Here is a 57,671-nt window from a genome sequence, read left to right as displayed (position 1 = left end):
GATATCTCGGGTCAGTATGTGACCCGAGTAGCTAAACCACTACCGCCTAAATGAGGACGAATATTTAGTAGTACAGCGCAATGAACTGATCATCAACTCGCTTTATATCCACTGGGGTATCAAAAATATCCTCAATAATATCTGATTTCATAATATCCTCAGGTTTACCATGATAAGACAGTTTTCCGTCTCTTAAGGCAACAATATAGTCAGAATATACCGAAGCGAAGTTAATATCGTGGATAACTAAAATAATAGTTTTCCCCAGCTCATCAGCCGCTTTGCGCAGCAACTTCATCATAATTACCGCATGTTTCATATCGAGGTTATTTAAAGGCTCATCAAGTAAAACATATTCAGTATCCTGACATAAAACCATTGCCACATAAGCCCGTTGGCGCTGGCCCCCCGATAGCTCATCTAAATAACGATGGCGTAAATTCGATAAATTAAGAAAAGAGAGTGACTCATCAATTTTCTTTTTATCCTCAATATTTAAACGACCTTTAGTGTAAGGATAGCGCCCAAAGCCAACTAACTCTTCAACAGTTAACCGACTGGCAAATTGATTTTCTTGGCGCAGTACTGACAAACATTTAGCTAGCTGATCACTTGGCGTTGTCGATACGTCTAACTCATTGACTTTGACATAGCCACCATCGTCTGGCACCAATAAGCGCCCAATAATCGATAATAGTGTTGATTTACCCGCGCCATTAGGGCCGATAATTGAGGTAATGCCGCTATTTTTAATTGATGTTGTCACGTCATCTAAGACTTTAGTACCCTGATAACTTTTCGATATCTGACTAATTTCAATCATACTAAAACCTTCTTAACACCATATAAATAAAGAATATCCCACCGACAAACTCGATAACAACCGATAATGTCCCTGCCATATTAAGGCCATACTCTAGGATTAATTGCCCACCAATCAGCGCTATTACCCCAAGTAAAAACGAAACAGGAAGTAAATAACGATGTTGGCTGCTACCACTCACCAAGTAAGCTAAGTTTGCTACCATTAACCCTAAAAAGGTCAGGGGCCCAACCAGTGCGGTCGAAACTGCAACTAATATTGAGATTAGCAATAAAATAACCGTTACTTGCTGACGATAATTAATACCAAGGTTCACCGCATTAGCTTGCCCTAATGCAATAACATCAAAACAATAGCGCATCCGCCATAGTAAGATACCCACCACGACTGTAATCAGTAATGTGAATAAAATCAGCTCCGGCGTCCCTTTAGTAAAGGTTGCAAACATACGACTCTGTAAAATAGAGAATTCATTAGGGTCCATCAAACGTTGTAGCAAGGTAGCCACGCTACGGAATAAAGTCCCTAAGATGATACCCACCATTAAAACTAGGTTGATATTCATTTTAACAGACACGAATAACCAGCGATAAAGCAGGACGGAGAACAACACTAATAATGTTGACTCTAATAAAAACTTACCTATATTCAGTAGCCAAGAGGCAGGAAAGCTATCTGTATAAAAGATAAAAATGGTTTGTAATAAAACAAATAAGGCCTCTAACCCCATGATAGAGGGCGTAAGTATCTTATTGTTTGCAACGGTTTGGAACAGAACCGTCGAAACCCCTGCGGCAAAAGCAACCACAACCATGGTTAGAACAATATACCCACGGTGCGGTAAAATATAAGCAAGATTACTGCCGAGATTTACCGTCATATAAAGAATGATAGATAACAGCGACAATGCCAGTAATATCCATATTCTTTGCAATGGTGTTACCCCTTTTTTGGGTAATGCCATTGATGAGTTAACTTTTTGCATAACGTTGCTGCTTCAACAATAAATATAAGAAAATCACCGCACCCACAACACCTAAAATCACACTCGCGGGGATTTCAAATGGGTAGCGAATTAAGCGCCCAATAATGTCGCACAGTAGCACTAAGCCCCCACCCGCAATACAGATCCACGGGATAGTTTTGCGAATGTTATCCCCCATCACTAAGCTGACAAGATTTGGAATAATTAAACCAAGGAAAGGTAAAGCCCCAACGACGACGACAACCACACCACTAATTAATGCGATGATGGATAAGCCAATTGTCATTACTTTGCGATAATTTAACCCAACATTAATCGAAAACTCACGCCCCATACCTGCAACGGTAAAACTATCGGCAATCCAGCAAGCAATTAGCGTAAGAATTCCTACTAGCCACAGCAATTCATAACGACCTTGGATAATGCTAGAGAAGTCCCCGCTCATCCATGCGCCTAGTGATTGCAACAAATCAAAGTAATAAGCCGTAAAAATAGTTAATGCACTAATGACTGCACCAAGCATAATCCCGACAAGCGGCACAATTAATGCAGATTTTAAAATAATTCTGCGTAAAAGTACCATAAACAGCATCGTCCCCATCAACGCAAACCCACTAGCAACCACCATTTTGGTCATAATACTTGCAGCAGGAAATAACACCATCACGACCAACAGACCTAAGCTCGCTGACTGTGTTGTTCCGGCTAAAGAAGGCTCGACAAAACGGTTTTGTGTGAGTAACTGCATGATGAGGCCTGCAACACTCATTGCACTGCCCGCTAAAATTAAAGAGAGAGTTCGAGGAATTCGGCTAATAAAAAAGATGTCTTGCATCTCTGGGTCGGTGAAAAGCGAAACGGGTGACACGTCACCCGCTCCAATAAACAAGCTTAATACCGCTAAAACCAATAACGCGATAATTCCACAAAAAAGATAAAGCGTTTTCATGGGTTATTTTGCTTGGCTCTTCTCTAACGCGTTATTGATGTCATCCATTAACTTAGAATAAGTCTGAATTCCGCCTGAAATATACACCGCTGTTGGGTCAAGGTAAGTAATTTGGCCTTTTTGCCATGCTGCTGTTTTTCTCACTAAAGCGTTATCTAATACTTCAGCAGCAGGTTGGGCGTCTGTTTTACCAATCGCGCTATCACGGTCGATAACAAACAACCAATCAGGGTTTAGTTTCACCAGTAATTCCGCATTCACAATATTACCATGGCGGCCCGTATTTTCTGTAAACACATACGCAGGTTCAAAACCTAGCACATCAAAGATAAAACCAAAGCGTGAACCTGGACCATAAGCAGAAATTTTACCGCCGCTAACCAAGATCACCATCGCTTTACCCGCTGTTGGTGCTTTAGTTTTAATACCCTCTATCTTATTATTGAAATTAGCAATCAGTTCTTTGGCTTTATCTTCTTTACCAAATAACATACCAAGTTCATTAGTACGCTCAGTTAAGCTACCAATAAAGTTTTTGTTATCAATATCTAATGAAATAGTTGGCGCTACACCGCTGAGTTTGTCATACGCATCTCGTGCACGGCTACCGCCTAAGATTAGGTCAGGTTTCGCATTACTGAGTGTTTCATAGGCAGGTTCAAATAATGTTCCCCCATTAACAAACTCAGAACCGCTATATTTGGTTAGGAAATCTGGGAAATGAACATTGGTTTGTGGAACACCGGCAACTGGTGCCCCGAGTGCATCCATAATGTCCAATGTTTCCATGTTCATCACCATGACTTTTTGCGGATGACGAGGAATTTCAGTTTTGCCTTGGGCATGTTCAATTGTGATAGTTTGTTGTTCTGCAACCTGAGTTGTTTCTGTCTTTTCTTTAGCGTTATCGCAACCAACTAATACTAAAGCAGATAACAAGGCAATACCTGAAACTAATGATTTTGCAAACATCTGATTTTCTCCATCCGTCTATAAAAATACTGATGATAAAATTCGGTGATTTAAAGATGGGAAGTATATTACACACAATCAAGCGCAAATGATATTAGTTTGCATTTGCATTCACTAAAAAATTGTCAGAACGCACAAAAACATCAATTTGACTGTTTCAATATTTTTTGCACATAAAAGAAGAGAATAAGTCCACGAGGGTAAATATTACAGAGGAAGTTTAAGTTAATAACAGATTGATTTTTATGATTAAATAAAAATAAATAGGTTGAATTTTCGACTGTAGTTGCTTAACTATTTCGATTACAGCAGACCACATAAACCTCAACTTCAACCTATTTACTATTAACAAGCATTAAAATGCTCATTATTGTATATCATCTAATTGACCATTTTCAGTGAGCTGAGAACTGATATCTTCAAGAAACCAATCAATGGGTGTCCTCATTAAAAATGAAAGTTTAAACAAATGAAATAAATCAATCTTAATTTTACCTCTTTCATAGCGAGAGATCTGCTGCTGACTGACACCTAACAATTGAGCTAACTGAAAGCCTGTATAGCCTAACTCCCGACGTTTTTCTAAGATCCTCTGACCTACCATATAATGGATTTTTTCACTACCGTTTTCTGAATACATATTTTCACCATTTATTAAGGTACAGTTAAAATAAGGGCTGCGGCACCATCAAACCTACCGGCTTCAACTCTGCCATTGGTGCCTAATACTGCTTTAAGGTTGACAGTACTTACTCCACCAGCGGGAATATGAATTTTGTAACCATTCTCTCCTAGAGTATTATTTGAGCCCAGATATAAATCAGCATATAAACTACCATCTGGGCGTAACTTCACATGACCATTAGTTACGTTAATCCCTGTAGCAATAACTAAAACGTCCATGTCCAAATTGCATGTCACATCAATATTCACTTGTTTTGTTTGACCTGCAAGATCTGCTTCACTAATGGAACCAAAGTTGATATCTGGGATCGTATTGTTGATCTTACAAGCTCCAATCGGTGGAGGCGCAATACCACATAATGAGCCGGGAATTAACCCACCCTTATCTGTAACCCCTTTTTGATCTTGGTAAAACAGCCCCACACACTCTTGATTATTCTGTAACCTAACTCCGGTATGAACAGCCCACTGAGCTGCTGGAGCTGTCGCCTTTGCCCAAACACCAGGTATATTCTGAACATCACGCATATACCGATACTTAGAAATTTCGGCCAACTCGACTGTTGCAGCCCCCGGTGTTCCAGCAGCTGTATGCTTATGGCTTATGGTGAGATAGCATGTCGGCCACCCATAACAAGGATTAAGCGTAGTTGGCAATTCAGGGTCCCAGCGAGCAATAACATACTTATAGTCTGCATCCCCATAACTTGGGCTATTACCGGGTCTTGATTCCGTGATATAGGAAAAAACAGAAGCTGATGCAGTAGATAAAAACATAACTGCACCAATTAATAGCGATAACAAAACTTTCATATTAGTCACAGCCTTATTATTCATAATCTAATTTAAACGTGGCCACTGCGCTATAAGGGCCTACTTTAATTGACTTATTTGTAATAGCATCTGGCTCACCTTTTAAATATGCATAGAACCGTAACTGATTAGAGCCATCTTGTAGGTTTATCTTCGAACCCTTTTGTTCGAGAGCTAACGGTGTCCTATCTGAGCTTTGTAGGCCAATGGCAAAACCAGAAGCGACACTGCTAGTCGATAAAGCCAAAAACCCTGGAAGCGCAAGATTAGGTGTCCCAGAGAAAGTCACTTCCACAGTTTTCCCGATGCTGATATCACAGTCAGCTAACTTAACCATAAATTCTTTGCCTGGAGTTTCACCATAGGCATAAAAGTTCTTCTCGGGTGTATCAAAAAAATCCATGGTGATGTTTTCATCACCGGGCAAAATAGTGCAAGGTTCTTCCACTAAATTACCTATAATTCTTAGGTTATCAGGTATAGCGAACGCGCTACTGATATTAATAAGTAGAGCACCAGCTACTGCACATTGAATTAATTTGTTCATTATTATTGGTACTCCGCTAGCAATGTCCCTGTTGCGGTAAAGCCTCCTTCAGGCAAAGTCACACCTAATTTTTTTACTGGTACAACTTCAAGAATTGGCGCTTGTCCATAGTCGATTTTAAGTGGTTTGTTTATTTCAAAGCCCAAACCATTTTGTGTAATACGCATGCCAAGATTCGGTATATTGGTTTGTAATGCTGATTTATCAAAATCTGTTGGCGTCCCAATGATCGTTAGCACTAAATCCCAACCTTTTAGGTTGTCTTCACATTTTAAGGCGTAGTTAATTGGCTTCGTAAAATTGACACCATCCACTTTATGTAAACCAATATCTTTATATTCAATAATATGCACTTTATTTTCAAACACAGTACAAGGTGGTGGTATGAGTAACGTGCCAGTAAACTCTACATCATCAGCCATAGCTGGACTTACTGATATAGTAAGTAAACTCATTAACAGAGGAATTTTTTTCATTATTTTTTGCATCATATTTTTCCTCACTGGTAATCGAGTTTAATAGTAACGCCAGCTTGAAAAGCTCCACCTTGAGTCAGTGGTTTCGATAAATCACGAACAGGTACCGCTTCAAATTGGGGGGCATTTGGATAAACAAATTTAATCTCTTCATTTAAATGAAGTTTATTCCCGTTATAACGAAAACCAATCCCTAGCCCTGGAATATTCGTTGCTACTGCTCCCGTTACGTCAAATATTGCGGGATTTCCTATTAAAGACATTTTCATTTGTGATGTTGGTCTTTTAGAACAATCAATATTATAATTAACTGGTTTTGCGTATGCTAAACCATCGATTCGCGTACTCATCACTTCTTTAAAATCGATTTTGATAATCTGATTGTTATTAATCACACAAGGTGGTGGCGCTAAAACAACCCCTGTAATGGGTATGGTTACCATACCTGGCGTTATTGTATTCCTTACGCTTGCTAATCCACTCATGCGCGAATCGGGCAACCCTGCATATGAAATTGACGTAAAAAATATCCCAGCAAGACATGGTGCAAGCAGGTATCGTTGCTTATTTAAATCACTCATAATCCACCTTAAAGTCCATTACGGCGCTGAAACTTCCTTCCGTCAGTTTTTCGGGAGTTCTCACTGGTGTAACAAAATACTGAAGCGTGCCCTGTGGTGAGTTTAGAAACTGCGGACGACCTTGGCTTCCCAATCTAATATCTTCTCTTTGCGCGTCAGTAATTTCTAATGCCAATCCTGAAACACCTTTTACACTCAACATTTCTGGAAAATGTTCGTCTGATACCGCAATAAATGAAACTGAAATCACTGGTTGCATAGCATCCCAAAGCGGTGTATCAGTTCTAACATCTCTCATTCGGCTTTCGGTACGAATGCAGTTTCTAAATTCTAAATTGAATGAAACAGGTTCCGCCCTATCCCCCGGTTTACGCAATGAGTAAGAAGGGATCTCCCCTAGAGACACTTCTTGGCGCATTGAATTAGTCACATCCATCGTGCAAGGTGCTTCTGTCATCATGCCATTGACTGTCAATTTTCCATGTAAACCATCGATATTCCAGCTATCAAGACTAGATGCAATCACTGGTGCAAAGCTAAATACGATAGCGCTAAACAGGAGAGTCCTTTTCATACGTTATTCCCCGTTATCTGTCAGTTGCAGACTCAACTTTGCAAGTTTTCCCTGTGCAACCAAACGTCAACTTAGGCCTACCACCGTAGTCGTTGATATACGTCAGAACAGGCTTTACACCCAGTGCACTTGCACTTCCTTTAAGTGTTCCGTTACTTTTTGGTGCTACCATTAATGGTTCAAATTGTTTGATCGTATCGCCCCCAACTTTTGAACTTGCATCTATAATAGTCACGAAATAAGCGGTTGGATTTGTTACCTCATACGTATCACCTTTACGGGTTAACGTAATCTTTTCCTGCCATGGGTTTTCTAAATCCGTACGTGTCGCATACAAGGCTTTTGGACGATAAAATAATTTAATCCGAGTTTGTAAAGCGATTTGTAATACGTTTGGTTCCTTACTACGTGGTGGAATTTCACGCAGGTTAAAATAATAAACACTCTCCCTATCCTGAGGTAATGTAGAAACATCAGGAAGAGACTGAATTTTAACTTGGCTGCTTTCCCCAGCCTCTATGCGCTGAACGGGGGGTAATACCGTTAATGGACTTTCAATTTTTTTACCATTAATATCTTCAATCCAACCTTGAGCTAAATAAGGTAGCTCCGTGTTTTCATTCTTAATGGTCAAGCTAATGGTTTTTTCGGCACCATTATAAATAATACGAGTTCTATCCAGTGCAATGGCCGCTATTGCTTGGCCACATAGCACTGTAGATAACGCAATTGTTGTAGTGAAAAATGCAATTTTTTTAATATTCATATGTACCAACTGTTTAAAAATCGAATAGCTCGGGTTACTCGGTATAATCTGTACTGTAAGCAATATCTGGTGGCTTCAATAACCAGCGCTGGCTAGGCTCCACACCTTGTTGGGCTGAAACTGGCTTATAAACTGGCGTCGATTGGCCAACCGGAACCGTTTTTGCAGGCAGATAACCGGGTTCAACGCTTGGGCTATTTGTACAAGGTAATAACAATGAGTTAAATTCTGCCCTCATAATGTTTTCTGGGATTTGGACTTTACATTGCACGCTTCCATCCCAATAAACATCGAGTTCCTCATTTGGATTCACACCAGAGATATAAACAGAGCCGTTATCTGTCACGATACCTAATTCTCTGTTCTTCTCATTTCTTACGGTTGCACCAAATGGTGGATAGCTACCATCCGCTAAAGCTAATCTCACCATTGTTTTCACGCCAGATAAAACTTCAAACTCGCGATAGGCAACTGCACCTTCAGTTAACGTAACCGTTTGAGATGTTCGAATCGCATTTACATTTTCAGGTAATTTAGTGACATCAATTCTGGTATTCGTACGATAGTAATCACTGATATCCGCTACTACCGCCTTACCGAAAATATTGGTTTCTGTATTTGGCCCAAAACCTTGGACCGGAACATTTCTGACACCTTCAGTGCCTACCATCACACGGCTTCCACCAGGGGTACTAATACGGTGTAATGCCGCACCGTGACCTGTAACCGTAGCCCCACCTTGCAAAGAAAGTGCTGCTGAAGAGGTATCACCATTGATATAACTTGTACTGGCGGTAACCGTTGCTAAATCAGCATAACGAGTGTAGAAACCATCAACGGTTCCACGGCCTCGGCTGCTCACCCCAGTTCCAACACGATAGTTCGTCTTGTCATCAACTGAATCGAAATAACTGACAGTATGTGAGTTGCCATCTTTCGTAATCATATTGTTATAACTAATTGAAGCTCTATCTGCCCAAGGGATAGATAAATTCATGTAGACGCCATCATCGTTATTTCTATTATCAAACTTGTTACGGAATGCCGTTAAACTTAAGTTAATATTTTTAAAACGACCAAGATCAAAATATTTAGCAATCGATAGGTTATAACGTTTTGCTGCCGGTTTATTCCAATAGGTCTCATGGCTATAGTTCAAATATGCAGTCAAATCCGCCGAGGTAAAATACTTATTAAAGGTAATCGTATACAACTCTTTACTGTTATCGAGTGCTACACCTCTATAGCGACGATCCAAGTATTGATTCATACTCATAAAGTCGCGTTCAGAGAATCGATACCCTGCGAATGTGACCTGACTGTCATAATCTTCAAAGCGTTTTGAATAACTTAACCGATAAGAAGCACCTGTATAAATTTTGTTTTCGGTTTTTAGTTTTGCGCGTGATTCTGTAATATCGAATGAGATTGCACCAAAGGCGAGTAAATCTCGACCAACCCCCAGTGATAATGCGTTATAGTCACCTGCAGTAAGCGCACCACCAAATAATGACCAACCGTTCGAAACCCCCCAGCTAAACTCCCCCGTAACAAACCCTTGGCCCTCAGTTTTATGCTCCATATTATTCGGTCGACCACCTGCGATCTTAAACAGCACAGAGCCTGGACGAGTTAAATAAGGAATAGAGGCGGTATTCATTTGGAATTCTTGTATGGAACCATCTTGCTCTTCAACGCGTACATCTAACTTACCGTTTACAGCATCATTTAGATCCTGAATACGAAAAGGCCCAGGAGCAACTTGGGTTTCATAAATAACACGCCCTTGCTGAGTGATAATCACTTTTGCGTTCGTTTTTGCCACACCAGTTACTTCAGGCGCATATCCACGTAAGTTTGGCGGCAACATTCTCTCATCAGAGACCAAGCTTGCCCCTAGATAACGGAATGAATCAAATAACCCTGAACGTAAAAATTGCTCACCCATCGTCAGCTTAGCGTTCAATTCCTTTACTGCACGATAAGCATAATATTGATTCCAATCCCATGTACGATTAGTCGACTGCCCATTAGTACGATTATAACTTGCTTGCCAATCCCCCCTAAAACGCCAAGCACCGAGGTTAAATCCAGTCGTACCATTACCTGTTAACGACTGGCTATTTGCTGAATCAGCAGGTCTTGTCACATTAGCATTCAAGTTATAGTCAAAAATTAGGGCAGGCACTCCCTCATCCCAGCGAGAAGGTGGCTCCCAGTTATCAGAGGTATACTCAAGGTATGCTTGAGGTATAGTAATCGAAACAGTTTCTTTTGCTAAAGAGCCAAGCATAGTCATACCTGGAACACTTTCTGAGATTAAACATTTCCCCTTATTATCAAACTGGATCTTTTTCTTCCACTCACTACGTAAAGCAATATGGTTAACGATATCAGGTGTTAAACAAGGTCTAGAAATACTCTCGTCATTAGGGTCAGCAATATAAGTAATATCAAAAGTTTCCGATAGATCACGGCCATTTAAGTTAATCTTAAATGGATATGTTCCTGGCATAACATAACCAACACGAGAGAATTCATTTAAGGAAATATTTTCTCTGTCCTGAATATCTAAAACATCCGTATTAAACTCAATACTATCATTATTTGCATTAGCTAAATTTAGCTGAGCAATGGCTATAAACACCATAGTAGCAACTGGCGTTAAAAAATAACTTACTGAGTTATTAAATACTTTATTTTTACTTTTAAATAGCAGAGCCATAATAGTCCCTTAGTAATAACTCAGTAATAATCCATCTTAAAACGGATAGTAGTCTGATAGTTTCCTGGTTTTAAACGCTTATTATTTGGCACGACTCGAACGTTATAATGCAGAATAGAATCACCCACAGTTATGGGTAAGCTAGGCATAGGTTTCCCAGGTATAGCAATATTTCCAGCCATGTCAGAAATTTTTATTGATAACCCATTTGCATGTCCGAAAACATCAAAATTGCGACTATCTGTCGGGCCATCAAATGTAATATTGAAAGTTTGCCAATTGGAGCTTCCAGGCGTTACCGGCGTTAGAACACAATTAATCAGATGAATAGAGAAATTACTTGCGGGGCTTTCTCTGTCATGAATTATTTGGCTAACTGGTACAGTCGTTATGCTAACTGATTGATCTCGGCTGTCTGCATCAATTGCACAAGGACTTTCAATGATTGAGCCGTCCATCGTCACAGTTCCTTCAAACTGGTTTTGTGCCCGAGAAATTTGACTTTGCGCACTTGCTATTGGGGCAAATATCATTCCTGAAAGCACCATGACAAATATGCCAAAGTGATTCATAGTGACTCCATTTCAACTTAATGACCTATTACAATTCATTAAAATTAAGGCCCATACATCCTTGTACGGGCAATACTTATTACTGGTAGCTCAGTGCAAATGTTGCAATTGCAGTAAACTCACCTGGTGTTGCAGGTTTAGCTTGGTCTGCATCGCCTTGTAAATACGCTTGGAAGTTCAGAGTATTTTTACCAGAGAATAAAACTTGAGATGGAGATTTCTCACCTAACTTGATTTTGTCACCGTTAGCATCAGTAATAACGATACCTGCGTTTTTCGCAGTACCAACGATAGCTAAACCATCAGGCACAGATGTACTTGGAGTACCAGTGAATGTAGTTTGTACAGATTTCATAACTGAAATGTCGCACTGCTCTAACTCAATTTTGAAATCGCTGGCAATACCTTTACCGCCATCTTTTAATGCAGCAGTAGAGATAGCACCTAAACCAACTTCTAAATTTAAAGACTCACTAGGGATTGAGCAAGGAGCATCAATGACAGAACCTTTAAAATTGATAACACCTGAGCCTTGGTTTGCAGCTGCAGAACCAGCAACAACAGCCATACCTAAACCTAATACTAAAGCAAGTTTATTTAATTTCATTTTATACATTTCCATTAGATAAAAAGACAACACAAATTAAAATAATGAGTTATCATTAATCCGATTATTTTAATTTTTTCTTAAAATATGTTTGATAAGTAAACATTAAAAAATTGATACCGAGAATTATTCCCTTTTATCGAACTCCATTAATAAAATGAATAATTAAGCAACGTATCAATACGTCGCCATTATTATACCTCATTTTAGTTATGTCAAATTTCAGGTTTAATTAATAACTTTACCCGTAAGCTGGTGATATATATATAATATTCAAAAAAAACACACTAATTAATACACTGCAATAGGATAAATTGATATAACAAATCTAATTGAACCGTAGTTTTTTCATTAAAAAAACACAAAATAAACCCAAATATTATTAATAAAGTTTTTTATACTCATAAAACAGGTTTTCATTAGTGAAAAAAAATGCTGTTAAAGAAAAAGTTAAATTATAGAGAAGTTAAGTAAATTAAAACGATATTTATATCGCATAATAATTAATGAGAAACATCTCAAAATCATAAATAAAATAATTTCATAATATTTCTATTTTTACTTTTTGTCACATTTACCAACGCAAATAAAACAAAAAAAAGTAAAAATAAAATCAACAAGTTAAATCAAATAACAAAGAAAACAAGTACTAAATAAAATATATAACAGGAAACAATTCAGTATAAAATTACATAGATTATTAGGTATGTAACTTTAGAACAAAAAATTAACACCATGTCAAATTAAAGGATAGGATTAATATTTAAGATAAATTAAATATGTTACAAGGCTTATCAAAAAGTAATTAAAAGTAATTAAAAGTAATTTCTCACAATCATATATGATACATTATTACTATATCTTTATTAGTGAAAATTTAAAATACTCTATTTTAGCTTAAAATTTTATAATGAAATTACTTAATTTAATTAGTTTCATCTCACTACCACATAATATATAAAACAACAGATAGGCGTAATGTTTATATATTAATTAATAGTTACATGATAAAAATATCAGAAATCATTAATACATATTATCACAACTAAGAAAAAACACGTAACTTACTTTATAAGTCATGATTATTTCATTACCTAACCTTAAACACATATTATAAGCTAATCACATTGAACCTTTAATATACATCAAATTAAGTAATTATAAGTATTATAAAGAGGCTTACTTGTTCAATAGGATTTCTCTATTATCATCAATACGCTAACGATTGAATGGATTTAAAGTAGAGAGCAAATAAAACACAAACAAAAAACCCCATCTCATATGAGATGGGGTGCCAAAATGGCCACATTTGTTGTTGATATAAGAACAAGTTACACAAGAGCAATGTACTGGCTCACATCCTTGTGAAGCCTGAACTTAATGGCGATTTCTCACCAATTGATACCGACGAGTCAGGTATTCGATAGGTGCACTCCAAATGTGCACTAAACGGCAGAATGGGAAGAGTAAAAATATCGTCATCCCCAACACAATATGCAGCTTGAACACGATACCAACGCCTTCAAGGTAATTTGAAGCCCCCCAATGGAATGTCACAATGGACTGCGCCCATCCCACAAGTTTCAACATCTCGCTACCATCCATATGTTGCGCTGAAAATGGAATAGTCAGTAACCCTAAACACACTTGTACCACTAGCAACACCATAATCATGATGTCACCAAAAGAAGATGTTGCGCGAATACGAGGGTTAGTCAATCGGCGTTTCAATAGCATCGCGCCACCAATTAACATCATCACACCTGCAGCGCCCCCACCAATCATCGCCATTAATTGCTTTATATGCATTGGCAAGAAAGATTCATACATCCAATGTGGGGTTAACATCCCTAAAAAGTGCCCTGCGAAAATACCAATAATACCCACGTGGAATAAATTTGATGCTAAGCGCATGTTTTTCTTATCGAGCATTTGGCTAGAACCTGCTCGCCACGTATATTGCCCATAGTCATAACGCAACCAACTACCCACAATAAACACAGTACCAGCAATATATGGATAGATGTCGAAGAAAAATTGATTGAGAAAATTCATTTTTGCACTCCTACATGGCTGCTAGAGCCGAGATCCAAGTATTGTGGGGTGACGGCATTGGCAAAACGATGTTGATGGGCAGTAACTTCCCCACCACAGTTTTTTTCATCAGCAAAAAATTTCACTTGCTCCTCTTCCCAAACTGCATCCAGTGCTTGTGGAGTATCATCACGCGCTTCCAAAGCCACTTTTTCGGTTAATTGCTCGGTGGCAATTTCACTATTTGATAATTCGAGTAATACTTCAAACAATGTGGCAAAACGACTTTCACGTTGCTTCAGCCTTGCACCAAGGAGCGCTAAAATAGGGGCGATATCCTGTAAACCGCCAACGGTCTCTGTTGTGGGTAAGACCGTGAGATACTCCAAATAAATAGGTAAATGATCAGGAAGTTCGCGGCAATCAATCTGTAAACCATATTGTTGATATTGCGCCATTAAATCGACCATAGCTTGGCCACGGTCACGAGACTCGCCATGAACATGCTCAAATAACAATAATGATGTTGCCCGGCCTCTATCAAATAATTCACAATATTGCGCCTGCATATCCAACAATTCTTCATTAAGATATTCACGTACAAACATCATCAATTGGATCGCCCGAGTTATCGGTAATTCATCTGCTTGTTCTAATGCCTCAATCAGTTCATCACGATGTAACCAAAGCGCCTCTGAAGGGTATTCTAATAAACGAGAAATCACTTTTAACGTCATCATAGTGCTTTCTCCTGTGTTGTTTTTGGTGTGATATCAATGGCATCAATACGTTTACTGTTAAACAGATTTGTTTTGCTATCACTACCATGGCAACCGTCACCAAAGCTAAAACCACAAGCTTTAGCTTCAGGGAAAGCTTCACGTGCTAATTCACGGTGACTAGATGGGATCACAAAACGGTCTTCATAATTCGCAATCGCCAAATAACGGTACATTTCTTGAGCCTGTGATTCAGTTAAACCCACTTGCTCTAGTGCACTAGTATCACATTGGTTTTCAACGGTTTCTGCACGTTTATAATGGCGCATCGCCAACATCCGTTTCAGTGCTAATAATACCGGCTCGGTGTCCCCCGCCGTTAATAAATTGGCAAGGTACTGCACAGGAATGCGCAAGCTTTCTACATCGGGTAATACCCCATTACTTGCCAATAGCCCTGAATCTGCAACAGATTGAATGGGTGACAAAGGCGGCACATACCAAACCATCGGCAATGTACGATATTCAGGGTGTAATGGCAGTGCCAACTTCCATTCCATTGCCATTTTGTACACTGGGGATTTTTGTGCAGCTTCAATCACGCTCAATGGTATCCCTTGTTTTTCAGCCTCAGCAATCACTTGCGGATCATGGGGATCTAAGAAAACATCCAACTGGCTTTGATAAAGATCGGTCTCTTTTTCCACACTAGCTGCTGACTCAATTTTATCTGCGTCATATAACAACACGCCTAAATAACGGATGCGACCAACACAGGTTTCAGAGCAAACAGTTGGCATCCCAGACTCAATGCGTGGATAACAAAAAATACATTTTTCTGACTTACCGCTTTTCCAATTGAAATAGATTTTTTTATATGGGCAACCAGTTAAACACATACGCCAGCCGCGGCATTTATCTTGATCAATCAGTACAATGCCATCCTCAGAACGCTTATAAATGGCACCGCTTGGGCACGTGGCCACACAAGCAGGGTTCAAACAGTGTTCACAAAGACGAGGTAAATACATCATGAAGGTATTTTCAAACTGCCCATACATTTCCTTCTGAATGTGCTCAAAGTTTTTATCTTGTGCACGTTTAGAAAACTCGCCTCCCAGATCATCCTCCCAATTGGGGCCCATTTTTACATTGCTCATTCGCTCGCCCGTGATCAAAGAGCGCGGACGTGCCGTTGGCACATGTTTACCTTCTTTGGCATTTTTTAAATGGCCATAGTCATAATCAAATGGCTCATAATAATCATCTAATGCAGGGACATCGGGATTGGCAAAAATTTTGGATAAAACCCCAACTTTGTTACCCATTCGCGGCACTAATTTACCTTTGATAGTACGGATCCAACCGCCTTTCCATTTGTCCTGATCTTCCCAATTATGGGGATAACCAATACCCGGTTTAGTTTCGACATTATTAAACCAAGCGTATTCAACACCTTCGCGGCTGGTCCACACGTTTTTACAGGTCACTGAACAAGTGTGACAACCAATACACTTATCAAGGTTTAATACCATGCCGACTTGAGAACGAATTTTCATTATGCTTTCTCCTTTCCGCTCAAGGTCTGCTGGTAGTCATCACCTTCACCATCCAGCCAGTCAACCTGTTTCATTTTACGAACAACCACAAATTCATCACGATTAGAACCCACGGTTCCGTAGTAATTAAAGCTATAAGCAAGGTGCGCATAGCCGCCGATCATATGGGTCGGTTTCGGGCAAACACGCGTGACAGAGTTATGAATTCCGCCACGTTGAGCCGTAATTTCAGACCCGGGTAAGTTGATCAACCGTTCTTGGGCGTGATACATCATGATCATGCCATCAGGAATACGTTGGCTAACGATCGCTTTGGCGGTTAATGCACCATTACTGTTAAACGCTTCAATCCAATCGTTATCTTCAACACCCAGTTCGCGGGCATCTTCTTCGCTAAGCCAAACCACTGGCCCACCACGCCCTAATGTCAACATCAATAAATTGTCACTATAAGTTGAGTGGATACCCCATTTTTGGTGCGGAGTTAAGAAATTCAGTGCTTTTTCAGGGAAGCCATTAGGCTTTTTGCCCATTAATGGCTGAGCCGCCCGCGTATCAATTGGTGGGCGATACACGACGAGGCTTTCCCCGAAAGCACGCATCCATTCATGGTCTTGATAAAGTTGTTGGCGACCACTTAGCGTACGCCAAGGGATCATTTCATGAACATTGGTATAGCAAGCATTGTAAGACACATGTTCATCTTCTAAGCCTGACCATGTGGGGCTGGAAATAATTTTACGTGGCTGTGCAACAATATCGCGAAAACGGATTTTTTCATCTTCTTTATAACGCGCTAAATGGGTGTGGTCACGCCCAGTCACCTTACCTAACGCATCCCACGCTTTCACTGCAACTTGCCCATTGGTTTCCGGCGCTAAGGTTAGAATGACCTCTGCAGCATCAATTGCCGTTTCAATTTTAGGGCGGCCTTGATTTGCACCTTCTGGCTGGGTTTTATTTAATTTTTTCAGGAAATCAATTTCATCTTGTGTATTCCAATTGATGCCTTTACCCCCATTACCCAATTTATCCATGAGTGGACCAAGAGAGGTAAAGCGTGCATAAGTACTTGGATAATCACGTTCAACACACATAATATGCGGTGCTGTTTTACCTGGGATCAGGTCACACTGGCCTTTTTTCCAATCTTTAACATCCAAAGCTTGGGCCATTTCTGCCGCACTATCGTGCTGAATAGGCAGAGTCACCACATCGATTTCCTGACCTAAATGCCCCTCACTAACCGCCGAGAAGGCTTTAGCAATACCCTTATAGATTTCCCAATCGCTTTTTGATTCCCAAGCTGGGTCAACAGCAGCTGACAACGGATGAATAAACGGATGCATATCTGATGTATTCATATCGTCTTTTTCATACCACGTCGCTGTAGGGAGAATGACATCAGAAAATAAGCAAGTACTCGACATTCTGAAATCTAATGTCACAACAAGGTCAACTTTTCCTTCAGCAGCTTTATCTTGCCATTCAACTTCTTGTGGTTTTACGCCACCTTGTTGACCTAAGTCTTTGCCTTGAATACCGTTTTCAGTTCCCAATAAATATTTCAATAAATATTCATGACCTTTCCCAGCAGAACCAAGTAAGTTAGAGCGCCAAATAAACAAGTTGCGAGGGAAATTTTGTGAGTCATCCGGTTGTTCCGAAGCAAAGCGGATATTTCCTTCTTTCAACTGGTTAACAGTAAAATCAACGGGAGAAAGCCCCGCTTCTTGTGCTTGTTTGGCAATCTTCAGTGGGTTCACATTCAACTGGGGTGCTGAGGGTAGCCAGCCCATACGTTCGGCACGTACGTTCATATCCACCAAGCTACCATTAAAGGCTTTTTTATCTGCTAAAGGCGATAATAATTCCTCAGTACTTACCGTTTCATAGCGCCATTGGCTTGAGTGATTATAGAAAAATGACGTGCTGTTCATATGGCGTGGTGGACGCTGCCAATCAAGTCCAAATGCTAATGGCAACCAACCTGTTTGTGGACGTAATTTTTCCTGCCCAACATAATGTGACCAGCCGCCGCCGCTTTGCCCAACACAACCACAGAAGATCAACATGTTGATAATCGCACGGTAGGTCATATCCATGTGATACCAATGGTTAATCCCTGCCCCCACAATCACCATCGCACGGCCATGGGTTTTCTCAGCGGTATCTGCAAATTCACGGGCAATACGAATAATATTTTGGCGGCTAACACCGGTGACTTTTTCCGCCCAAGCAGGTGAATAGGCTTTCATATCATCGTAATCAACCGCACAGTTTTCATCACCAAACCCGCGGTCGATACCATAGTTAGCAAGCATCAAATCATAGACACTGGTCACCAAAGACTCACGACCATCGGACAGCTGAATACGTTTCGCGGGTAATTTGTGCAGTAAGACGTCTTTCAGTTCAACGCTTTGGAAATGTTCACTTTCTAAACCACCAAAATACGGGAACCCTACATTCACCAACTCATCATGCATATCTGCAAGGCTAAGTTTCATTTTAATGTCATGAGCATCTTGCCCTGCCCTAGGTTCTAGATTCCATTTCTGACTACCATCCCAACGAAACCCCATCGACCCTTGTGGTGCACACAATTCGCCTGTTTCTTCATCAAAGGCGATAGTTTTCCATTCGGCGTTTTTTTCTTCTCCCAAAGAATCAACTAAGTCAGATGCTCGCAGCATCCGGCCTGCCACATAAGAGCCATCATCACGTTTATCGAGCATAACCAGCATTGGCATATCCGTATATGTGCGTATATATTCACGGAAATACTCGGCTTCACGCTTGACATGGAATTCATTGAGGATCACATGCCCCATCGCCATTGCCATGGCGCTATCTGTCCCTTGTTTCGGGTTCAACCAATGGTCACATAATTTGGCAATTTCCGCGTAGTCTGGCGTCACTGCGACCGTTTTTGTTCCTTTATAACGTACTTCTGCAAAGAAATGGGCATCTGGGGTCCGAGTTTGCGGAACATTAGATCCCCAAGCAATAATATAAGACGAGTTATACCAGTCAGCGGATTCTGGTACGTCTGTTTGTTCACCCCACGTCATGGGGGATGCAGGCGGCAAGTCACAGTACCAGTCGTAGAAGCTCAAACATGCACCACCGATCAACGATAAATAGCGCGCTCCCGACGCATAAGAAACCATTGACATCGCAGGTATTGGAGAGAACCCGACAATGCGATCGGGACCAAACTCCTTGATAGTTGCCACATTTGCTGCGGCAATCAGTTCATTCACCTCTTGCCAACTTGAACGCACAAAGCCCCCGCGTCCCCTCGCCTGCTTATAGCTTTGCGCCTTTTGCGGATCACTGATGATAGAAAGCCATGCATTGACAGGGTCTTGATGTTCAGCTTTTGCTTCGCGCCACAGTTTAAGTAAGCGCTTACGCATCATCGGATATTTCACGCGATTAGCACTATATAAATACCATGAATAGCTCGCGCCACGCGGGCAGCCTCTTGGTTCATGGTCGGGTAGATCTGGGCGAGTGCGAGGATAATCAGTTTGTTGTGTTTCCCACGTGACAAGACCATTTTTGACGTAAATTTTCCAACTGCAAGAACCTGTGCAGTTAACGCCATGAGTAGAGCGCACCACTTTATCGTGCTGCCAACGGCTACGATAACCATTTTCCCAGTCACGGTTTACGTTTAACTCTTGGCCGTGTTCACCTGAGAAGGTATCACCTAATTGCTTGAAATAACGAAATCTATCTAAAAACTTGCTCATTCGGATTGCCTCCAAAGAGACGGCGACTCGCGCCGTACATTGCTTAAAATTAATCTTTATTGCTTGTTATTATTTATGTGTACGCCCATAAACTAGCCAGGTGATAAACACACAGGAAAGATAAAACACAAAGAACACTTTCATTGCATCGGCGGGAGACCCAGTCAACGTTAAGGAGGTCCCAAACGCTTTTGGAATAAAGAAACCACCGATGGCGCCTATTGCTGAGATAAAACCCAATGCTGCGGCACTTTCTGTTACTGCTTCTTTTTGTGCTTCTTGCTCTGAAGCACCTCGGGCAATGGCTTTATCCATAGTTAATTTACGAAAGACCACGGCTATCATTTGAAAAGTAGAGCCACTGCCTAACCCAGCGGTTAAAAACAGCACCATAAACACCCCATAAAAAGCACCAAAAGAACCACCTTGTCCGTTTTCAGGTAGGGTAAAAAATAGCAAACCAGAGAAAATCGCCATCACAATAAAGTTAAGGAAAGTCACTTTGACTCCACCAAAGCGGTCTGACAGCATGCCGCCTAATGGACGAGCTAATGCACCAAGGAAAGGGCCAAAAAAGGCAAATTTGAGGATAATAATGTCGGGAAACTGGGTTTTAGAAAGCATGGCAAAACCAGCAGAAAAACCGATAAATGAACCGAAGGTAGAAAGATACAACAGGCTCAAAATCCATAAATGGCCGCGTTTAAGCACTGGCAATTGCTGTTTTAATGACGCTTTATTCGCCGCTAAATCATTCATGCCAAACCATGCCATCACTGTAAATAACAATAAAAATGGCACCCAAACCCAAGCGGCATTTTCTAGCCATAAGGTTGAACCATCGGGCTGTAATGCCCCAGTTCCACCCGCAAAGGCAAAAACACCCACCCCGACGATAAATGGTGCTACCAATTGCATTACGCTTACACCTAAGTTACCTAACCCCCCATTCAGACCTAGTGCTCCCCCTTGACGCGCTTTTGGGAAAAAGAAACTGATATTCGCCATGCTCGATGCGAAATTAGCCCCAGCAAAACCACAAAGAAGGGAAATAATGACAAATATTTGATAAGGCGTAGTTGGGTCTTGGATAGCGTAGCCAAGCCAAATACAAGGGATCACCAAAAATAGCGTACTAATGGCTGTCCAGCGTCGCCCACCAAAAATAGGAATAACAAAAGAATAAGGTACTCGTAATAAAGCCCCTGACACTGAAGGCAATGCTGTTAATAAAAATAATTGGTCAGTGGTAAAGTTAAAACCCACTTTGTTTAAATTCACTGCAACGGCACTAAATAACATCCAAACGCAAAATGCGAGCAACAAACAAGGGATAGAAATCCACAAATTACGCTCTGCAATTCGTTTTCCTGTTTGCTGCCAAAATTGCGTTTCTTCAGGACGCCAGTCCTGAATAACACTATTGGCATTTTGCTGTGCAACTCCACTATTAACATTATCTCGTTGAGACATAAATCACCCCGATAAACACAATTTCTTATCGCAGTGTGTGGCGAATATGTCGCCGCGAAGCTGATCTAAATCAAGACAGATTTAAATCAAATTTTGTGTGTTTTTTGGATAAACCACCAGAGGAGTATGGGGAGTACAACCATTTAATCATTTGAATTAAATAAATAAAATTCGTTAAATGGCCGTTTTTACTGTTTGAATTTAGGCGAAATGACTCAGCGGGATATTAAGGAGTAACACCGAAGTGGCATATTCAATTTTGCACAATAGAGGAACAATACCCACGTTATAGAAAAGAATGAATAACCAAATAAAAAGGAACGAATTATTTATGCCAACGACTTATCACCGATTTTCAATCATTAACCAAGTCATCGGGTTAATGCTATTGATTGCCGTACTCGGTATTATTGGCATGGCTATTTCTAATAGCATGATTACCAGCGTTCAAGGAAATGCTCACGCAATTAATAAATCAGGCGCATTACGAATGCAAAGTTACCATTTGCTTTCTCTCACCCCATTAACCCCATATTCCGATACCTATTTAAACGAACTCGAAAACAACTTATTAAGCCAAGAATTAACTCAAGTGATCGAGGTAGAAAATTTAACAGACCAATTTACTCAGCTTTATCATTATTGGGAAACAAATTTAAAACCCGCACTTATTAATGCAACGTCACCAAATGATGCCCGCTTTGAAGTCATTACGTTTGTTAATAAACTCGACGAGTTAGTCCGTAATATTGATGAAAAAACAGAGAGAAAAATAACTTATGTCTCAATAACACAAATGGTTTTTATTGCCCTCGTCGCATTTCTACTTTTACTTACCATATGCCATCTTAGAAAAAAAATTTACTACCCTTGGCTGAAACTATTAAATATGGTCAATGCCATTAGCCATAAGGACTTTAGTCAGCGTTTTTCTGCGGGTAAAAAACAAGATGAATTAAGCTCCCTTGGGCAAACTTTAAACCAAATGTCAGACGAGTTAGCACAAAGTTACCACCAGCTAGAATCACGTGTCGAAGAAAAAACCGCCGATCTCCAAAGTAAAAACAAAGTACTACTGTATTTGTATCAATCTAATCGCATATTACATTCCATTGAACCATTAGCAAACCGATTAGAAAAAGTCTTGGTTGAACTCAAGAACCTAACACCATTACAAAATATTAGTTTACGATTATATGAAGAAGATAATGACCGTTGCTTTCATGAATTCCATTGTGGCGGCCTTCTATCACCAGAAACCATACAACCCACAACAATAATGTCTTGGGATATCTCCGATAACTTACACCGTTACGGTGTGATATTGGCGGAGATCGCAATAGATCAGCAATTATCTGATGAACAAAATAATTTAGTTCTCATGCTAGTAAAGCAAATCGCGGGTATGTTAGCGATGGAGCACCAACTAGAACAACAGCAACAATTGCTCATTATGGATGAACGTTCCGCTATCGCAAGAGAACTGCATGATTCTATTGCCCAATCATTATCTTGTTTAAAAATGCAAATTAGCTACCTGCAAATGCAACCCGGACCACTCCCCAAACAGCATCAAGATTTACTTCATGAAATGCGCAATGAAATTAACTCGGCTTATAGCCAATTACGTGAATTACTCACAACCTTTAGGTTAAAACTAACAGAGCCTGGGTTACTGCCCTCTTTAGAGAGCACTATTCAAGAATTTAGCCAACGCATTGGTTTTGACATTGGTTTAAATTATCAGATCCCAGCAAAAAGTATTTCACCACATCAAGCTATCCATATTATACAAATAATTCGAGAAGCCTTGAGTAATATCCTAAAGCACGCTAATGCTAATTGGTCTCAGGTTTCATTAGTCGAAAATGCAGGGCTAATTACGGTAATGATTGAAGATAATGGGGAAGGCATTCAACTTCAGCCTGCAAAAAATAATCATTATGGGCTGATTATTATGAGAGAAAGAGCCCTAAGCTTAAACGGGGAATATTCTATTACCCCAAGAGCTCAAGGGGGAACCATTGTTAATGTCATATTCCCTGTGAGTGTGTCTTAACCAAATTGGAGCAACTCGTTCATGAAAAATAAAAATACCACCATTGGGCAATCCACCATTTTACTTATTGATGACCACCCAATGCTACGTAACGGAGTTAAGCAATTAATCAGTTTAGAGCCCACATTACGGGTAATTGGTGAAGCTGATGACGGGGTGACAGGTATTAAAATTGCCGAAGAACAAGACCCTGACTTAATTTTATTAGACCTCAATATGCCCGGTATGAATGGTTTTGAAGTACTTGATGATTTGCGTAGCCGAGAACTTTCTGGCCGAATTATATTGTTTACTGTCTCAAACTACAGCGAAGACTTAATTAATGCTTTAAAGCGGGGGGCGGACGGTTACTTATTAAAAGATATGGAACCTGAAAAACTGATTGTTGCCTTAAAAGAAGCCGCCAGCGGTAAAATGGTAGTTAGCCCTACTCTTGCCACCGTATTAGCTGAATCATTAAGAGACAATCGAACCTCTGCGGACCATAATTTGTCGTCGTTGACCCCAAGAGAAACCCGTATTTTAAACTTAATAGCACAAGGCCTTTCAAATAAACTGATCGCTAATAAATTGCAAATCACAGAAAGTACAGTAAAAGTACATGTAAAACATTTATTGAAAAAACTAAATTTAAAGTCACGGGTCGAAGCTGCAATATTTGTTTTACAGCAAAAATAATGCCCATTGAGATCAAGTTAACGCATCCAACCATGGCTGTTGTTTCGGATAACGCCGACGATAGCCATGCATAGCAACAGACAGTTGAATAAGGTCAGTAAACTTTGTCGGGTCTAAGCCTGTTTGCTTTTTAATTTGTTGTAATCGATAACTTAATGTATTTCTATGAATACCTAACTGTTGCGCCGTGCTGCCAACCTCGCCATTTTGCGATAAAAATAACTCTAGGGTTTCAAGCAAGATATCCCCCGAGTCATGTAATAATATTTTATTGCAAATATCTAAGAAAAAATTAAATAAATAGCTATTCTCCAACTCATTAAATAAACACAGAGAGGCCATTTCTTTAAATAAAAAAACTTGTTTCTCAGGAACGGTTAACCGCCCTACATCAATGACTGAACGTGCGAAATGAACAGCATCTCTCACATGTTCTTCCGTATCAGCTTGAACCCCAACACCAATATAGTACTGGCTAAGTTGACTATCTAAAATAAAATGTAGATGAGAAATAAAGGATTCGTTTTTATAAAATGTTGATGGAAATAACATCAAAATTTCACGGCTATTTAATAGTAATACATCACTTTTTTCCATTGCTGACAATTCAGTAATAATGGAATCCAGAATTTCTGGCCGATATTGAATCGCTTCTATATTAATAATGACCGGGATTGTAGGCAACGAAAATGAAAAACCCGAATTGTGTAATTTCAATAAAGCACTACGACCTTGCATTGGCGTAGTGCTTTCAATAAATTGCACAAATAGCATATCACGTAAACGATGTTGCCAATTAATACTACGCCGCTCAATTTCCTGTTTAATTAATAACTCTGCTGTGAGTATTGCTAATTCGGCATAACGTTGAATAATAACCGGGTCACCACTGACACCAATCACTAATTCAACGTTATCTGCCACCATAATTGGATGATTAATACCAGGCGCGACATTGGAATAGCGACTCGCCTCATTTTCATTATAAATGGTGATCCGTTTACCACAGCGAATAACTTCCACCGCGACTTCATGAGTCTCACCAATACGTTTTTTTTCACCTGAGGCGATAATTACACCCTGACTATTAATCACATTGACGTTGTGATGGATTATCCCCATTGCACGAGTGACAATATCATTAGCTAATTTTTCAGTCAGTAGCATATTACCGCCTCATCTTAATGTTTTATTTGCTTACTATGGCTAGATAATACAGTACGTAACAAATTTTCAGCCGTATCAGCTAAATAACGTTCTCCATTAACCATTGCCTGCTCAAGGGAAACTGGCCCCGGACAAAGTGACCACATGGCAGTGATACCATGTTGATATAAAATACGGCTATCTTCACTGTACCCCCCACATAGTGCGATTGTTGGTACCCCATAATGACTTGCCATACGAGCGACACCAACAGGAGCTTTACCATTGGCACTTTGGCTATCAAGCCGCCCTTCCCCAACGATAACAAGGTCGGCTTGCTGAATATACGACTCCGCACCAAGTAGCCCCAACACCAAGTCGATCCCCTTCTCAAGCTTAGCGGAAACAAACCAACGTAGCCCAGCCCCTAATCCGCCAGCAGCGCCGCTCCCCGCATCCAATGAGAAATCCTTCCCTGTAATTTTTGTCATTAATTGAGCGTAATGAGCCATGCCTAGCTCAAGCTTATCTAACATCGCTTTATCAGCGCCTTTTTGTGAGCCATAAATATAGGTTGCGCCATTTTTACCTAATAACGGGTTTTCAACATCACAAGAAACATTAAATTCGACATCCGCTACACGAGGATCGAATTTATCAAAGTTAATCTTTGCGATATTTATCAAATTTTCGCCATTAATGGGAAATTCGATAAGCTGTTGGTCATTATCATAAAACTCTGCGCCTAAAGCTTGTGCAAAACCCGCACCACCATCATTAGTTGCACTTCCACCAATACCGATAATAATGCGTGTGCACCCTAAATCGAGTGCATGTTTTACCATTTCACCTAAGCCATAAGTCGACGCTTTTTCAACTTGACGATGTTCTGCTTGAACCAGTTCTAAACCACAACATTGCGCCATTTCAATAAAGGCCGTCTTTCCTTCTAATACTAATAATCGTGCATCAACCTTACTTCCATATGGGCCAGTACAATTAAAAGTATAAGGTGTGACACCTGATAATACTGGGCTGTGCTCTAGTGACTCCAACAAACCTTCTCCACCATCAGAGATAGGTAATAACGTCACATCCAACTCGGAGGATACACGCTCGAAACCCTCTGCAACAGCCTGACACGCAAGCTGTGCTGAACAACTTCCTTTAAAGGAATCAAGTGCGATAACAATTTTCATGCAGACTTTCCTATTGTAAATGGCGATGTTGTATTACTTTACTTGTATTGAGGTAGTAGCTTCCACTTTTGCACTATCCCCTATACTACCAGTATTGACCCGTGAGGCGATAATGGTGCCGATAACAAGTAAACCAACACCAAACCATAATCCAGATGTAGCAGTACCAGTATAGTCCTCAAAAAATCCGAGAATAAATGGGCCAAGAAAACCACCAAATAACCCCAGACAATTTAACAATGCCAAGCTACCTGCCAGCATACTGCCACTCATATAGGTTGGTGGAAGCGAGAAAATAATAGATTGGACAACAAAAAACATAAATGCGGTTAAACAGAATCCAATTAAACCGACAACAGGCCCGCCCATAGCGCCAATCACTAGCCCGATAGCCATAACGGCATAACCTGAAATTAAAATGCGCGATGAACGACGAGGTGTATTGGCTTTTCTTGCCACAAAAATGCCACCAATCGCTGCTGAGATCCAAGGTATAGCTGTTAATAACCCAATTTGAATTGGTGTTAACTTGCCATATTCTCCAATAATTGTTGGTAAGAAATAACTTAAGCCATAAACTGAAAATTGATGAGTAAAATAAATTGCGACAATCATCATGAAGGCTTTATTTTTAAATGCTGCCATCAGTGAAAATTTACTATTACTCACACTAATACTGTTTTTATCTTGTTCATGTTTATATTTAATATAATTGCGATCATCCTCATCTAACCATTTTGCATCTTCAGGTTTATTGGGTAAAACAAACCAGACAACAAAAGCTAAGATCACTGCAGGTAAACCTTCAATAACAAACATCCATTGCCAACCATGGAAACCTAATAAGCCATCCATACTTAATAATAAGCCACTTAACGGCGCACCGATAATATTGGCTAAACAGACACCAAGTAAAAATAGCCCTGTTGCTTTGGCACGCTCTTCTTGGCTAAACCAATATGTCATATACAAGATAACACCGGGATATAACCCTGCTTCAGCCGCACCAAGTAATAAGCGTAAAATATAAAATGAGGTAGGCCCAGTCACAAATGCCATCGCAGCAGATAATAACCCCCAAGTGATCATGATCCGTGTGATCCAAAACCGCGCTCCCACTTTTTCCATAATCAAATTACTTGGGATCTCAAGAATCGAGTAGGTCAGAAAGAACAGCCCTGCACCAATACCGAATGCGGTTGCTGACAGCCCTAAGTCAATTGACATGGCGTGCTTTGCCATCCCAATATTTGTTCGGTCAATAAAACTAATAATATAAGCTAAGATCAGTAAAGGCATCAGGTTGCGATATATCTTTGCGTTCGTTTTTTTACCCTGCGCAACATAATCTAAATTTGCATTTGTAGAAAACATAGATAAGATCCTCATGTTGTGGTGAAACAGGTATAGTTCTTCGTCATAAGTGACTTACCTGTTGTTATTACTTCAGCAACAGCCCGACGCCCCACGTCGGGCTTTCTGCTTGCAATATTTCTTATTCTTTTTCAAACAACATTGATATCCCTTGACCACCACCAATACACATGGTCACTAGCCCAGTAGAAACCTGACGACGCTCCATTTCGTACATTAATTTTACAGGTAGGATTGCTCCACTAGCGCCAACAGGGTGACCAAGAGCAATTGCGCCGCCATTCACATTGACTCGAGAACTGTCTAACGACAAATCATTCATCACTGCGATTGCTTGTGCGGCAAAAGCTTCATTTAACTCAATAAGGTCAATATCTTTGACGTCCATCTTGAGTTTATCCATCAAGCGGCGTGTTGCAGGTGCTGGGCCAAACCCCATAATGGCAGCCTCACAGCCCGCAACGGCCCAATCAACCACTTTCATTCTAGGTTTCAACCCCCGTTTTTCAGCTTCTTCGCGTCGCATCATGACTAACGCAGCGGCTCCATCATTAATCCCTGATGAATTAGCCGCTGTAATCACGCCATCTGCCTTAAATGCGGGACGTAATTTGGCAAGCTTCTCACGTGGTGTATCGCGCGGGTGTTCATCCGTATCAAAAATACGCGTTCCCTTACGCCCTTCTGCGATTTCAACTGGCAAAATTTGCGTTTGAAAATAGCCTTCTTCAATGGCTTTCAATGCTTTTTGCTGACTGTTCCATGCGAAATCATCCATTTCTTCACGGGAAATATGAAATTGCTCGGCCACATTTTCTGCGGTCATACCATTATGATATGGGCCTTCAGGCCAAGTAAGAATTGATGTTAAGCCATCTTCTAAAACATCATTCCCCATGCGATAACCGTAACGCGCTTTACGCAGGTAATAAGGCAGCATGGTCATATTTTCTGTACCACAAGCCACAACCACATCTGATTGACCAGTTTGTAACAACATCATGCCATCAGCTAACGCTTGTAACCCTGAACCACATTGGCGATTAACAGAATACGCGGTCGTTTCTTTTGGTAAGCCTGCTCGCAATTGGCAAATACGGGCAATAAACCCACTTTCTGCGATTTGCCCCACATTCCCCACAATCACTTCATTAACATCTTCAGGGGCGATCCCTGCACGCTTTACCGCTTCACGAATAACTAACGCACCTAAATCATGTTGGTGAGTGTTCGCAAAGCTACCACCCATCGTCCCAATTGCCGTTCTCACACCACTTACAATCACAATGTCATTTGCTTGTTTCATATTTCCTCCTACAGCACCATGCCGCCGCCAACATTAATCACTTCGCCATTGATATAACGCGCTTTATCGGAAGCCAAAAATGCCACACATTGGCCGACATCACGCGGGTCGCCTGCAAAGCCTGCTGGAATTTTACTGATCATGATGTCCCACACTTTTTCGGGAACACCACGAGTCATATCGGTATCAATAAACCCTGGGCAAATCGCATTCACAGTGACCCCTTTACGTGCCAATTCGCGGCAGGCCGTTTTCGTTAGGCCAATGACACCTGCTTTCGATGCCGCATAATTTGCCTGCCCAACATTCCCTAACCAGCTTGCAGATGAAATATTTACAATGCGTCCGCTGCCTTGTTCGCGCATGAGTTTTGCAGCCTCTTGCATGCAATTAAACGTACCTTTTAGATTGATATCGATAACTTTATCCCAATCATCATCGGTTAATTTATGCAGCATGCCATCACGATTTATCCCTGCGTTATTGACCAATACATCAATGGTGCCAAAATGTTCTTTTGTCTTTAAAAACAACTCATTAACCTGGTCACGCTTCGATATATCGCATGGGATGAAAACAGCTTCATAACCCTTTTCTTGTAATTGCTTCGCACTTTCTTCGCCAGAGGACATCGAAAGGTCAGATATCACCACTTTTGCACCTTCTTCTGCCAATACTTGTGCAATGGCAAACCCTATCCCTCTCGCTGATCCTGTAACAATGGCAACTTTATTTTTGACTAACATGCGTAAATCCCTCTTTAATATTGAGACTATAAATATGAAATCAGATCAAAAGGCGCTTCTTTAAATAATGAAGAGCACATCACTTTTAAATCAGGGGAGATTTCTGGTACAAAATCCATATGAGCAAGAATGTCACGCTCAAGGTCAATTCCCGGGGCGATTTCTACTAACACAGGGACTTTCTCACCCAAGGTAAATACCGCACGCTCCGTGACAAAATGCATAGTTTGGTTAATCTGACGCGCCACATCTGCGTTCCAAGAAATCTGCCTAACGTTATCCACCAACTTGCGGATATCACCTTCACGAATAATCTTTAACTGCCCATTTTCACAACGAATATCTAACCCTTTAGCCGTAAATGTTGAGCAAAAAACGACGTGACGAGCATTCTGCGTGATATCGATAAACCCACCTGCACCCGGGCAAATATTGCCAAGCAAAGTAGCATTAACATGGCCACTGGCATCCATTTCCCCCGCGCCCATATAGGTGATATCTACCCCTGCACCGTTGTAATACAACATTTGGTCTTGGTGGCTGATCATGGCAGAAAGGTTGCGGCCAATACCAAAATCGATTCCCCCCGCTTGAACACCGCCCCAAATACCAGATTCCACAGTGATATCTACGCGTTTGGTCGCATTTTCTTCTTGGATAATTGAACCGATCACATCGTTAGGTATCCCTGTTCCTAAGTTGATCACACAGTTTTCCGTGAGATAACGGCAAGCGATGCGCCCGATCAACTTACGAATATCAAGAGGTAACGGCGTGGTTTGCTGCACTGGCGTTCGAATATCGCCGCACAATGTGGGATCAAAGAACCAACTTGAGGACTGACGATGATCTTCTTCAGGGTTATCACAAACCACAATATGGTCAATAAAACTGGCTGGAACAGTGACACGCTTCGGGTGCAAAGTCCCCTCTTCAACACAATACTTCACCTGAGCAATGACTTTCCCACCAAAGCGTTTTGCCGCTAAAACAGCATGCAATACCTCCAACGACATGGCTTCTTCATCTGTGGTCAAATTACCTTTAGTATCCGCATGTGTACCGCGGATCACAACAACATCCAATGGAATTTCGGGATACCATAACCACGCTTCCCCTTTGAAATTAACTTTCTCCACAAGGGACGGAAGCGCTAATGTTTTCGCATTCATTCTTCCCCCCTCTAAGTCAGGGTCGATAAAAGTCCCTAGCCCAACTTTGGACAAGCGCCCCGGTAGACCAGCCGCCATCGCACCATATAAATGCACCATCTGCCCTTGAGGAAGGCAGTAAGCCTCAACCTGATTATCGTTGATCATCTGCATCCAGCGAGGGGCTAACCCCCAATGTGAACCAATAATGCGTTTCACCATTCCTTGATGAGCAAAATGTTGATTACCCCGAATACGGTTACATTGCCCTGCCGCATGGACTAAAGTTAATTGTTTTGGAGAGCCTTCAGATAAAAAACGTTGCTCAATTGCCGATAAAATAGATTCAGCAGCACTCGTTAAGGTCATTCCCACAGTACAAACTGTATCGCCATCATTAATTAATTTAGCGGCTTCCTGTTTAGAGATAAATTTATTATTCATGATAAAAACCTGCCTAAAGGCTAATATTTCGTAGCCTTTTATTTGATTAATTAAAAACTAATTTAGATGTTAGTTATTTAAAGAGTAATATCGTTTTTTCAAATCTTTTTTACTTATTTTCCCATTCCAAGTTCTAGGGAAATTACGTGTAAATATAATTTTTATAGGAACTTTATAATTTGGAACCCGCTCCTTTAGCCATTCAATAACTTCTTTACTGGTTAAACACACTTGCATTTCTGGAATAATAAATGCGATCGGTTCTTCACCATAAATTGCGCTTTCTATAGGGATAACAGCAACCTCATTGACACCAGGGTAATTAGAAATAAGGTCCTCCATTTCAATGGAATATATTTTCTCACCACCTCGGTTAATCATATCTTTAATTCTATCTTGAATATAAAGGTAGCCCTCATCATCCATATAACCGATGTCCCCAGTAAAAAACCAACCATCTTTAAATGAAGATTTATTCGCAGGGCAATCAGGCCAATAACGCTGGATCACAACATCCCCTTTAACCCAGATATTACCGGTACTATTTGCGGGTTGATCATCACCTTTTTCATTACGGATCGCCACTTGAATCCCCGGTACCGGCGTACCAGAACTTGCTTTTTTATTACTGCTACGAATATCGTCACGGTAAACTGTTGCAGGAGACGATGTTTCCGTTAAGCCATATATAGAATGAATAGATGTCTTTGAAAAAATATATGATAATTCTTTAATTGTGCCTTCATTTAAATGGCCCGCACCACATGCAATCATTCGCAATGTATTAAATCTTTCTAAATTGATACTTTTATTTTCTTTTATTTTTTGAATTAATAATATAAATACTGTTGGTGAACCATGTAAAAATGTTATATTCGACTTCGCAATTGTGGAAATAATCTCTTGTGCATTAAATTTTTTATGTAGATAAATTGTCCCACCAATATGAATAAATAAGGCTAAAATAGCTGAAAGCCCTGTAATGTGGTAAATAGGCACAGCAAGTATTGTTTTGTCTTTCTCAGATAACTGTAATGTTTCCTGATATGCATATATTGCAGATAATATATTTTTATGGGTAATAACAGCACCTTTAGGGGCACCCGTTGTACCTGAAGTAAAAATAATTACAGCAGGGTCATCATTGTCAACCTGATTAATAAAGTTAATTTCATCAGTTAATGTTAAGGCACGCCATTGTGAAAGGCTCATACCTTTTACACTTAATGGAGCTAGCCAAGGTTGATAACTGTCATCCCAAAAAATTGCCTTCGCATTGATATTCAGTACATGTTCTTTTCCTTCAAACTCTTTCATTTTAGTACTTAAAGGAATAACTTGCAGCCCTAACCCCACAGCAGCATAAAATAATTGGCAGAATTCAATGGTATTTCCCCAACCTAATACAATGCGGTCACCTTTATTCAATTGCAAACTGGATGTTAACCAATGCATCGTTTGGTTTACTTTAACCAGTAGCTGGTGATAACTCCAATTTTGCTCTTCAAATACAATGGCTATAGCATCTGGTTGTATTTTTGCTCTATTTAATAAGCTTTGATAAATATTTGAATTTGATGCAAGCATGAGACACTCCAACACAACTGAATATGGCTGATATACTATCAATGTATAAAATGCCACCTCATAAATTAGTGCCAATGTTCACATATTGTTCACACCTTTTTTTTATTTAAGTTAGCTATCTGCACAATCGGTTTGTTAATTATTTTTTACTTAAGTGCCTTTTTTGGCGTTAAAGATGATGATAAATTGAACTATTTGACTTTGGGTATGATTTTCAAACCTCAGTCTTAAGTATATTCATCCCATTTATTGACTCGCTATTGTGCGCATGAACAATCCCCCCACCTAAAGGTAATCTTTGTGTAAATGACTAACTGACTTTCTTAGGTGGCTATTTCATGCATTCTGTGCGGTTCAAGCACCTCCCGCAGTAAAATACGATAAAAAGGTGGCGAATTCATCGCAGATTGCTACAGTGAAGATCATTCAACATAAGATTATTGAAGAGAAAAATCGCCCCCTTTAAAACGGTTAAGGAGATAACTCATGGCAAACTCCCCTTATGTTCCCCCTAAAGTCTGGCAATGGGAACAAGGCAATGGTGGAAAATTCGCGAATATAAACCGCCCAATTTCTGGTGCTACTCACGAAAAGGCATTACCTGTAGGTAAGCACCCACTACAGCTATATTCCTTAGGAACGCCGAACGGACAAAAAGTCACTATCATGTTAGAGGAGCTACTAGCCCTTGGCATTAAAGAGGCTGAATACGACGCTTGGCTAATTAATATTGGTGAAGGCGACCAATTTAGTTCTGGTTTTGTTGAAGTTAACCCTAACTCAAAAATTCCCGCATTAGTAGATAGAAGTGGCGAAGAACCTATTAGAGTATTTGAGTCAGGTTCGATTCTGACGTATTTAGCCGAAAAATTTTCTGCGTTATTACCGACAACCCAACCAGAGCGTGCCGAAACCTTCTCATGGCTATTTTGGCAAATGGGTTCAGCGCCTTTCGCAGGTGGCGGTTTTGGGCATTTCTATGCCTATGCTCCTGAAAAATTCGAATACCCAATTAACCGTTTTGCGATGGAAACCAAGCGCCAACTCGATGTATTAGACAAGCGCTTAGCCAACCATAAATATGTCGCCGGTGACAGCTATACGATTGCAGATATTGCAATTTGGCCATGGTATGGTGCTCTAGTAAAAGGCTGGTTATACGATGCGGCTGAGTTTTTATCTGTCCATGAATATAAAAATGTTATTCGTTGGGCTGATGAAGTTTATGCACGCCCAGCCGTGCAACGTGGACGCCGAGTGAACCGTCTACAAGGTGACCCGGCACAACAAGTCCGCGAACGCCACGATGCGAGTGATATTAGCGAGTAATGTATTAAATGACTCTTACGCGCAAGTAAGTACTCACAAACTTACTTGCGCTTTATTTTATGACTTTCTGCTATATCGCTGTTCTACCCATTGTGCGCACAGCATTAAGCTTAAGCTAATTAATACCGCCAAACAGGCCATTGCCATCCCACTACCTATCGAGCCTTGTTCAAACTGACGCCAAACAAAAATAGATACGGTTTGCATACCCGCTGGGGCTAGCAATAATGAAGAAACTAACTCTCGAGAAGCCACGGCAAAAACTAACATCATGGCTGCGACTAAACTCGGTAATACCAACGGGAAAAGTACCAAACGTAATGTCGTGATAGCTGAAGCACCATGTACCCTTGCAGCATCCGTTAAACTTCCGCCGATTTGGGTTAATGCGGCACTGCAATAACGTACAGGGTAAGGAAGAAGCAAACAACTATAGGCAAGTAGTAAGATCCCCCATGTATGATAGGGTGTTATAGGCCAAAAGGGCTGGTTCCAAGCCAAAATCATCCCTACCGCAATAACAATGCCAGGAATAGAAATTGGCAGTAAAGAAAGCGCATCGATAACAGCAGCACCACGAATACGTTGTGATACAACGATCCAAGCCGATAAGAAACCTAATATCCCTGTCAATATTGCTGTTACAGTCGCTAAAGAAACGCTGGTCAACAATGCTGAAAGAGCCTCTGTTTGCGAGTCAATTAGCCCTGAGAAATGCCTTAACGTCAGGTTATCCCAAGCCAATCCACCTGAAACCGTGGCGGAAAATGCAGTACCAAACATCGCTAATAAAGGCATTCCCACCGCCAAAAAAGCAGTAAATGTAAATATCCCAACAACTGGCCAACGCCAGCCACCTAACGAGCGAGTCACTTGTGCTGCCGCTTTTCCTGTCGTCGTGACAACATTTTTCCCAGAAACAATAGAACGCTGTAAGGTATAAGCCAAAATTGCCATACTCGCCAGCACCAGTGATAACGATGCTGCACCGGGTAAATCAATTGGCCAATCCGCTAAGCGTTGTTCAATATCCGTCGTTAATACTCGAATACCATTAGGCGCACCAATTGCTGCTGGGATACCGTATTCTTCAATCGCTAGAGTAAAAATGAGTAGTAACCCAGCGGCAATCGATGGTAATGATAACGGCAACGTCACTTTAAAAAAGGCCTGCCAAGGGGTAGCGCCATGAACCTGAGCCACATCAGCAAGTCTATTACCATTCGCAGCCATGCTTCTCGATACGGCAAAATACAATACGGGGAATAAATTTAAAGCCATAATCCCCATCATGCCACCTAATGAGAAAATGGCACTTCCTGGGCTCAGACCAAAAAGCTGCTGAGAATAGCCATTGGGTTGCAGAGTTAACATCCATGATAACCCCGCAATATAAGGTGGTATCAAAAAAGGGATTAGAAACAGTAAATCCCAGCCTTTTGCGAAAGGGATATTAAATAAGCCTCGTAGTGCCCCTAAAGGGATAGCAATCATTGCGCTGATGACAGCGACCCCACCACCTAACAACAAAGTATTTTGCAATAACAGTGGAAGCTCTGGCTCATTCAGTAAATGAATAATTGGTTCGAATGGTTGTTCAAATATTCCCTGCCCTAATTGGGGGAAAACCGCCTGTAAAATAATGAAGCTCAAAGGGATCACGACTAAAATGATTAATGCAATGAGCACCAATAAAGGTAAAAAACGAATTTTTATCATTAGAAACAACACTCCTGCCGGGTATTATGCATACCCAGCGGTTTGCTAATTAAAATTACCTTGTTGCATTATTTAACGGAAAAGTGCGCTTAAACGCGTTAGCACTTCACTACGTTCTGCGTTATCTACTGTTGCTTCTGGTAATAATTTGAGTGTTGAAAAATCAGGCCGCTTCCCTTCAATATCAGCCCTAGCAGGCATTAACCAAGCGTTAGCGACTATCGTTTGCCCTTCTGGAGATAATACATAATCAATGAAGGCTTTGGCTTCATCAGGTTGCTTAGTACTGTTTAAAATCATCATCGGGCGAGGCGCAATTACCGTACCGCTACTAGGGAAAATGACTTCAATCGACTCACCATTGGCAATACTGCTATATGCCACATAGTCTACCGCACCAAATACTGCCGCTTTTGCCCCTTGCAATACAGGAGTAAGCGCCTGCGCATTCGGCCCAGAAATCACCATTCCATTGGCTTTTAATTCAGAAAATAATGTCCAAGCAGCCTGTTGTTTGGCATTTTGTAACCCTAAGACTAAATCTAATGATGCACCAGAAAGTGCAGGGTCAGGCATCGTGACTTTATCTTTAAAAGCAGGTTGAGCAAGATCCTGCCAATCTGTAGGTTTTGGTGTGCCACTTTGGCTATTCCACACAATACCCAATGCAGAAACACCTTGGGCGACATAATAAGGTGTTTTAAAACGTGCAGGCACTTGCTGGGCATTTGCGCTTTCATAAGGCAACAGCCAACCTCTTTGTTGCAAATCCTCTGCCGTATCCCATGATGCAGAAATCAACACATCAGCACGGGGATTCGCTTGTTCAGCTTCAAGCCTTGCCATTACTTTCCCGGTTGTAGCTTGAAAAACATTCACTTTAGTGCCTGTTTGTTTTTCAAACCCCGCCGCCAATTGTTTCGCCATAGCGCCAGGCCCTGCGGTATAAACCGTAATTGCTTGGGAAGGAATGGAAAATAATGCACAGGAAAGGCCAAGACTCATTGTGATACCCTTTAGTGAAAATCGGTTCTTTGACAGTAAATTTTGCATAGCGGTCTCTCTCTTCATAATGTGGTCAAACTTTCAATATTTCCATTGCGCATATGTGCAACTTGATGTGCTAGTGCATTAGCCTCTGCGGGGTCATGTGTTACGTATACAGCGGTAGTCCCTAATGCTCTTAGTAATTGAGCCATTTCTGCACAAAGTGATTGGCGTAATGCAACATCAAGATTTGACAAAGGCTCATCGAATAACAAAATTTTAGGCTCAGCAATAATGGCGCGAGCTAAGGCAACACGTTGTTGCTGCCCCCCTGATAAATCAGCGGGTTTCCGCTTAGCAAAATCCACTAACCCCACACGCTTTAAAGCTTCCATAACATGATTTTCGATTTCTGGACGACTGAAACCGCGCATACGCAAAGGGAATGCCACATTTTGAAATACGCTCATATGCGGCCATAACGCATAATCCTGAAATACCATGCCAAGATTGCGCTTTTCAGGAGGAACAAGGCGTTGAGAATTCGCCACCAGTTGATCACCAAAATAAATCGCACCGCCAGAAGGTTGTAATAAACCCGCTAATAATTTAAGCAAAGTACTTTTACCGCAACCAGAAGGCCCTAGTAGCGCAAGGATCGTGCCTTTTTCTACAGATAAATCGATGCCATTTAGTACATATTGGTGTGAAAATGCCTGAGATAAACGTTGAATTGAGATCATCGGTAAGCCCCCCGTTTCCTGCCTACATGGCAAAAGACAGGGAGACTCACTCAAGGAAGAGAGAGTTTGTCGCATAACTATTTGTATCCTCTTTGGGACTTAATCGTTATGGATGATGCTACGGCTTGAATACGTCAAATTGATGACAATTTTATGATTGGATGATGACAGCCTAATTCATGCAAAGATCGCATTTTCATATGGCATCATAAAAAATTAATATTCCATTTTGACAGAATAAAAGTACTTTTTACGAATTAAAAGAAACATAAAAAACACAGTTAAATAACAATAAGAAAACACGCAATTTGATATTAATCACAATTTAAACATTATTATTTAATGAGAGTAATATTAACTCTAATGAATTTTTTACAAACCATCTAAAAACAATATTAATTTCTTATTTAATGATGTTAGCAATCACATAAAACCTTGTTTATTGAAAAAAGATCAACAATCACCCACCTTATTGATGAATTAATTTCAAATGGATTCTATTCACTACTGACTATTGATATGCTTGATTTATCATAAAAAAACCAAGAAAAACATTTTTATTACAAGTTAATAAATTTATTTATTAACAATAGATTCTATTTCGCCATTATTAATAAACCATAAATATTAGAACAATAAATATTTAAAAATTTATTTTTATAGGTACTCCAATTATTTTTAATAAAATGAGGTTCACCTAATATGTCAAATAAAGAAAAAGAAAATGCTCTATTAGATTCCGAATATGAACATGTCCCAGTCCCTATTGAACATCGAAAAAGCTTTGCCTCCGTTTCTGCCGTTTGGTACAGCTTCCCTCTAGTATTAACCAGCGCAGTGATTGGCGGTGTCGTTACAGCAATGCTCGGTTTCAAAATGGGGGTCACTGCAATCCTCGTGGGTAATTTACTTTTATGTTTAGTTATTGGTTCCTTAAGTTATTTAGCAGGAAAAACCGGGGAAAACTTTGCTATTTCGGCTAAAAAAACATTTGGACAGCGTGGATATATTGCAGTTTCAGGGTTGCTGGCAACCGTCGTTATAGGTTGGTTTGCTCTGATGGTTGGCCTAACTGGCGACACAATGTTTCGTTCATTTGGACAGAACCTATTACTGATGACTATCTTAGGTGGTGTGCTTTATGTTGGAGCCACATTCATAGGCATAAAAGCATTAGCCTTTCTGGGCTATATTGCAGCCCCGATGTATTTAATCCTCGGCATTATTTCTGTTGTTATTGCTATGAAAAATGGCTCATCAGATATTATTAATTATCAGCCTGCGGTTGGTGCTGGCGTACTTTCATTCGGTGTCGCTGTAACGATGATCTTCTCCACCTTTACCGATTCAGGTACCATGACCGCAGATTTCACCCGCTGGGCAAAAAATGGTAAACAAGGTTTTTTAGCTGCATTTACCGCCTTCCCAATTTCCAAGTTCTTTGCAGAAGTGATTGGCGCAATAATTGTAGCCACCGGAGTGGTATTGCACCCAGAAGTGACTGGCGGAGATTTTATTACGATCCTAGCCAATGCTAGCCCGTTACTTTCTATTTTGGCTATCATTTTTGTTTTTGTTAACTTAGGCGTGGGCTGTACTCATTGTTTATACAATGGTGCTGTTGGTTGGTCACATATTACAAAAGGAAAAATGAGAACCTTAACGATTATCCTTGGTGTGATTGGGATTATCGTTGCGGTGACAGGGATTTGGAATGCATTCCAAACTTGGTTAAATTTACTTGGATTGATTGTTCCACCTATTGCGGCAATTATTATCATGGACCAATTAGTCTTAAAAAGAAAAAATGATGAGTCAAAAAATTGGCAACCTTTAGCTTTTATCTCTTGGATATTAGCATCAGGAATTGCATTAATTGTGAATGCCTACGCTCCTGAGTTATCAGTCGTGGTTGCAGGGTTAATATCTTCTTCGCTCATCTACCTTATTGGCCATAATTTCACTAAATAGATAAACACAATTGGGGGAGAACTATTCCCCCAATCCCCCTCTCAAATCGGATTCATTTAATTATGATTCATTACAATGATGTGGCGACTCTTTTCCCTGTTAAATGTCCCCCCACATACCGTTGATAGCGTGTAGGCTTTAATTTAGTTAAGTCGACTAATATCAAACCATCAACACAGTCATTAAAAGCTGGGTCTGAACCAAAATCCATAAACTGTACGCCCCCAGGCTCACACAGTTCTGTATATTGCTTATAAAGTGTCGGAATCGAACAGCCGATATTATTGAGTAAGCTCTTTAATTTAATTAAATCTTCTTGGTAGTTATCTCCCGCAAATTGGGCAAGCACTTGCGGTAAGGAAGCGGGATAAGGCTGGCGTGATTGTGCCATTGTCTGTTTTGCAGAAAAATAGAGCCGATAAAATGCAATTAATAAATCCCTTGCAGCTACTGGCATCGCACCAGAAATAGACACTGGACCAAATAAATAACGATATTGTGGGTACTTGGCTAAATAGGCGCCTATTCCCAACCATAAATAATCTAAACCTCGTTTGCCCCAATATTTAGGCTGAATAAAACTTCTTCCTAACTCAATCCCTTGAGCAAGAATAGGTAACATTTTTTGGTCATAGTGAAATAAGCTATAACTGTAAATACCGGCTAACCCTTTCACAGCCAATTGTTTCTCAGTTGGGATAAAACGATAGGCACCCACAATATCCAGCTCATCTTCATCCCAAAGGATCAGATGACAATAGTCATCATCGTAGCTATCTAAATCACGACGTTTTCCAGACCCTTCACCGACAGCGCGAAAAGCAATTTCCCGTAATCGGCCTAACTCACGAAGTATAGGCGACCTGATATCTTGATTTCGTTGATAAAGATAAATCATTTTGCCATCAGGCAATGTCCCCAAATGCTCGCAAGCAACTAACGCTTTTTTTAATTCTGAACGGTCTTCAGGTAGTGCAATGGCTGATTCACTAGTAAATAACCCCGCTTTACCCTTACCCAGTAAATACACATGACGACGAAATCGTTCTGCTAATTCATGAGCCTTCATATGCCCATTATGCCAATGTGTAAATGGTATACGCCCACCAATCCGTATTTTTATTTGTTTACCTTGTTGCTTAAACATTTCCCTGACTAACATTAACGTTGATAAAGGGCGATAAACCATCGAGGTGAGATAAAATAAATAACTATTACGCCCTTGAACATGAATGGGAACAATAACAGCCCGGGCTTTCGCTGCTAAACGCAAAAAACCACTACGCCAATGTCCATCACGTATACCTTTGCGGCTAACCCTAGAAACCTCCCCCGCAGGGAAAATAATCAAAGCCCCTTGGTTATTCAAATGTTGTTGCATATTGGAAACTTGTTGGCGACTGGTTCTACTCTTTATATTGTCAACAGGAATAAACAAGCTACTTAGTGGCTCAATATAACTCAGAAATTGGTTAGCTACGATTTTAACGTCGGGACGAACTGTAGCCACCGCTCGTAATATCGCGAGGCCATCCAAAGAACCAATCGGGTGATTTGCCACTAAAACAACTGGCCCCTGAGTAGGGATATTTTCTAAATCTCTTTCGGCAAATTCACTGCGAATATCAAAGTACTCCATAACCTGTTCTATCAGGTCAAAACCTTTTAAATGTGGGTAATTAAGCGCAAATTGATTAAATTCCTTTTCGAAAAGCAAGCGCTTCAATATACGACGCTTCCATACTGAAGGTAGCTGCTGTGGGTAAATATCGTGGAGCAAGGTATCGACACTAAACATAATGCTATCTCCTAGCTTAGTTACAAGGAACTTAAGTCAGGCTCATGACAATGAAATGTCTTTTTTATGACAAAATAATGAAGCGATAAAAAAAGATAATGTCAGTGGGGGTTAATAAATATATTTTACAATTATTCCGATACAACAATAACGAGAGAAAATAGAATTTATTTTAAAAATTAGAAAAAATTTACATATTATATTCAATATTAAAATATGCATTTAATTTACAACAATATCAAAAAAGCATAAAAATATATTTTTCTACTTGCATTTACTTAGATTAATTAAAAATAAAGGGGAAGCCATCATTAAAGGTAACTTGTTTTTAAAATTTAGACTTTCTCACATCATGATGTAAGCTAAAAATTAATTCACATATAATTCAATCAAGTACAATAATTAAAATTGATTATTTTTCTTTTTAGTTTGATTGATAGGCAAATCTTATTTCAGCAATCGTTTAAACCGATGGCCATCGTTGATAAAAATCAAGAACCTTTCAGCTTTATTTATCCATCATAGTCCGGCTGTAGAATTATATTAATTAAAAATATTTAAATATATTTGACCGCAATCTTCCAAGGATAGTGTAATGAAAAAGCTTACTCGCATTACGGTCGCTGTCATATTTTTGCTTTTACTCGGATATTTTGGGTTATCTGGTTACGTTTGGTATCACGATAATCAACGTAGACAAAATAATGACATTCAGACATCTAAAATTGCAGAAAATAATCAAGTCCTCCGTTTTTTTGACGAAAAAGGATGCGATTACTGCCATACTCCATCAGCTGATTTACCCGCCTATGCATCATTCCCCATCGCAAAACAATTGATGGAATATGATATTCAACTCGGCTATAAATCATTTAACCTCGAAGCCGCACGCGCTGCTCTTATCGCTGGAGAACCTGTTCCACAAAGTGAATTAAACAAAATTGAGTGGGTTATGCAGAACCACACGATGCCGCCAACTCGCTATGTCGCACTTCATTGGGCGAGCAGTGTCAGTGATGAAGAACGAACTAAACTTCTTGATTGGATAGCCAAGCAACGAGCAGAACATTACGCAAGTGAAGATATGGCTGCTGAACATCGTAATGAACCAATCCAGCCTATTCCCAAATCACTGGAAGTCGATGACAAAAAAGTCGCTTTAGGTTTCCGCCTCTACCATGATGCGCGTCTATCTGGCGATAGTACTATCTCTTGTGCCCATTGCCATGCGTTAAATGCCGGCGGGGTTGATGGTCGTAAAACATCAATTGGTGTTGGCGGTGCAGTAGGACCTATCAATGCACCAACGGTATTTAACTCCGTATTTAACGTTGAGCAATTCTGGGATGGACGAGCACCTGACTTACAAGCTCAAGCCGGTGGGCCGCCATTAAACCCAATTGAAATGGCCTCAAAATCTTGGGATGAAATCATTGTTAAATTGGATCAGGACCCTGTTTTAAAAAGCGATTTCAATGCCGTCTATCCTGAAGGTTTTACAGGCGATACCATTACCGATGCCATTGCCGAGTTTGAGAAAACATTAATTACCCCGGATTCTCCATTCGATAATTGGTTAAGAGGTGATAACGGTGCACTGACCGCTCAACAATTACATGGCTACCAACTATTTAAAGAGAATAAATGTGCAACTTGCCATGGGGGAATTATTCTCGGCGGTCGCTCTTTCGAACCTCTAGGCTTGAAGAAAGATTATGAATTCGGTGAAATAACTGCACAAGATATTGGCCGTATGAATGTGACTTCCGATGAACGCGATAAGCTACGTCAGAAAGTCCCAACACTGCGTAATGTCGAGCTAACCGCACCTTATTTCCACCGTGGTGATGTGGCAACCTTAGACGAAGCCGTTAAACTGATGCTGCGTTATCAAGTGGGTAAAGAACTCCCACAAAAAGATGTCGATGATATTGTGGCCTTCTTGAAAAGTTTAACGGGTGTGTATACACCTTATGTACAACAAGGCGAAAAAACACCCTAAGCTACAATAACAATTAATAGAAACCAATAGCACCAACCCTATAACTGGATGGTGCTATTTTTTACTCGGCGTTTTCCTTGTAATACACTGTTTTTGCTAAAACAGGCTGTGTGATTTGTTGCTGATAGCCAGCAAGCGTCTCTTTGGTCAATTTCGCTACTGCAATATAAAAAGCACTGTCTGCTGTATCCGCTAAAGTATCCAAAAAATGTTCAGACCAAGGTAAAAGATGCCACGCGAGTAGCTCTTCAAGATCGTCTCGCCTATTTTGCTCTGCTAACCAAGCCGCTAACATCAAGACCAAGCCAATATGGTCTTCAGGCTCTTTTTGGGTCGTCACAGGTTCAATGCCTTTTGTACGCATCCATTGACGAAGCTCAACAGTTGAATCACCGAAAATAATATTTTCTTTATCTAACCAAACTGAGCCCCAAGGGGGAGCTGGTAAAGCATAAGGCCCGATAAATAAACGCTGCCAGGCTTCGTTCAAGGGTTCTTCATCGTGAATACTGGACTGAAAAAATTGACTTATGGTAGTTAAAGACGGTAAGTCAAATGGCCATTCTTCATGCCATGTCGGTTCCTGCAAAATAGCAACAATATCCGTATTATTTTCACTATCTGGGGCGAAATAAAATAAAGAACCGAGAACGCGTCCAGTAATTGCTACCTGTTCAAGAAATCGCGTGTCTTGCATATTCATTGTCTCTGCGGTGGTCAGCGTAGGGACCCCCCTACGCTGAAAAGTTTACTATTAAGCAACAGCCATACCGACTGTCATATGTAAACCATAGAATAGTCCACGTCCAATCAATTCACCAAACAACACCAATAATGTGCCGATCAACAAACTTACCGCAGAAGGTTGACTTTGACGGAAAATTGGCAAGATCCACAATAACAAGCCAAGGCTTGTAGCCACTAAACGGATCATTTGCAATAAGCCGTAGTCAGGGACTAAATCACTCGCTTTTTGTACTGAGCTAGCGATTAGCGCTATTTCACCACTTTGTAGTAACACCGATGCGATAGTCACAATATAGGCAATAATACTGATTGCCGCTAACTTACCGCTATGAAGGGGAAATTTAGCGATTCGCAGTAACAATGTCCCTAAGATAGGCCCCACCACAAACACCGTCATAAAGAAGCCGATAGTGGTATGTGGCGTGTCCCATGTCGGTACAGTACTAATCATATAGACGCGAGTCATAGCCCAGACAAAGACTAACCCCATTAGCATTGTAAGGATCAACCAAATTTTACCTAACCCCTCAGGCATTTTCTTCAGCGCAGATAGCAGCCACCAAAGCCCCCCGAGGGCAAAAAAGATTGAACCAAACAGCACTTCATTACTTAATGAAGATGCAAATACACGGTTCATCGAGTTAAAGGCCCGTAATGGTGACCCCATATGCATCATAGAGGCTAAGAAGCCTAGCCCCATTAGCACCCATAGCACTAGCATGGCATTAACAATGCGCTGTTTTTGCTGTTTATCATCAGTCGATAGCCATGCAAGTCCGGTCACAATCGCACCACCTGCTATACTTTGGCCTAAAACGGTGAATAAAATCAGCGGCCATTCATGTAATCCGTTGCCCATCTTAGACCTCCCGTGGATTGGCTAAATGACCCGTCGTATCATTGACAGGGCGACTATTGGCGTTAGGTTTAATCACAATATTTGGCTTGGTATAATGCGCTTCAGGTAATGGCGCTATCTCAGCCAAATTGCCGTGAGTTTTACGTAACTCGTCAATAGGACCAAAATCGAGGGCTCGCAGTGGGCAAGATTCTGCACAAATCGGTTTTTTCCCTTCTGCCACTCGCTCATAACAGCCATCACATTTTGTCATATGACCTTTTTCCGCATTAAACTGCGGTGCACCATATGGACAAGCCATATGGCAATAACGGCAGCCAATACAGACACTTTCATCTACGACCACAAAGCCGTCTTCACGTTTATGCATCGCACCACTCGGGCACACCTTGACACACGCAGGGTCTTCACAGTGGTTGCAGGAGATTGACAGGTAGTAACTAAAGACGTTTTGATGCCATACACCGTTATCTTCTTGCCAATCTCCCCCTGTGTACTCGTAAATACGTCGAAAATTCACTTCAGGAGATAAATTTTTGTAATCTTTACAGGCTAATTCGCATGTTTTACACCCCGTACAACGGGCTGAGTCAATATAAAAACCATATTGGGTTGTCATGATTTATCTCCTCCCTATACCCTAGCCACTTCAACAAGATTACTGTGCTGAGGGTTACCCTTTGCCAGCGGTGACGGACGCTGCGTGGTCAATACGTTAAGGCTCCCACCGTGGTCTATCTTGTTTTCATCTGGTGCATACCAAGCCCCTTCCCCCATCGCAACCACCCCCGGTATAATCCTTGGTGTTACTTTGGCATTGATATGAACCTCACCCCTATCATTAAAAATACGCACCATATCGCCATTTTTGATGTTGCGACGTTTTGCATCAATCGGGTTAATCCACATCTCTTGTAAACAAGCTGCCTTAAGCACATCGACGTTGCCATAAGTTGAGTGAACTCGTGATTTATAGTGAAAACCACTAAGTTGCAAAGGATACTTATCCGTAAGTTTGTCATCATGGCTTTCAAAGCCAGGAGAATACATTGGGAGAGGAGAAATCAGGTCGCCTTCATCCAATGTCCATGTCTTCGCGATATCCGCTAAGCGTGATGAATAGATCTCAATTTTGCCCGATGGCGTATTTAGTGGGTTAGCAATAGGGTCTTGTCGGAAGGCTTGGTGTGCCACCACATGTCCCTGCGGATTCATTTTTTTGTAGATCCCTTGCTGCTGGAAGGTCTCAAAATCAGGGAGTTCTGGCAGTTTTTCTCTTGAAATTTCATATAAATGGCGTAACCACTCTTCTTGTGTTCGCCCTTCGGTAAATTTCTCTTCCACCCCCATACGACGTGCAATTTGCGTACACATTTCGTACACAGTTTTACTTTCAAAGCGAGGTTCAATTGCCTGACTGGCAAAAATGACATAGCCCATATTACTGGCAGCACCATCTAAACAAAAATCCATTTGTTCCGAGGCCGTACAGTCTGGCAGGACTAAGTCTGCATATTTTGCCGAAGCCGTCATATGATTATCAATCACAACAATCATTTCACACTTTTTATCATCCTGAAGAATTTCATGTGTTTTATTAATATCTGAGTGTTGATTGATTAAACTGTTACTCGCGTAGTTCCAAATAAATTTAATTGGCACATCTAGTTTGTCTTTACCCCGAACACCATCGCGAGTTGCGGTCATTTCAGGGCCGCGTTCAATAGCATCTGTCCATAAGAATACAGAGATACTGGTTTTAACTGGGTTTTCAAGGGTTGGCATGCGTTCAAATGGAATATCGTAATTCCCTTCGCGGGCCCCTGTATTCCCCCCGCTAATTCCCACATTGCCAGTCAAAATCGGCAACATCGCAATAGCTCTCGCTGTCTGCTCACCATTTGAATGGCGCTGAGGCCCCCAACCTTGGCTAATATAAGCTGGTTTTGCTGAACCGATTTCACGCGCGAGTTTAATGATTTTATCAGCCGGAATACCGGTGATTTGCGCAGCCCATTGTGGTGTTTTTTCTACACCATCATCCCCTTGACCTAAAATATACGCTTTATAGTGGCCATTTTTCGGCGCATCCGCAGGGAGGGTTTTCTCATCATACCCAACGCAGTATTTATCTAAGAAAGGTTGGTCAACCATGTCTTCTGTGATTAACACATGAGCAAGCCCCGCGACCAATGCAGCATCAGTACCAGGTCGGATCGGTATCCATTCATCTTCGCGCCCTGCTGCCGTATCAGTATAGCGAGGGTCAATAACAATCATGCGTGCATTCGAACGCTCACGCGCTTGCTCTAATTGATAAGTAATACCACCACCGCTCATTCGCGTTTCAGCTGGGTTATTACCAAATAGCACCACTAACTTAGAGTTTTCGATATCAGAAACACTGTTTCCTGCCCCACTGCCATAGGTATAAGGCATCGCACAGCTAATTTGTGCCGTACTGTATGTGCCATAGTGGTTTAAATAACCACCTGTACAATTCATTAGGCGTGCAATAGGTGAGTTGGCCGGCGGCCACGAACGAGCAACCGTCCCCCCTAGAGTCCCCGTACCATAGTTCAAATAGACCGCTTCATTACCGTAATCGGCAATGATACGTTTTAGATTGTCACTGATTAAATCGTAGGCCTCTTCCCAACTAATTTGCTTAAACTTCCCCTCACCTCGCGCACCAACACGCAACATTGGGTATTTCAAGCGGTCAGGGTTATACACACGGCGGCGCATAGAGCGACCACGTAAACACGCTTTTACCTGATGTTTGTCTCCGTAAACATCATCGCCTGTGTTGTCGGTTTCGACATACTTAATTTCACCGTCGACCACATGCATCCGTAACGGGCAACGGCTACCACAGTTAACCGTACATGCGCTCCAAACAATTTTTTCCTTGGGTGTCATTGTTTGTGATGCAGTTTCATTCGTATTCGCGGCACTGCAAAAGGGTAAACTTAATGCACCACTGGCAAGCGCTAGCCCACCTGCAGTACCTGTTTGCATTAATTTCCTACGGCTGATTTCCGATTGGAGCAACCTATCAGATAATGCTTTATCCATATCTGCCTCACTTAACATTGCTTCTTAAAGTTTAAATAGCTTTATTAAAATTTTTTTGTATTTAGCTAAGTTATGTAATTTCAATGGTTATTCTATAGACAGGTCAGAATGGAGCCTTGTGCGCGATCAATAATCCATTACAAAATGTAAGGTTTATTGACACAAAAAATAACTAAAGTTAAATTTATAAAGTTAATCCACTTTCTGTTAAAAAGTTAATTTAATATCGATTAATCTATTACCTTTATTAAGAAGTATTAGTTAATATGCCTAACTATACATTTAATTTAAGTCAATTGATTTTATTTTAGATAACTATTAGAATAAAAAAATATAAGAACCATCCTCAATATTAAATTTTATTTCATTGTGCAAATGAACAAATGATTTAACAATTGAATATATAATAAACATTGCCATCTTCACATTATTCCAGCGTTATTCCCCTACTATTAAGATTCTCTATAACTAATTAACCCAATCGTGTAAGTAATCACACTCCCGAAACCCATTAAATAACCCTAGTTTAAATAATGTTATTAGTAGGATTTGAAAAATGAAAATAAATATATTATTGGATTTAAAAAACAATTTAGGGGAAGGCCCTATATGGGATGTAGAACAACAACGTTTATATTGGATTGATAGCTTAGATGGACGAGTATTTTCATGTACAGAAAAAGGAACTGAAATTAAATGTTGGGATGTTAGGCAAAAAATAGGCTCAATGGCTTTATGCAAAGACGGTCATTCGGCTATAGTCGCCCTAGAAAAAGGAATATATATTCTTGACTTTATAACAGGTGAAACTCATCTTCTGCACGCACCTGAAAGTGACAAACCTAACAATAGGTTTAATGATGGAAAAGTCGATAGACAAGGACGCTTTGTTGTCGGCTCTATGGACATGCAAGAAGATAACCCATCAGGGGCGTTATATCGATTAAATACAGACCACTCACTCCATAAAATAGAACAAAACATTATTGTTTCTAATGCACCTTGTTGGTCACCAAACGGTGATATTTTTTATTTTGCTGATACATGGACAGGGGAAATATGGAAATATGATTATGACGTATCGACAGGTAATATTAATAATCGCCAGACATTCTGCAAAGTCGATACATCAACAGGAGGCGCTGCAGATGGAGCAACTGTTGACAGTGAAGGCTACCTTTGGAATGCACTCGTTTATGCAGGGAAAATCGTGAGATATAACCCCGACGGCGATATTGACAGAATTATCGAAATGCCAGTTAAAAAGGTCACCAGCGTCGCTTTTGGCGGCGAAAATTTAGATATTTTATATGTTACTTCAATGGCAAGGCCACCATTACCTCGCTTCCCTGAAGATGGTCAATTAAGAGGAAGCGTATTCTCAATACATAATCTTGGTGTAAAGGGTATAGCTGAAAAAAGATTTGGTGGGTAGATAAACAATTTGCTAATCAAAATTTAATATCAATTAACCTCAAATTATTATACTTATAAAAGAGCTATAATTATGATTAAAAATAATGTTTCAAATAATAAAATATCCTTTAAGAATATACATCGCTATTCATGGGTTTCATTATTCATATGTTGGCTTATTTGGTTATTGAATGCTTATGATAGAGAAATGATTTTAAGGTTAGGTCCGGTTATTTCTCAAGAGTTTAATTTAAGCCCTGAAGAGTGGGGTAATATTGTTGCTATTATCATGATAGCTCTCGCTATTCTTGACATACCAGGTTCTGTATTAAGTGACCGATATGGCTCCGGTTGGAAACGAGCTCGTTTTCAAGTTCCTTTAGTTTTAGGTTATACCGCAATTTCATTTGTTTCAGGTTTTAAAGCAATTAGCCATAACTTAACCTATTTTATTCTATTGCGTTTTGGGGTTAATTTAGGTGCAGGCTGGGGTGAACCTGTTGGCGTCAGTAATACTGCTGAATGGTGGCCTAAAGAAAAAAGAGGGTTTGCTCTCGGTGTACACCATACGGGCTATCCTATTGGGGCTTTATTAAGTGGCGTTGTCGCAAGCTTTATTATTTCTGAATTTGGCGAAGCAAATTGGCGCTATAGTTTCTTTATTCCATTAATCGTCGCACTGCCTATTATGATTTTTTGGGCAAAATATTCTACCGCTGCAAGGATTTCAATATTATATCAACATATTGAAAAGTCAGGGATGACAAAACCTGCTGAGAATAGCAGTACTCAAGTTCAAAAAGGTGAAGGGTTAAAAATTTTCCTGAAAACACTAAAAAATAGAAATATTGCCTTAACCGCCGGGAATACCCTATTAACTCAAATCGTCTATATGGGGATAAGCATGGTATTACCTTCTTATCTATATCATGTTTCGGGGTTATCTTTAGCGGCTTCTGCGGGTTTGAGTATTATTTTTACATTGACGGGCGTGGTTGGGCAAATTGTTTGGCCATGGTTATCGGATATCTTAGGCAGAAAAAGAACATTGATCATCTGTGGTTTATGGATGAGTATCGGGATTGCTTTATTTTACTTCGCAACCTCAATGCCAAAAATCATCGCAATACAACTGTTTTTTGGCTTAGTCGCTAACGCTGTTTGGCCTATTTACTATGCCATGGCATCAGATAATGCAAATGACCAGTCCATATCCACAGCAAATGGTATTATTACCACATCAATGTTTATTGGCGGTGCGTTATCACCGTTATTAATGGGCTGGTTAATCAATTTAGGTGGGGGTTGGAATAGTTCTTTAGGCTATATTTATACCTTCTTTGCGATGGCTGCATGCGCATTATTAGGCGTTATATTACAACTCTTTACGACCCATGCACCATTAAATAACAACCATCAAACCCCAGTAGCAAGTTAACGCTTCATTTTTGACAATAGTAAGTATAGAACCACTTTGTATATAAGTGGTTTTGTACTTAAACGACATTAAGTTATTTCTTCAATCAGTTTTAACTATACGTGAAACGCTTTTTTAGTGGCGTCTAAATAAGGTGCCATTTTAATTTTATTCCCCCTCTTCTCTCACCCCCCATTCTTTCACCTTTTCTAACACGACCAGCTTAGTCTGCACTTTACTCTGCGTATGTCAGCTTGGGTTTCTTATATGAAACAAAACATCACCATAACCTAGACACACCCCACATTTTGAAACGATTATTTTACATAAAACCAACATTTGATTGACTAATAATCGTCCATACAATTAATCTGGTTTTAAATAATAAACAATGTTTTATATATGAAACAAAATGTTACCCACATTTAAAAGGAGAAAACAATGAGCTGGATTGCGGTATGTGATGTATCACAGGTTCAAGAAGAATTTCCTTTTTCCGCCAAAGTTGATAATGCCGAGATTGGGATCTTCTTGGTTGAGGACCAATATTACGCCTTGGAAGATGTTTGCCCGCATGCTTATGCCCTTTTAAGTCAAGGTTTTGTAGAAGATGGAAAAGTTGAATGCCCACTACATGAAGCCATTTTCGATATCAAAACCGGAAAATGTTTACGTGAACCAGGAGGTCGTGACTTAAAAACCTACCAAACGCGAGTTCACGAAAACCAAATCGAAATCAGTTTAATTGAGGAGTAGAAATGGAACCCATTCAGAATTTTAATCCTTATTTACCTGCAAATAACCAAATCATTCCTGCCCGTGAAGGGGGTAAAGGCAGTATTCAAGCACCGGGAAGTGCCCCCAATATTGTTTGGCAAACCCGTTCACGTATACCTGATGAATATGAGACCACTCTAATTTCGGCACTTGAGACTCTATTTGCAGCAGGCACTGAAACCCTTGATGAATTAGTTAGCGCATTAAACCAGCTGCAAATATATGACCGACAAGGTCACCTTTGGTCTTCCAGCAGTTTCCGAGAATTTCTTCTCGTCAATGGTTATTAACACCTTGGCATTACTCAGAAAATATAATTAAAACGCCTTTGATAAACGGAAGCAAATCATGACAACCAATACACAACTTCAAAACTCTCAAGAATATTTAGATGTTGGGTTACGTGGACAATGGTATCCCGTATTATCCAGTTGGGAAGTAAGCAGTAACCCTATTGGCATCACTCGGCTCGAAGAACAAATCGTTTTATGGCGAGATGATAAAGGCCAACTTCACGCACTTGAAGATAGATGCCCACATCGTGGCGCTCGATTATCAATGGGGTGGAACCTAGGTGAACGCATTGCTTGCTGGTACCACGGCGTCGAAGTCGGTGGCGACGGTGTCGTTAAAGATGTTCCAGCGGTCAGCCAATGTCCGCTTGAAGGGCAAAAATGCTTAAAGACCTATCCAGTTCAAGAAATTCATGGGGCTATTTTTCTCTACTTTGCTGTCATTGAAGGTGAAACCCCACCCGCTCTTGAGTTCCCTGAAGAATTAGCGGATGACGAAAATCACAGTCATTTCCTATGTACTGCCTCATGGAAATGCAATTACCAGTATGCGTTAGAAAACGTAATGGACCCCATGCACGGAACCTACCTCCATTCATCATCACATTCAATGGCTGAAGGAGACAAACAGTCAGAGATGATCCTTGAAGCGACAAAAAATGGTTTCATTTTCCGTAAAAATGACCAAATTGGCGTCAACTTCGATTGGGTCGAATTTGCGAGCACAGGCGCAAATTGGATGCGCTTATCCATTCCTTATCAAAAACGTTTTGGGCCGGGTGGGCATTTTTGGATTATCGGTATGGTCGTTCCTGAAGACCGTGATCATACTCGGGTCTTCTTCTGGCGCATCCGCAAAGTCAAAGATTGGCAACGTGATTTATGGCGCTTTATGTACCGCAATCGTCTAGAAGGGTTGCACTGGGATGTCTTAGAACAAGACCGCATTATTTTAGAAAACCTTGCGCCTAACGCACGTAATAAAGAATTCCTCTACCAACATGATGTGGGGCTATCGCGCCTACGCCGGATAATGCAGCGTGAAGCGAAAAAACAATTTGACCTAATAAACAGCAAGGTAGCTGAAAATGCGTGACTTATTAGTGGGCAAACGGATTGTTATCACTGGGGCAGCCAGAGGGCTTGGCTTTAGTTTTGCCCAAGCCGCAGCACAGCAAGGGGCTCATGTTGTCTTATGTGACATCCTAGAACAACGATTACAAGAAAGCGTTGAAACACTCCGTAACCAAGGCCTTGATGCACAAGGTGTTCAGCTTGACCTTGCTTCCCCTGATTCAATAGCGCATGCATTCGATATCATCGGTCAGCAAGGGGTTATTGATGGTTTGATCAATAACGCAGCTCTTGCAACAGGTGTAGGCGGCAAGTTACTGGATGAGTATGACATAGCACTGTGGGATAACGTCATGACCGTCAATGTCAGAGGAACATGGCTAGTCACAAAAGCGGCTTTGCCATTTTTAAAACTCAGTGGCCATGGAAAAATCGTCAATATTGCCTCCGATACTGCACTGTGGGGTGCACCAAAGCTAATGGCTTATGTCGCCAGTAAAGGGGCCATTATCAGTATGACTCGTTCAATGGCTCGCGAACTTGGTACTCACCGCATTTGTGTGAATGCTATTGCACCGGGGCTTACCAAAGTTGAAGCAACAGAATATGTCCCTGCTGAGCGCCACCAGCTTTATGAAAATGGCCGAGCACTACAAGGTGAACAAATCCCTGAAGACGTAACAGGCACCGCGTTGTATCTACTTTCAGCAATGGCTAATTTTGTCACAGGGCAATTAATTCCCGTTAATGGTGGCTTTGTTTTTAATTAACTAACCAAGTTGGCTAAGGGGTTAAGGCAATGAGTTCAACATGCAAATATTTAATACCGGGTTTGGAAAAAGGGTTACAACTTCTTCTTCTCCTCGCTCAGCAACATCGTGAGTTAACTTTTGCTGAAATCTTGCGCTTAGTCGATATGCCAAAGGCTACGGCATATCGGGCTATCCAAACATTGGTGCATTTGGATTTTCTCGTCCAACACCCACGCACAGGGGCCTTTTCTCTGGGGCGAAAAGTATTAAGCCTTGGTCTTGGTTATATTGCATCGTTAGATTTAACTCAATTAGGTCAACCCATTATCGAACAATTGAGAGACCGTAGCCAATGTAACAGCCATTTAGTTATCCGCGATGGCACAGATATTATTTATATCGCTCGGGTTAGTGGTGCCGAATCAAAAATTAACCACGTCAGTGTCGGAACACGTTTATCCGCGCATCGTACCTCACTTGGGCGCATGCTACTTAGTGGGCTGAACCGTGCGGAATTTGATGCACTCTACCCTCACGATGAGTTACCCGACAATGCAGGCAGTAAACACGAATTCTGGCAAATGATCCAAGCCGACAAATTGCGTGGCTACGTGATCGGCGAATCATTTTATCGTCGGGGGATTTCATCCATTGTTTACCCCGTCTACAACCAAGCTAATGGCGTAGAGGCGGTGATTAGCATCATGGTACCGATGAATAGTATTCCGGCACAGGAACGCCAGCGATTACAAAATGAAGTGAGTTATGCCGCGCAAAGATTGACTGAATTTATTGGTGGTATGAACCAAGCAAAAGCCGTTTAGCGTTAAGCAATTATCTACCCTACATTTTTAGGTTTATTGCCATAAGCCTCAGACTCCTTTTGCCCAAAAGGTGCCTTTGGCAATAACACCAATCTACAGAGGATTTTGCTATGTCAGTGATTGGAATAGAAAAATTAGAATTTGGTGTCGAAGACATCCCTAACTGCCAAAAATTTTTACATGATTTTGGCCTACAGGTTACCGCGGTCAACCCGTCATTATTTTCGACGCTCTCTGGGGCAAAAATACAACTTTTTGACCATCAAGACCCTACACTTCCCCCTGCTTTTGAAAAAGGCTCAACCCTGCGTCGAATAACTTGGGGGACGGAAAATGCCACTGAACTCAATAAAATCATCGAAAACATTCAGGGTTGTGATGGTTTCAAACTTACTGGAGATGGCGCCGAATGCCGTGACCCGAATGGTATGACAGTGGCTTTTACCGTCACTCAGCAACAGAGCGTCGAAATAGAAATCTCACCAATCAACCAATGGGGGGATATTCGCCGTATTGATCAACCTAGCCCTGTTTACGAAAAAGCAACGCCAATTAATGTGGGCCATGTGGTATTTTTTGTCGACGACTTACCGTCCACAGAAGCCTTTTATTGCCAAAAGCTGGGTTTTCAAGTCTCTGACCGTTATATCGACCGTGCTGTCTTTTTACGTGCTCAAGTTAATGGTTGTCATCACAATTTATTCCTACTCAAATTACCACACCGTGGCAGCGGCCTTAATCATGTTGCCTTTACCGTACGTGATATCCATGAAGTCATTGGCGGTGGCTTAGCAATGAACCGGCAGCAATGGAGCACCTTTATTGGTCCTGGTCGCCACCCGATTTCATCGGCTTATTTTTGGTACGTTAACAGCCCGACCGGTGGCGCCTTTGAATATTACACCAATGACGATTTCTTGACGGATAAATGGCAGCCTCGCGAACTGGAACATTCACTGGTTTCATTCACCGAGTGGGCGGTGGAAGGCGGTCTAGATTATGAAACCCGTCGTCAAGTCAAACCGGTAAAGGAGTAACCCTATGAATTCCTTAATCCAAGGTGGTATTGTCATTATTGGCGGTGGGCAAGCAGGTGGCTGGGCGGCAAAAACCTTACGAGATGAAGGTTACCAAGGCCAAATTTCTGTTATCAGCGATGAAGATCATGACTTTTATGAACGCCCACCGCTATCAAAGGCCGCACTCACACTAGAAAGCTTTGCGCTGTCGCGGTTATTTAGTGAAGAAGCCACCCAAGCCTTACATTTGCAATGGTTTCGCCCAGTGCGAGCCACTAAGATTGATACAAAAACAAAATATGTTCACCTCAATGATGGTCGTATTGTAACGTTTGAAAAACTGTTACTCGCCACAGGTGGACGCCCCCGTTACCTCTCCAATGATTGGCAAAAACACCCACAAGTTTTCGCATTACGCTCATGGAACGATGCACAACAACTACGCTCAGCACTCCTTGAGTCAAAGAAAATTGCCATCATTGGCGGCGGGTGGATTGGCTTGGAGGTCGCTGCCTCTGCACGTCAAATGGGAATAGATGTCACAATTTTTGAGCGTCAAAGCCGCCTATGCGAACGCAGCGTTCCACAAAATGTCTCTGAAGCATTGGCACAGCGCCATACCCGAGCTGGCGTACATATCATTACGGATTGTGGTGACATTAAGCTTGGGGAGTCAGTGACTCGCTTACAAATCACTTGCCAGAAGCAACCATGGCAAACATTCGACCTAGCCGTAATGGGGATTGGGGTTGAATTAAACCTTGAACTCGCCAAACAGGCTGGGCTTGATATCACCCATGGTATTGTTATCAATGACCAAGGGCAAACCTCACACCCTGATATTTACGCTGCTGGCGACGTGGCTTGTCATCCAACACTTTCTTTATGTCTGCAATCTTGGGCTTACGCACAAAACCAAGCCATCACGACGGCAAAAGCCATGTTAAACCCGCAATCAGAAGGGTTTGATGAGCCAGCTTGGCTATGGTCGGATCAATACCAAGATAATATTCAAATATTGGGCATACCAACTTCGCAAGCGCAACAACACATCCAGCGCTATACACCAAACTCAGAGGTCCATTTTTCCCTGAATGACACTAATGAATTGGTGCAAATGATTGCTTTCAATGATGCACGCGCTATCAAGCTAGGTAAGCGTTGGATGCAAAGTCACCGCAAACTGGATCCTTCTGAACTTGCTGATCCAACATTTTCACTGATGTCACTGAAATAGTGTACAGCAAGGAGAAATAACATGGCTAATCAAAGCATTACCTTACAAGCCAAGGAACATGACCAACAAGCCCAAGACATCCCTGAAAAAATTAATTGGTTAATCCCAATTGGCTTATTTTCCTGTGTATTGCTCGCTTTCTTCGACAAAATCAGTATTGCAGCTCTATTTTCAGATGAAAAGTTTCAGCAGGCACTTGGCATTGACTTTGATCCAACACGTTTAGGTCTGCTGATGAGCGCATTTTTATTTGCTTATGGCGTTTCCTCAATGTTACTTAGTGGAATTGGCGACCGATTCCACCCAACCAAAATGCTAC

At 40.9% G+C, this 57,671-nt stretch carries 49 protein-coding genes (1 of these 49 only partly in view); 15 read left to right on the top strand and 34 right to left on the bottom strand.

Annotated features, from left to right (window positions below; translation table 11 throughout):
* Positions 1–64 precede the first annotated feature (64 nt).
* The 19 genes from M1F14_RS06070 to M1F14_RS05980 all read right to left on the bottom strand — a co-directional run bounded on the left by M1F14_RS06070 (position 65) and on the right by M1F14_RS05980 (position 21,620).
* Complete coding sequence (locus M1F14_RS06070; protein ID WP_042845548.1) at positions 65–823, bottom strand: ABC transporter ATP-binding protein; 759 nt, start codon at positions 821–823, stop codon at positions 65–67.
* A gap of 1 nt (position 824) precedes the next feature.
* Entirely contained in the window at positions 825–1,808 is a 984-nt protein-coding gene (locus M1F14_RS06065) for an iron chelate uptake ABC transporter family permease subunit (RefSeq protein WP_042845549.1), read from the bottom strand.
* Positions 1,795–2,757, bottom strand: coding sequence for an ABC transporter permease (locus M1F14_RS06060; RefSeq protein ID WP_042845551.1), 963 nt, complete (start codon positions 2,755–2,757; stop codon positions 1,795–1,797). The genes M1F14_RS06065 and M1F14_RS06060 overlap by 14 nt, the downstream gene beginning before the upstream one ends.
* A gap of 3 nt (positions 2,758–2,760) precedes the next feature.
* Positions 2,761–3,729 carry a siderophore ABC transporter substrate-binding protein gene (locus tag M1F14_RS06055; protein ID WP_042845553.1) on the bottom strand — a complete coding sequence of 323 codons (969 nt, stop codon included), beginning with the start codon at positions 3,727–3,729 and terminating at the stop codon, positions 2,761–2,763.
* Between the two features lie 367 nt (positions 3,730–4,096).
* Complete coding sequence (locus M1F14_RS06050; RefSeq protein WP_042845554.1) at positions 4,097–4,369, bottom strand: helix-turn-helix domain-containing protein; 273 nt, start codon at positions 4,367–4,369, stop codon at positions 4,097–4,099.
* A gap of 14 nt (positions 4,370–4,383) precedes the next feature.
* Complete coding sequence (locus tag M1F14_RS06045; protein ID WP_181468783.1) at positions 4,384–5,226, bottom strand: adhesin; 843 nt, start codon at positions 5,224–5,226, stop codon at positions 4,384–4,386.
* Between the two features lie 16 nt (positions 5,227–5,242).
* Complete coding sequence (locus tag M1F14_RS06040; RefSeq protein ID WP_071548641.1) at positions 5,243–5,773, bottom strand: fimbrial protein; 531 nt, start codon at positions 5,771–5,773, stop codon at positions 5,243–5,245.
* 2 nt (positions 5,774–5,775) lie between these two features.
* Complete coding sequence (locus tag M1F14_RS06035) at positions 5,776–6,264, bottom strand: fimbrial protein (protein ID WP_181468784.1); 489 nt, start codon at positions 6,262–6,264, stop codon at positions 5,776–5,778.
* A gap of 8 nt (positions 6,265–6,272) precedes the next feature.
* Positions 6,273–6,830, bottom strand: coding sequence for a fimbrial protein (locus M1F14_RS06030; protein ID WP_181468785.1), 558 nt, complete (start codon positions 6,828–6,830; stop codon positions 6,273–6,275).
* A complete protein-coding gene (locus M1F14_RS06025; protein WP_071548644.1) occupies positions 6,823–7,404 on the bottom strand; it encodes a fimbrial protein in 582 nt (193 codons plus the stop codon). The genes M1F14_RS06030 and M1F14_RS06025 overlap by 8 nt, the downstream gene beginning before the upstream one ends.
* A 13-nt stretch (positions 7,405–7,417) precedes the next feature.
* The gene (locus M1F14_RS06020; RefSeq protein WP_042845559.1) at positions 7,418–8,170 is read right to left on the bottom strand and encodes a fimbria/pilus periplasmic chaperone; all 753 of its coding nucleotides are present in this window, start codon (positions 8,168–8,170) and stop codon (positions 7,418–7,420) included.
* A 34-nt stretch (positions 8,171–8,204) separates the two neighbouring features.
* Positions 8,205–10,895, bottom strand: a complete 2,691-nt coding sequence (locus tag M1F14_RS06015; RefSeq protein WP_071548645.1) for an outer membrane usher protein — start codon at positions 10,893–10,895, stop codon at positions 8,205–8,207.
* A 20-nt stretch (positions 10,896–10,915) separates the two neighbouring features.
* On the bottom strand, positions 10,916–11,467 hold the full coding sequence (locus M1F14_RS06010; RefSeq protein ID WP_048605971.1) for a fimbrial protein: 552 nt from the start codon (positions 11,465–11,467) through the stop codon (positions 10,916–10,918).
* A gap of 79 nt (positions 11,468–11,546) precedes the next feature.
* Positions 11,547–12,074, bottom strand: coding sequence for a fimbrial protein (locus M1F14_RS06005; protein ID WP_042845562.1), 528 nt, complete (start codon positions 12,072–12,074; stop codon positions 11,547–11,549).
* 1,377 nt (positions 12,075–13,451) lie between these two features.
* On the bottom strand, positions 13,452–14,129 hold the full coding sequence (gene narI, locus M1F14_RS06000) for a respiratory nitrate reductase subunit gamma (RefSeq protein WP_042845582.1): 678 nt from the start codon (positions 14,127–14,129) through the stop codon (positions 13,452–13,454).
* Positions 14,126–14,848 carry a nitrate reductase molybdenum cofactor assembly chaperone gene (gene narJ, locus M1F14_RS05995; protein WP_048605970.1) on the bottom strand — a complete coding sequence of 241 codons (723 nt, stop codon included), beginning with the start codon at positions 14,846–14,848 and terminating at the stop codon, positions 14,126–14,128. Before narJ ends, narI begins: the two co-directional genes overlap by 4 nt.
* Positions 14,845–16,386: a nitrate reductase subunit beta gene (narH, locus tag M1F14_RS05990; RefSeq protein ID WP_042845586.1), complete on the bottom strand. Its 1,542-nt coding sequence runs from the start codon at positions 16,384–16,386 to the stop codon at positions 14,845–14,847. Before narH ends, narJ begins: the two co-directional genes overlap by 4 nt.
* Positions 16,386–20,147, bottom strand: a complete 3,762-nt coding sequence (locus tag M1F14_RS05985) for a nitrate reductase subunit alpha (protein WP_042845588.1) — start codon at positions 20,145–20,147, stop codon at positions 16,386–16,388. Before M1F14_RS05985 ends, narH begins: the two co-directional genes overlap by 1 nt.
* A gap of 69 nt (positions 20,148–20,216) precedes the next feature.
* Positions 20,217–21,620: a NarK family nitrate/nitrite MFS transporter gene (locus tag M1F14_RS05980; protein ID WP_042845590.1), complete on the bottom strand. Its 1,404-nt coding sequence runs from the start codon at positions 21,618–21,620 to the stop codon at positions 20,217–20,219.
* Positions 21,621–21,951: 331 nt separating this feature from the next.
* On the opposite strand from M1F14_RS05980, the gene narX reads away from it, so the two are divergent.
* Both narX and narL read left to right on the top strand, forming a co-directional pair.
* Positions 21,952–23,679 carry a nitrate/nitrite two-component system sensor histidine kinase NarX gene (gene narX / locus M1F14_RS05975; RefSeq protein WP_048605964.1) on the top strand — a complete coding sequence of 576 codons (1,728 nt, stop codon included), beginning with the start codon at positions 21,952–21,954 and terminating at the stop codon, positions 23,677–23,679.
* 21 nt (positions 23,680–23,700) lie between these two features.
* Positions 23,701–24,357 (top strand): two-component system response regulator NarL, encoded by a 657-nt coding sequence (narL, locus tag M1F14_RS05970; protein ID WP_042845594.1) that lies wholly within the window; start codon positions 23,701–23,703, stop codon positions 24,355–24,357.
* Between the two features lie 12 nt (positions 24,358–24,369).
* Here the strand turns inward: narL and M1F14_RS05965 are convergent, their stop codons facing one another.
* From M1F14_RS05965 to M1F14_RS05935, 7 genes are all read right to left on the bottom strand, one after another.
* Positions 24,370–25,524, bottom strand: a complete 1,155-nt coding sequence (locus M1F14_RS05965) for a sugar diacid recognition domain-containing protein (protein WP_042845596.1) — start codon at positions 25,522–25,524, stop codon at positions 24,370–24,372.
* 14 nt (positions 25,525–25,538) lie between these two features.
* Positions 25,539–26,702, bottom strand: coding sequence for a glycerate kinase (locus M1F14_RS05960; RefSeq protein WP_042845597.1), 1,164 nt, complete (start codon positions 26,700–26,702; stop codon positions 25,539–25,541).
* 33 nt (positions 26,703–26,735) lie between these two features.
* Positions 26,736–28,076, bottom strand: a complete 1,341-nt coding sequence (locus tag M1F14_RS05955) for an MFS transporter (RefSeq protein WP_071548650.1) — start codon at positions 28,074–28,076, stop codon at positions 26,736–26,738.
* Positions 28,077–28,197: 121 nt separating this feature from the next.
* The gene (locus M1F14_RS05950; RefSeq protein WP_071548651.1) at positions 28,198–29,382 is read right to left on the bottom strand and encodes a thiolase family protein; all 1,185 of its coding nucleotides are present in this window, start codon (positions 29,380–29,382) and stop codon (positions 28,198–28,200) included.
* Between the two features lie 8 nt (positions 29,383–29,390).
* A complete protein-coding gene (gene fabG / locus M1F14_RS05945; protein ID WP_048605961.1) occupies positions 29,391–30,128 on the bottom strand; it encodes a 3-oxoacyl-ACP reductase FabG in 738 nt (245 codons plus the stop codon).
* A 26-nt stretch (positions 30,129–30,154) separates the two neighbouring features.
* Positions 30,155–31,723, bottom strand: a complete 1,569-nt coding sequence (locus tag M1F14_RS05940; protein WP_042845603.1) for an acyl CoA:acetate/3-ketoacid CoA transferase — start codon at positions 31,721–31,723, stop codon at positions 30,155–30,157.
* A gap of 69 nt (positions 31,724–31,792) precedes the next feature.
* Positions 31,793–33,310 carry a class I adenylate-forming enzyme family protein gene (locus M1F14_RS05935; RefSeq protein WP_042845604.1) on the bottom strand — a complete coding sequence of 506 codons (1,518 nt, stop codon included), beginning with the start codon at positions 33,308–33,310 and terminating at the stop codon, positions 31,793–31,795.
* Positions 33,311–33,796: 486 nt separating this feature from the next.
* Between M1F14_RS05935 and yghU the strand changes: the two genes are divergently transcribed.
* On the top strand, positions 33,797–34,639 hold the full coding sequence (yghU, locus tag M1F14_RS05930) for a glutathione-dependent disulfide-bond oxidoreductase (RefSeq protein WP_042845605.1): 843 nt from the start codon (positions 33,797–33,799) through the stop codon (positions 34,637–34,639).
* A 57-nt stretch (positions 34,640–34,696) separates the two neighbouring features.
* On the opposite strand, the gene M1F14_RS05925 is transcribed toward yghU, so the two are convergent.
* The 3 genes from M1F14_RS05925 to M1F14_RS05915 all read right to left on the bottom strand — a co-directional run bounded on the left by M1F14_RS05925 (position 34,697) and on the right by M1F14_RS05915 (position 38,088).
* Positions 34,697–36,358, bottom strand: a complete 1,662-nt coding sequence (locus M1F14_RS05925; RefSeq protein WP_166686578.1) for an iron ABC transporter permease — start codon at positions 36,356–36,358, stop codon at positions 34,697–34,699.
* A 72-nt stretch (positions 36,359–36,430) separates the two neighbouring features.
* On the bottom strand, positions 36,431–37,363 hold the full coding sequence (locus tag M1F14_RS05920; protein WP_370661197.1) for an ABC transporter substrate-binding protein: 933 nt from the start codon (positions 37,361–37,363) through the stop codon (positions 36,431–36,433).
* Positions 37,364–37,425: 62 nt separating this feature from the next.
* On the bottom strand, positions 37,426–38,088 hold the full coding sequence (locus M1F14_RS05915) for an ABC transporter ATP-binding protein (RefSeq protein WP_048605956.1): 663 nt from the start codon (positions 38,086–38,088) through the stop codon (positions 37,426–37,428).
* A 702-nt stretch (positions 38,089–38,790) separates the two neighbouring features.
* Between M1F14_RS05915 and M1F14_RS05910 the strand changes: the two genes are divergently transcribed.
* Positions 38,791–40,059 (top strand): cytosine permease, encoded by a 1,269-nt coding sequence (locus tag M1F14_RS05910; RefSeq protein WP_042845612.1) that lies wholly within the window; start codon positions 38,791–38,793, stop codon positions 40,057–40,059.
* A 70-nt stretch (positions 40,060–40,129) separates the two neighbouring features.
* Here M1F14_RS05910 and M1F14_RS05905 read toward each other — a convergent pair whose 3' ends face one another.
* On the bottom strand, positions 40,130–41,857 hold the full coding sequence (locus M1F14_RS05905; RefSeq protein WP_042845613.1) for a lysophospholipid acyltransferase family protein: 1,728 nt from the start codon (positions 41,855–41,857) through the stop codon (positions 40,130–40,132).
* A gap of 595 nt (positions 41,858–42,452) precedes the next feature.
* Between M1F14_RS05905 and M1F14_RS05900 the strand changes: the two genes are divergently transcribed.
* The gene (locus tag M1F14_RS05900; RefSeq protein WP_131680060.1) at positions 42,453–43,859 is read left to right on the top strand and encodes a cytochrome-c peroxidase; all 1,407 of its coding nucleotides are present in this window, start codon (positions 42,453–42,455) and stop codon (positions 43,857–43,859) included.
* 61 nt (positions 43,860–43,920) lie between these two features.
* Here the strand turns inward: M1F14_RS05900 and dmsD are convergent, their stop codons facing one another.
* The 4 genes from dmsD to M1F14_RS05880 are packed head-to-tail and all read right to left on the bottom strand — an operon-like array spanning position 43,921 to position 48,543.
* Positions 43,921–44,556, bottom strand: a complete 636-nt coding sequence (gene dmsD / locus M1F14_RS05895) for a Tat proofreading chaperone DmsD (RefSeq protein WP_042845935.1) — start codon at positions 44,554–44,556, stop codon at positions 43,921–43,923.
* 57 nt (positions 44,557–44,613) lie between these two features.
* The gene (locus M1F14_RS05890; protein ID WP_042845615.1) at positions 44,614–45,465 is read right to left on the bottom strand and encodes a DmsC/YnfH family molybdoenzyme membrane anchor subunit; all 852 of its coding nucleotides are present in this window, start codon (positions 45,463–45,465) and stop codon (positions 44,614–44,616) included.
* 1 nt (position 45,466) lies between these two features.
* The gene (locus tag M1F14_RS05885; RefSeq protein WP_042845616.1) at positions 45,467–46,084 is read right to left on the bottom strand and encodes a DMSO/selenate family reductase complex B subunit; all 618 of its coding nucleotides are present in this window, start codon (positions 46,082–46,084) and stop codon (positions 45,467–45,469) included.
* Between the two features lie 14 nt (positions 46,085–46,098).
* Entirely contained in the window at positions 46,099–48,543 is a 2,445-nt protein-coding gene (locus M1F14_RS05880; protein WP_129466518.1) for a DMSO/selenate family reductase complex A subunit, read from the bottom strand.
* A 556-nt stretch (positions 48,544–49,099) separates the two neighbouring features.
* Here M1F14_RS05880 and M1F14_RS05875 point away from each other — a divergent pair.
* The 10 genes from M1F14_RS05875 to M1F14_RS05830 all read left to right on the top strand — a co-directional run.
* A complete protein-coding gene (locus tag M1F14_RS05875) occupies positions 49,100–49,978 on the top strand; it encodes an SMP-30/gluconolactonase/LRE family protein (protein WP_048605952.1) in 879 nt (292 codons plus the stop codon).
* Between the two features lie 72 nt (positions 49,979–50,050).
* Positions 50,051–51,397: an MFS transporter gene (locus tag M1F14_RS05870; protein WP_048605950.1), complete on the top strand. Its 1,347-nt coding sequence runs from the start codon at positions 50,051–50,053 to the stop codon at positions 51,395–51,397.
* 420 nt (positions 51,398–51,817) lie between these two features.
* The gene (locus M1F14_RS05865) at positions 51,818–52,132 is read left to right on the top strand and encodes a non-heme iron oxygenase ferredoxin subunit (protein ID WP_042845618.1); all 315 of its coding nucleotides are present in this window, start codon (positions 51,818–51,820) and stop codon (positions 52,130–52,132) included.
* Between the two features lie 2 nt (positions 52,133–52,134).
* On the top strand, positions 52,135–52,443 hold the full coding sequence (locus M1F14_RS05860; RefSeq protein WP_042845619.1) for a recombinase-like helix-turn-helix domain-containing protein: 309 nt from the start codon (positions 52,135–52,137) through the stop codon (positions 52,441–52,443).
* Between the two features lie 58 nt (positions 52,444–52,501).
* Positions 52,502–53,542, top strand: coding sequence for an aromatic ring-hydroxylating dioxygenase subunit alpha (locus tag M1F14_RS05855; protein WP_042845620.1), 1,041 nt, complete (start codon positions 52,502–52,504; stop codon positions 53,540–53,542).
* Positions 53,535–54,290 carry an SDR family oxidoreductase gene (locus M1F14_RS05850; RefSeq protein ID WP_181468786.1) on the top strand — a complete coding sequence of 252 codons (756 nt, stop codon included), beginning with the start codon at positions 53,535–53,537 and terminating at the stop codon, positions 54,288–54,290. Before M1F14_RS05855 ends, M1F14_RS05850 begins: the two co-directional genes overlap by 8 nt.
* A 29-nt stretch (positions 54,291–54,319) precedes the next feature.
* Positions 54,320–55,096: an IclR family transcriptional regulator gene (locus M1F14_RS05845; RefSeq protein WP_042845622.1), complete on the top strand. Its 777-nt coding sequence runs from the start codon at positions 54,320–54,322 to the stop codon at positions 55,094–55,096.
* Between the two features lie 110 nt (positions 55,097–55,206).
* The gene (locus tag M1F14_RS05840) at positions 55,207–56,133 is read left to right on the top strand and encodes a VOC family protein (protein ID WP_042845623.1); all 927 of its coding nucleotides are present in this window, start codon (positions 55,207–55,209) and stop codon (positions 56,131–56,133) included.
* 4 nt (positions 56,134–56,137) lie between these two features.
* Entirely contained in the window at positions 56,138–57,352 is a 1,215-nt protein-coding gene (locus tag M1F14_RS05835; protein ID WP_042845624.1) for an NAD(P)/FAD-dependent oxidoreductase, read from the top strand.
* Between the two features lie 21 nt (positions 57,353–57,373).
* Positions 57,374–57,671, top strand: partial view of an MFS transporter gene (locus M1F14_RS05830; RefSeq protein WP_042845625.1) — the beginning only. 983 nt of this gene lie beyond the right edge of the window; 298 of the gene's 1,281 nt are visible here — the first part of the coding sequence; it begins with the start codon at positions 57,374–57,376; its stop codon lies off the right edge, out of view.

Source organism: Providencia sp. PROV003 (assembly GCF_045040775.1).
Lineage (GTDB): Bacteria > Pseudomonadota > Gammaproteobacteria > Enterobacterales > Enterobacteriaceae > Providencia > Providencia huashanensis.
This window is presented reverse-complemented; position numbering and strand designations above follow the sequence as displayed.

Excerpts from the sequence above, each read along its gene's own strand:
- M1F14_RS06070 (WP_042845548.1), bottom strand. The coding sequence starts at position 823 with ATGATTGAAATTAGTCAGATATCGAAAAGTTATCAGGGTACTAAAGTC.
- M1F14_RS06065 (WP_042845549.1), bottom strand. The coding sequence starts at position 1,808 with ATGCAAAAAGTTAACTCATCAATGGCATTACCCAAAAAAGGGGTAACA.
- M1F14_RS06060 (WP_042845551.1), bottom strand. The coding sequence starts at position 2,757 with ATGAAAACGCTTTATCTTTTTTGTGGAATTATCGCGTTATTGGTTTTA.
- M1F14_RS06055 (WP_042845553.1), bottom strand. The coding sequence starts at position 3,729 with ATGTTTGCAAAATCATTAGTTTCAGGTATTGCCTTGTTATCTGCTTTA.
- M1F14_RS06050 (WP_042845554.1), bottom strand. The coding sequence starts at position 4,369 with ATGTATTCAGAAAACGGTAGTGAAAAAATCCATTATATGGTAGGTCAG.
- M1F14_RS06045 (WP_181468783.1), bottom strand. The coding sequence starts at position 5,226 with ATGAAAGTTTTGTTATCGCTATTAATTGGTGCAGTTATGTTTTTATCT.
- M1F14_RS06040 (WP_071548641.1), bottom strand. The coding sequence starts at position 5,773 with ATGAACAAATTAATTCAATGTGCAGTAGCTGGTGCTCTACTTATTAAT.
- M1F14_RS06035 (WP_181468784.1), bottom strand. The coding sequence starts at position 6,264 with ATGATGCAAAAAATAATGAAAAAAATTCCTCTGTTAATGAGTTTACTT.
- M1F14_RS06030 (WP_181468785.1), bottom strand. The coding sequence starts at position 6,830 with ATGAGTGATTTAAATAAGCAACGATACCTGCTTGCACCATGTCTTGCT.
- M1F14_RS06025 (WP_071548644.1), bottom strand. The coding sequence starts at position 7,404 with ATGAAAAGGACTCTCCTGTTTAGCGCTATCGTATTTAGCTTTGCACCA.
- M1F14_RS06020 (WP_042845559.1), bottom strand. The coding sequence starts at position 8,170 with ATGAATATTAAAAAAATTGCATTTTTCACTACAACAATTGCGTTATCT.
- M1F14_RS06015 (WP_071548645.1), bottom strand. The coding sequence starts at position 10,895 with ATGGCTCTGCTATTTAAAAGTAAAAATAAAGTATTTAATAACTCAGTA.
- M1F14_RS06010 (WP_048605971.1), bottom strand. The coding sequence starts at position 11,467 with ATGAATCACTTTGGCATATTTGTCATGGTGCTTTCAGGAATGATATTT.
- M1F14_RS06005 (WP_042845562.1), bottom strand. The coding sequence starts at position 12,074 with ATGAAATTAAATAAACTTGCTTTAGTATTAGGTTTAGGTATGGCTGTT.
- narI (WP_042845582.1), bottom strand. The coding sequence starts at position 14,129 with ATGAATTTTCTCAATCAATTTTTCTTCGACATCTATCCATATATTGCT.
- narJ (WP_048605970.1), bottom strand. The coding sequence starts at position 14,848 with ATGATGACGTTAAAAGTGATTTCTCGTTTATTAGAATACCCTTCAGAG.
- narH (WP_042845586.1), bottom strand. The coding sequence starts at position 16,386 with ATGAAAATTCGTTCTCAAGTCGGCATGGTATTAAACCTTGATAAGTGT.
- M1F14_RS05985 (WP_042845588.1), bottom strand. The coding sequence starts at position 20,147 with ATGAGCAAGTTTTTAGATAGATTTCGTTATTTCAAGCAATTAGGTGAT.
- M1F14_RS05980 (WP_042845590.1), bottom strand. The coding sequence starts at position 21,620 with ATGTCTCAACGAGATAATGTTAATAGTGGAGTTGCACAGCAAAATGCC.
- narX (WP_048605964.1), top strand. The coding sequence starts at position 21,952 with ATGCCAACGACTTATCACCGATTTTCAATCATTAACCAAGTCATCGGG.
- narL (WP_042845594.1), top strand. The coding sequence starts at position 23,701 with ATGAAAAATAAAAATACCACCATTGGGCAATCCACCATTTTACTTATT.
- M1F14_RS05965 (WP_042845596.1), bottom strand. The coding sequence starts at position 25,524 with ATGCTACTGACTGAAAAATTAGCTAATGATATTGTCACTCGTGCAATG.
- M1F14_RS05960 (WP_042845597.1), bottom strand. The coding sequence starts at position 26,702 with ATGAAAATTGTTATCGCACTTGATTCCTTTAAAGGAAGTTGTTCAGCA.
- M1F14_RS05955 (WP_071548650.1), bottom strand. The coding sequence starts at position 28,076 with ATGTTTTCTACAAATGCAAATTTAGATTATGTTGCGCAGGGTAAAAAA.
- M1F14_RS05950 (WP_071548651.1), bottom strand. The coding sequence starts at position 29,382 with ATGAAACAAGCAAATGACATTGTGATTGTAAGTGGTGTGAGAACGGCA.
- fabG (WP_048605961.1), bottom strand. The coding sequence starts at position 30,128 with ATGTTAGTCAAAAATAAAGTTGCCATTGTTACAGGATCAGCGAGAGGG.
- M1F14_RS05940 (WP_042845603.1), bottom strand. The coding sequence starts at position 31,723 with ATGAATAATAAATTTATCTCTAAACAGGAAGCCGCTAAATTAATTAAT.
- M1F14_RS05935 (WP_042845604.1), bottom strand. The coding sequence starts at position 33,310 with ATGCTTGCATCAAATTCAAATATTTATCAAAGCTTATTAAATAGAGCA.
- yghU (WP_042845605.1), top strand. The coding sequence starts at position 33,797 with ATGGCAAACTCCCCTTATGTTCCCCCTAAAGTCTGGCAATGGGAACAA.
- M1F14_RS05925 (WP_166686578.1), bottom strand. The coding sequence starts at position 36,358 with ATGATAAAAATTCGTTTTTTACCTTTATTGGTGCTCATTGCATTAATC.
- M1F14_RS05920 (WP_370661197.1), bottom strand. The coding sequence starts at position 37,363 with ATGAGTCTTGGCCTTTCCTGTGCATTATTTTCCATTCCTTCCCAAGCA.
- M1F14_RS05915 (WP_048605956.1), bottom strand. The coding sequence starts at position 38,088 with ATGATCTCAATTCAACGTTTATCTCAGGCATTTTCACACCAATATGTA.
- M1F14_RS05910 (WP_042845612.1), top strand. The coding sequence starts at position 38,791 with ATGTCAAATAAAGAAAAAGAAAATGCTCTATTAGATTCCGAATATGAA.
- M1F14_RS05905 (WP_042845613.1), bottom strand. The coding sequence starts at position 41,857 with ATGTTTAGTGTCGATACCTTGCTCCACGATATTTACCCACAGCAGCTA.
- M1F14_RS05900 (WP_131680060.1), top strand. The coding sequence starts at position 42,453 with ATGAAAAAGCTTACTCGCATTACGGTCGCTGTCATATTTTTGCTTTTA.
- dmsD (WP_042845935.1), bottom strand. The coding sequence starts at position 44,556 with ATGCAAGACACGCGATTTCTTGAACAGGTAGCAATTACTGGACGCGTT.
- M1F14_RS05890 (WP_042845615.1), bottom strand. The coding sequence starts at position 45,465 with ATGGGCAACGGATTACATGAATGGCCGCTGATTTTATTCACCGTTTTA.
- M1F14_RS05885 (WP_042845616.1), bottom strand. The coding sequence starts at position 46,084 with ATGACAACCCAATATGGTTTTTATATTGACTCAGCCCGTTGTACGGGG.
- M1F14_RS05880 (WP_129466518.1), bottom strand. The coding sequence starts at position 48,543 with ATGGATAAAGCATTATCTGATAGGTTGCTCCAATCGGAAATCAGCCGT.
- M1F14_RS05875 (WP_048605952.1), top strand. The coding sequence starts at position 49,100 with ATGAAAATAAATATATTATTGGATTTAAAAAACAATTTAGGGGAAGGC.
- M1F14_RS05870 (WP_048605950.1), top strand. The coding sequence starts at position 50,051 with ATGATTAAAAATAATGTTTCAAATAATAAAATATCCTTTAAGAATATA.
- M1F14_RS05865 (WP_042845618.1), top strand. The coding sequence starts at position 51,818 with ATGAGCTGGATTGCGGTATGTGATGTATCACAGGTTCAAGAAGAATTT.
- M1F14_RS05860 (WP_042845619.1), top strand. The coding sequence starts at position 52,135 with ATGGAACCCATTCAGAATTTTAATCCTTATTTACCTGCAAATAACCAA.
- M1F14_RS05855 (WP_042845620.1), top strand. The coding sequence starts at position 52,502 with ATGACAACCAATACACAACTTCAAAACTCTCAAGAATATTTAGATGTT.
- M1F14_RS05850 (WP_181468786.1), top strand. The coding sequence starts at position 53,535 with ATGCGTGACTTATTAGTGGGCAAACGGATTGTTATCACTGGGGCAGCC.
- M1F14_RS05845 (WP_042845622.1), top strand. The coding sequence starts at position 54,320 with ATGAGTTCAACATGCAAATATTTAATACCGGGTTTGGAAAAAGGGTTA.
- M1F14_RS05840 (WP_042845623.1), top strand. The coding sequence starts at position 55,207 with ATGTCAGTGATTGGAATAGAAAAATTAGAATTTGGTGTCGAAGACATC.
- M1F14_RS05835 (WP_042845624.1), top strand. The coding sequence starts at position 56,138 with ATGAATTCCTTAATCCAAGGTGGTATTGTCATTATTGGCGGTGGGCAA.